Raw genomic sequence first — 57,671 nt, forward strand, 5'->3', positions numbered from 1 at the left:
AATTGGACAAAGCATAGCCATTACCCAACTCTGCTCCTTTCATGTAGGCATTAAATGACTTTTCCAGGTCTTTTTTATAGCCGATGCCATACTGAAAGAGGTAGCCGATTGCATTCCATGCAGCGGAATAATCTTTTTGGGCCGCTTGTTCATAATATTGAATTCCTTTGTCCAAATCTAAAAAAGGATTGTCTTCGCTATCAGTATCCGTATAGATATTCCCCAATTCATGCATGCTGCTTTCATTATTCTGGTCAGCAGAAAAGGTAAAATAGCGTATCGCCATTTCGACATCGCCTTGTCGGCAACAGTCCAGGGCCATATGATATAGCGTATAACTATCATAACTGGATTCAAAATTATCGCCCTTCGCAGCCTTCCACCCTTCAAAAAAACGATTACATATTTCAAAATCTTCTCCAGACAATTGATCCAGCTTCTTCAGAAACTGACCATATTGATCTTCCTGAATTACTTCCACACCATCGTAGCCCTTTTTATACAACAGGTCACCTTGCAATAACATCAGATCCTGATAGTGATTAACGCTTGCACAAACATAATCGTAGGCGGAACTGAGCGTCCTTTCCACTGCGTCAAAATAGTAATATCTTCCCGCATGGTCTTTCAGAATAAAATAATCCATCACAGCAGCATATACAATTTTCACATAGTGCGTTGAGAGCGGGACCAGCCACACCTTTTCAGCAGCCTGATAAATTCCCCTCCCGGTTGCTGTTTCGATAATATAGCAATCCCAGGCGCCATTACCAAAATCAGTCCCCCCTTGAATGGACCGAATTGCCAAATCTTGCAGTACAAAGGCGCGGGCTTCCAGGTCATACAAACGGATGCCGCCGGAATCAGCAAAAAATAATGCGCTTCGGCCATTTCCGGCATTAAGTACAGCAACATCTTTGACCAAGATAGTTCCATCGGGAGACAAAACTGATTTTTTCTTTTTATTATTCAAATTGACTGCATAAAAATCAAACAGTAATTCGCTCAGTGCACTACTGGCAAAAGCGCCAAGCAAAATACCGCTATTGGAATAATAATGACGCAGTTTATTTCCCCCAATCTCTTGATAGATAAATCCATCATAATCAATTTCAAACGGTTTGTCCGCACCGGCAGCATTGAACAGCTGGCCTTGAGCATCGATGATATAATATTGCTGATCTTTCTTCCCCTGATAATAACCGTAAGCAAAATCTTCGAGTTCATCATATTCAAGTGGTATGATTATTTCTCCGTTCCCGACGTTGACTAATCCATATTTTTTAGCTAAGCTCACCTTACCAACCGTTGATCCGGTTCCATATTGGGCTGGCGCCGCCGATGAATAAACACAGGAAATAGCTTCTTCTCCACCCCTATTCAAATAACCGAACAGCTCATTTTTCTGTATGACTGCGATCCCTTCACACTCAAAAGTACCAATTTCCTGATAGCTAGCTTCGACCTTCACCTCCCCTTTTGCATTGCGTATCCCCCAAAGCCCCTGATCTTCAAAAAATTGATTATCCAGACGATCAATCGCGTCTCTATTCCACCAGCCTAAGCCATAGTTGCTCCATTCCAGTTCGAGCATCGCTAAAAAAGAAGTATAACCAGCGGACACCAAAATAAACTCAAGCTCAGCTAAGGATTGTTTTTCGATTGCTTTTTCATAGAGCAAATTCTTCTCAAGGATTTCAATTGCAAAATCTTTGGCCTGTTGGCTATGTTTAACATCGCTCATGTTAAATACATCACTTGCGTTCAGCTGGAAATAATCGAAGGGTAAACCGTCCAAAAAATCGAACAGTTTCCCGATAGCTGCCATGGCCAGCGCATCGGAATTTAACCCATATTCATGAATGAGCAAATCATACAACGCACGAAGCTTTCTGACTCCCGGTTCCTTTTCGGAGTAAACTAAGGTACCTTTTGCTTTCGGATTAGCAGCAAATAGGGGTAAAAAAAGGGGTGGAATCACATAGTTCCATTCTCCTAAATAATGAGGGAAGTAATCTTGATCCTTCTTATCTGTATTGTAAATATATATGCGATGAGCCATTTTCTATGCAATTTCCTTACTATTGATCAATTTCAACAGCATTTTCTTTAGCAAAATTGAACCAAAATCCGTATTTATCCGCGTCTGAAGCCGCTCCATGCGCTCCATAGAGTTGTAGCAAACGATTAACGGCATAGGCGTACACGCTATTTTCATTGGCTTTTTCATAGTAGCGGATCGCTTTTTGTAAGTTTTGCTTTACACCAAAGCCTTCCTCATAAAGAATCCCATAATAAATAGCAGAAAATTGATTGGTTGTATCCTTTTTCAAATAACGCAATAAGTTCGCATAATCTTGCCCTTGATAGTAGATTTCTGCGATTTGAGCATCATTATAAATCCCCGCTTTCTCTGCTTGTTTAAAATAATCTAGGGCTAAGGCATAATCTTGTTCCACATATTCACCCTCGTAATACCAGTTACCCAGGTTGCTCATGGCCTGCGCTTCCCCCAGCGCAGCAGACTTTTGATAGGCCTTTAAGGCTTTAGATACATCAAAAGCTACACCATGGCCTGTGGCATATAAAAATCCCCAATTGTTCCATGCCTGCGCATGATCATGAGCCATGGCCTTTTCATAAAAAGACTTTCCTTTTTCGATGTCCATCCCCTCGTAGTCATCATCCGTAAAGATGTTTCCAAGCAGATATTGACAGTCCGCACTACCCCGATCTGCTCCGATGCTGAACAGTCGAATGGCATCTGAAATCTTTCCCTCCGCTTCCAGCTTCTTACCATTTTCCAACAGCGTTTCATTGTCAAAATACTGTTCGTAGCCGTCGCCCTTACGCCTGATCCATGCCTGATAGAACTGTATAAAATAACTTTGATCACGCCCCCGGAGCTGGTATCGCTCGGAATACAAATAGCCATATGCTGTTTCGGGAATCTCGACAACATTTCGATTTATATCCAAATTAAACAACTTATCCCCTTTGAATAAAAGCAACAGTTCACCTTCGGCCGCTTCTGGTCTTGGGTAATGAAAAGGCGAACAAATATAATCATACAGCGCACTACGGACGTTAAGCTTCGTATCGAAGCAGTACATACCCTGTGCACAGTGTATGCGCATAAAATCCAAAAAGCAATGTTCGATTTTTTGATAGGCAATAGCAGGTTCAAGTAACCATTCCCCTCGATGAGCGTCATAAATCCCCTGTCCTTGGGCACAACCAACGACAAAGATATCTTTACGGTACTGCTGTATATGATCGACTAGAACCTGATCAATCGTTAAATCAGCCAATCGGAATAAGCCTAGTTCAAGCGAATAGATCTGCCATCTTTTATTTTTGAGATACGCAATACTTCGATAGTCGTCCAACACTATAATCCGGTCAATTCCTTCATCCAAAATATTACCATCGGGTTGAATGACGGCAATTTTTGACTGTAGCTTATTGGGTTTAATCCAAAAATAGCGATTGGCTAGCGGCTCCAGGCTACCTTCCAAAAAGGTCCCTAAAAACTGACCATCCATTAGGTAATACTTCCTTTTTATCGTTCCTTTTTGCCGGCTATAGAACAACTTGTTATAGTCAAACATAAACGACTCGGCTGCGGGATCTGAAATAATCAATCGTCCTTCAGCCGAAAGGAGCATGTGGCTATCCCCCTGTCTTGCATTTAAAAAGCCATAGGCGATCCAGTCGAGTTCATCATATAATGCAGGTATGCTCAGCTGTTTGGTATCAATATGCAATACCCCACGTTTCCCTGCCACTTCCACTTCAGCGTAATTGTTCCCATTGATATGTCGGGCATCAAAGGCCTCCACATATTGACATGGAATTAGTATAGTGCCACTCGTATCAACATAACCAAAAAGGCCATCGCGTTCAACAACAGCGATCCCCTGTTCATTGAATTCGAATATTTCATCGTAAATCGCCTCAACCAAAATATCCCCCTTGGCATTCTTTAATCCCTGCTTTCCTACTGCCTCAAAAACTTCAGGGTCTGGCTCTTTCAGAACGTCTTCTTCCCATAAACCCAATCCATAATCAATCCAATCGGTTTGAAGGGCATCTAAAAAAGAAGTATAACCAGACGCTTTCACAAGCGGGTCAAGCGGATCTAAGGACTGTTCTTCGACAGCTTGTTCAAACAATAAGGCTTGCATTTTAATTTCTTCCACCCAATCTTTGGCTTGCTCCACATCTTTTTCCGCATTCATTGTAAAAACATCGCGTCCATCGATCTGCAAGGTATCAAAAGGTAGCGCTTCCAAAAATTCAAACATGTTGTTGACAGGCTCATAATAGCTTTTTTTATAATGCAATTGATACCTATCAGCCAACAACGCATAAAAATAGCGAAGTCTTGCGATCCCATCTTCCTTGTTGGCATAAAGCTGAGAACCTTTGGAACGGATATTGGCGGAAAATAATGGCCGCATGAGGATGGGAATTTCATAATTCCATTCAGCCAGGTAAGTGGGATATGTTTCTTTGGTCCTGAGATTTACATTATAAATATAAATACGATGTGCCATACTTTATTTCTTCTGTTTTTTGTTGTATCACATTGATCCGTTCCATACGACAAGAATCATGCGAATGCCGTAAAAATACCGTATTTATCGATTTTTTCGATTAGCGGAAAACAGGGATTTTTTTCTCCCCCTATTTTCGGCAACTTTGGATTGGATTTTGTAACAGAAAGAACAATGAATCATTTCAAATACAGTTATTATAGCAGTGCATTAGCACTCCTCGCGTTACAAATCGCTTGTCAGGAAAAACCAAAACAAGCTGAAGAACCTGTAAGTTCAAGCAAGGCCATGGAAAAAGCTGCCGAGGATACTGCCCCCAAAAAAAGTATCTCGTTAAAAACTTCCAAACTGGATAGCATTGACCAAGCAAATGCACAAAGCGTACTGGAATCTGACGAAATCACCAAAGCTTATGTAAACTTAAGTGCTCGAGACAGTATGATCCGCTTACATGCCAATATACGTATCGATCATCGCTTCTTTGGATACGAAGAGGCAGATAAACAGGCTACGAAGTTGCTTTTGTTTTCCATCTTTACAAATGATGTGGAACACAATCCATTTCAACTCAAATTGGGTGCATACTATGATACCTCCGACTTAGAAAGTAAAGGTTTAAAACTAAAATATGCTGGCCTAAAGGGCGACTTTGTAGCAGCGAAAATCATAGACGCCACCGATACACCGGTAGGCACCGTCTACTTCGAAAGAAAATGGGTTGAGATTGAATAACAAAAACCGTTTCTCAATCTATATGTTTATGAGTAACAACAATAATTGCGAAAAATAACGATGAAGGTAATCTTAAAGACTATGTTTCTGTCCTGCATGGTATTGTTTTTCAGCTGCCAGCAAAAGAATGGAGCCAAAAAATCAGCTGCCGCATTCAGCAGCACCGCCAGCATAGACTCCATAAAGAAACAAAAAGAGCTAACATCCATATCCGATGATAACCTTTCGCTCTTTAAACAGCTGTATCCTATTGCTATTCTTCGACCGGAAAGCAACGATAGTTTTAAGAAGTATGGCATCGAATTCTCAGGAATATGTTATGCATGCGATCTTGCAGAAATCAAAATGAATAAAAAACAACTGCTTTTGGTCAATGTCTGTGATTCCAATGAAATCTATCAAATCAAAGATTTCACCTATAATTTTCGTGACAGCGGCCTCACGATGAAGACTAAAAATAATGAGTTTTACTTCAAGAAAATAGAGAAAGAGCCCATTTTCGAATTAAAAATTAAGGGGGATTCTCTTTTGTTAAAAAATAAACGTGTCGCAAAATACTATACACAGAAAGCTTTAGTCGATCAGTTCGAAGTCCATGATTGTGGTGATTTTCAGGGTTAGCCCAAACGCGACTCAGCTTGAATTAGTGTATTAAGACAGCGCTGCACCGGACATTAACGTAAGATCTTAAAAAGACCAGACAGCAATGAAAGCAGGCAGAAGCCAATTTCATGGTTGCCTGCTCCGTTCGTTAGACCTATACTTCAAAATAAAACCCCGATTCAGTAAGTTCTTTATATTTTACCCTGTCAAAACTATAGATCTTTGCAGCCCTGGCACGCCGGTCTTTTTGCTTATCGCTGTGGTCGATCAATAAACCCATGCTGAGAATTTTTTTTCGAAAATTCCCACGGTCAATTGACCGCTGCAGAACGGTTTCATACAAATTGTGTAAATCGGGCAACGTAAACTGTTTGGGCAAGAGCTCAAAACCGATTGGTTGATAACGAATTTTACCCCTGAGCCGTTGTATGGCGGTGTTCAAGATCTGTTTATGGTCAAAAGCGAGATCCAACTTTTCGTCAATACCAAACCATTGCACCGCATCGATATCAACCCCTGCTTCCAACGTATAAGCATCGGGCCTGACAAGTGCATAATAGGCAATACTAATGACTCTTCCGCGCGGATCACGAGCTAAGTTTGAAAATGTATAAAGCTGTTCGAGGAAAATATCTTTGAGACCGGCCTCCTCCTGCAGTTTACGAATCGCACAGTCGTCGGCGTTCTCATCTTCCTGAATAAAACCGCCAGGAAATGCCCATTTTCCCAAGAAAGGCTCTATTGCCCGTTTGGTCAATAATACCTTAAGCTGGTTTTTATCAAAGCCGAAGATTACACAGTCAACCGTAACAGCAGGTCTTGGGTAATCATATGTGTATTTTTTTTCTGAGGCTGTCATCTGCTACAAAGTTACTTCGGTTGACAATTTGATCTGGATTCCATACTTCTCCTTTAAAGCCTCAAACTGCTGTAAAGTCTGCGCTTCAAATCCAGCGATGGGCGACATACAGTCGATCAATAAGGTGATTCGTGACGTAATCGCTCGATCTTGTTCAAAATATTCCAAAATCTGCACGGTTGATGCTAAAACACAATGACTGGAAGCTTCACCGGCGATGTATATCGCATCGTAATCGCGAATTGCATCGAGCACAGCATGATTTACGAATTTATTATCGTCATATTCCGCTTTGATAATACCGTACATTTCCGTATTTGGATCTTGCCCCTTATAAACCAATATGGGTTTGACCTGACGTGCTGCACTGTGAAAATAAAGCATATTGGTAAATTGACTCTCCAGCTGCGCCCCCGAAGTCCCTTCCAGACAATGGTATGGCCAGATACACAATTGTTTTTTTCCCTCAGCTTCCAAATGCTGGAGATAATCCAGCGCTAAGGCTGTATGGTCATTCGCAGCACGCCAGATACCATCGCGGACATCGGCATGGCGAATAACGGTGAATCGCTCCGGATGATTTCCCGCACTGTCAAGCCACCAAGCGGGATGGAAAATCTGCCTTATCGAGTGACAATCGAGACTACACATGACTTGCGTTAAGGCCTCAATATTACGGTACATCCACTGCGTCAGACGTTGTACATCGGCCTTTGAACCGTTGACGGCAAGACTACCGATGGATTCCATAAAATCATTTTGGACATCGATCGCCAATAGCAAGGTTCGTTTTTTATCCAAGGCTGCTGGCTGTATATTTTCTTCCTGTGCCAACATCAACATGTTTGGAATATTATCCTTTTTGCCGCTGGCAATCTGTTGGACATCTACAATCTGATCAAATTGTGTTTTTATGTTATTCAGTTTCATAACATCTATATTTATTTCAACGCAGCCTTCATTTCGCAGAACGATGAAGCCATTAAAGCCTTCTTCCAGTGAAAAATCATCTTCACTATAGTACTTTTTTGTCCCTTGTTGCCTGTTATGAAGTGCTTGCGTCGACTTCTCGAACCATTTAAAATTAACCTTTGAATGTAGGCACCGCTGCAAACTTGTGGGCAGATTGTTGTATACGTTTACGAATAATTTCGTCTATAACCGGATCGCCCGATGTACCTTTTAAAATAAACCCATCGATTTGCGCATAGGTCATACCCAATTCCTCTTCATCGGTCTGCCCCTCCCAAAGACCAGCAGATGGACTTTTATACTGAATAGATTCGGGCACCCCCAAATATTTGGCTAAGGTATATACTTCCTGTTTGGTAACCATTGCCAGCGGGTTCAGATCATAGGCACCATCGCCCCACTTCGTAAAATAACCTACAGTAGCTTCGGCCATATTCCCCGTACCAATAACAAATCTACTACCCAATTGTGCTAATTGATACAAATACGTCATACGAACACGTGGACGAATATTAGCAAGGCTCAAAGCGCGGTTAGTGGCGGTAGCTTCTGCGATAAACTTTTCTTGATGAATGGCCAACGCATCCACCGCGGGTTGAATGTCAAATACATGAAATGGAAAATCAAATTTCTGAATAAGCTCCATGGCATGTTGATGGCTTTTACTTTTGTTCATATCACTGCCATACGGCATCAACACCAAGTGGACATCCACCTGTGCCAGCCGGCATAGGCAAGCGACAACACTGCAGTCTATTCCACCACTCATACCCAATACAAGTCCTTTGCGGTCGGCCGATTTCACCTGTTGGGCAATCCAGGATGCCATCAATTGTGCATACTGTGCAACGTTTTCATCCTGGATGAAAAACGGTTTGTTTACGCTATTTTCCATATACTCGAATTGTTTCAGTTCTTAATCTATTCCTTATTTCTTCAAAACGCGTTGTGCGTATAAATTCGCCATTCAGATAACATGTTTCCAGCAGATTTCGTTCACCCAGATCGGCGACCGTTTGCGGTGTAAGATCGTCTATCAAACGAAAATCGTCATTTTCAAAGACCACAGCGACCATCCCCTTTTGCGACTTTTTAAAGTTGCCAGTATCTGTAGCGGGACGTTTCTGTATCGCTTTAAACTCACCATTGACAATCTCAGCCGTCCCTTTTAACGCAAAGCCAAAGGTATCCCGTGTCACATACTGATAGGTATACGAACCTATGCCCAATATGGTATTCGTCGAGGCAAAACCCTTATCCAGCAAACCTTGACAGATCTTATCCGCTCGATCGACTGTAATGGAATCACCGTACACTACGCCAATATGGGGATCCAGCTCCTTAAAGCCTTTGCTGTTGGTCGTACCACCAAAAAGTTCAAACAAACGTTCGACGATACCTTTCTGCACAGTACTGCGATCAGATGCAGCATCGCCACAGATAATCTTCACAGGATCGCCACTATCGGGACGAATAACAACCTTCCCCTCCCTAGCCATAATAAGATCTTTCAATTGCGGCAATACATTGTCAACTACATTCCAGAGGTCGTAGGTATCCGATACGATGGAGATATTTCCACTTGGATACACCGTTGTGATTAAATGTCGAAATGCTTCTACCTCGTCCTCTCCGTACGAACACATTACACTGTGCTCCGTCGATGGGGTGTACATCATTACATCACTTTTTGCATGATAGTAGGATTTCAGATACTCCCGAACAGACAATGTAGCAGAGACACCGAAGCTCAACAGATGTCCCCCAGCCGTACGATAAGCCGTTTCAGGAGAACCCATACCACGCATGGAAAAATCTCCGGCCTGCGTAAAGACTTTATTGACGTCGCCCGTTCTCTCGGCAAACCCCGTCAATAACCTTTTATAGCGATCTGCGATTGTCGCTGCAGTCATCGGTGACCAGATAAAAGCCGATAATTGTGTTTCCAGGTAACCCGGAAGCCAGAAAAAATCGGGATGTGTATTTTCAATCGTAAACATTGGTACGCCGACAGGAACCAAGCTTCCTTCCTGCAACGCATTTACCTTGATTGGAAGATACCCCAGCCGATGTAAGTCGCGAATATGTTTCGAATCATGCGTCGCCGCAAACTTCGCGTTTGTATTTTCAAAAACAGTTGCAATTGCCTCTTCGTAAGCCGCCACGACCTCTTCTTCCGGTTGAGCAAAAAAGTTTGCATCAAATGAATTGGTGATTTCGGCCAAGGCTCCCTGTAATCCAAAAAATACAACATGACTAATACCTTCTATGCGAGACATTCGTGGCGTCCAAGTCTCATAAACCCATTCCGTATGTGTTGGATATTGATCCTTATGACACAATTTATAACCATCTGTCCAAAGTATTGGATTCTTGCTCATTGATTTAAACATAACTTTCAGTCGTTAAGTTGATATAATTTATTTTTGGGTGCTCGGTATCCATCATGGAATTGGTGGTAAAGACACTGGTTATTGGTGAATCATCATCCAACAGGGTCCCTTTAAAAATTCGGGCTTCACAATGTGTGACCAAAAGATAAACTGCACTGGCTCCCATTTCTTTCAATATTTTCCCGGCCCAAAGAAATGTGCCACCTGCAGAACAGAGGTCATCGACAATAATACATTTTGCGCCGAGCGGAATATCTCCAGCCTTAAGTTCCATCCCTTCGATCCGGCCTGTTTGTGGATTTCGCTTTTTCTCAAAAACACAGCTATTTTCATAGCCGCTGTTGATGTAACGTGCCGCCGCTCCTTTATCCGGGAAAACAATCCGATCATTGTCCGAAAAATCAAGCTTTTCCATCAACTGTGGCAACCAGTCCAATGCCGGATAAACCCCAACACTGTTCACTAAAAGTTCTAGGGTAACGTGGGAATGCGGTTCGACCACAAACACCTGATCAAATTGCAAACTGTTGATAAACTCCGCCACATAGTTCAATGTGAATAAATCACCTTCTATTTTGCGATCCATACGGCTATAGGGCATATAATGGATCAATAACCGACAAGTTTCAGCTTCGGTTTCATCCAACCGCTTCTTGACAAAAAGCAAGCGGATTAAGTCTCCATCTTCTTGATATGTAAATTCGACAAGGTTGTCTTTTAAGATCAACTGATCAAAATCTTTCACTTTTGTTTCCCCGTTTGGAAATTGTTCTGTGACTACCTGTTGCTTATTTAATACGATCATAGCTTTTAATTTTACTTTGTACTATTGAGTATTTTTTACTCAACAAATATGAGGATTAAATTTAAGCGCGCAAAATATATTGAGTACTTTTTACTCATAAAATCACAAAAACACCATAAAACACTATCAATCAATCAAATAATTTAGAGAAAGTTAGTTTACTTAAAATTCATCCCCCATTTCTAACTATTGGTCCTAAAGCTGATCTCCTGATTCACCTATATTAAACCAAGCATACCTATACCAAGTCGTATCTCATAACAATTTTTAGTCACTATTTAGACAGTGATCATTCATTAATTATACAGTCCACACTGAGTCATCACTGAACGAGCACTGAACAATCACTGAACAAGCACTGAACAAACAATGTTAAAAGGTAGAATTTGATAGCTCGCTCATCCCCGTTTGGCTACACGGCATCCCGCTCTCCGTTTGATTGACGGGCAGAAAGAAAAATACGTGCGACAAGACAGAAAAATGCGATGGAAATATGGACTGCACAGGTCCTATAGGAGATGCTCAGGTGATAAAAAACTGCTGAGCGACAGTCTCCATAAAAATTAGCTGATTATAGGGATTGAAATTTTGCGATAAAACAAGATCTTTGTCTATACCAAAGTCAAAAAATTCTTTGTCAGCAAATTTGTGAGCCGGCGGGGGACTTTAGATTACTTTAAGCATAAAGCATGGAAATAGCCAATCTTATCAAACAGGATATTGAGTCAATCTTACAGATTGAATCTCAAGACATCAAACAGTTGGTCGAGGACTATCGCGAAGACTTAATGGATTCGGAAACCTATGACGCCATTGATGCGTACAATATGCTCTATTCGAATATTTATGAAATGTCCGAGGAAGAATACCTCGATGCTTTTCGCACGTTGGGAGAGGCCTATCCGAACTTTGGCAAGGCCGATGAAAATGACGTCCAAAAATCAATCGCTGAATTGGAACGATTAAAACATGCCTTTAATGAACTACAACTCCATACTACAGAAGGCAAACAGCTGCTCGCACTACAATTAGCCGTTTTGGAACTAGATATTCAGGTCTATCGAAAGCTTACCTTGTCGCCGACTACAATGGAGATACAAGCTGAAATCAATTTATTGGAATCCGAATCGTTTGGGTTAACCAATCAGATCAATCAGTTTTTAGAGCTATACCACGATTAGTCATGCGATCATTTTATACCATGAATCGCTTAGGGTTAAAAATAGGTCTTTGCATGCTTTGCTTACTAGCCGGTCTGGCAACATCGTTATTTGCCTACCAAAACAAGATCGTTTTTCAGTCACAGCAGCAGCCGGGGAGCAGAATACCCTTTTACATCACAGAGCAAGGAACACTTTGTTATAATTTGCATGCAGACAAGTTGGGCGTATACGCCATACAGATCAATCTCAACAGGCTCTTTCCCACCGCAACGACAGCGCATCTTCGTTCAAAACATTATGAATTATCAGACAGTACAATAACAATAATCAACTATGCTGAACCAGCTATCTCTATCAACTATAGGATTGCTAACAACACCTTTGTAATAGCCAAATCCTCCAATTGGCTCGCGGACTATCAACCCGAATTTCAATTTATCGCTTTGGACAGCCTCAGATACATGGAGAATTTATTCGACACGAACGATCTGAGCGGCCTCATGCAACTGGAGGTAGCCAAGCTCCCTTTTGAAAATATACTTTTATTTTTTAGTCAGCTGCATGGATTTTCCACAGTAGAGGAATTTAGCAGCAATGCCATTCATCGGATTTTAGAAAAGGGACAGTACGCTATCGCCAAACAGTTTCACCATTTATTTCTAGCTAAAAACAGACAATTCAATGATTTCGAAATCCTGAAGATAGCAATAGAAAAAAACGACATGGATTTTATCCGTAAAACTTGTTTAAATAGCCTGAACCGACTGGGTATTGATGAAATTAAAGCTGATTATAGCTTTACACAATGCACATTACTTGGAAAAGCTATCTTAATAAAAAACAAAATAATCGTAGATTATCTTTGCAGAACGGTGCAAACACGGAGAAAGTATACCAAAATGAATCCGACGTATTATCTGCTTTTCAACTTGCCGAAAGGACCAAGTCAAAGAAAATCATGAAACTATTTCAATAAGTCATCAATAAAACAATGAAAAAGACATTTATATACCTGCTATCGCTGATTAGCTTGATGTTAGTCACACTGATCTTTGCTGAGCCAATACATGCTCAACCAAAAAAAGTGGCCCCCAAACACGCAAAAGATAATGCGAAATTGCCCCCACTCAAAGATGGTGATATGATCTTTCAGTCTTCCATTTCACCGCAATGTAAAGCGATCCAATTAGCGACGCGTTCTCCGTATTCCCATTGTGGGATTATTTTTTATGAGAACGGTAATCCTTATGTACTGGAAGCCGTACAGCCCGTAACTGTAACTAAGTTAGAACACTGGATTGCGCGAGGGGAAAAGCAGCATTACGCGGTCAAGCGCCTCAAAAATGCAGATCAGGTACTGACCAATTCGACGCTGGCCAAAATGAAATCAATCGGCAAAAATTTTCTCGGAAAAAATTACGATGCTACATTCGAATGGTCGGACGATAAAATATATTGTTCGGAATTGATCTGGAAAATATACCAACGTGGAGCAGGCATCGAAGTTGGGAAGCTGGAAAAGCTGAAAGATTTTGACCTAAGCAGCCCCGAAGTAAAAACCAAATTGAAAGAGCGTTACGGCAACAGCGTCCCGCTAAATGAAACGGTCATATCACCAGCTTCGATTTTTAATAGTGCGTTATTGATCACGATTGCGAATACGTATTAAGCATACCTACATAGTTTTTTATTTTTGAAGCAGAACCGTCTTGCCGCCGTTTAATTTACTTTCTTCGGCGGCGTCTATAAATGCGCATATTGCCAGGGTTTCCTTTTCGTCAACCGGACTTACACCCGTTTCGAAAAATGGAAGGATCTTATCCAACAAGGGACCGTATCCCATAAATTGCCCCAAATGGACAATCTGATCTTTCAAAAAAACCGTTCCACCAAAATCATCCTTCCCCTCACGAATGCCCCGAAGTGAGGCAATTCTTCCATCCGCCCAGTTCCCAACATAAAACGAGGTACCCTGTTCCTGAACAGTCTTTACCGAAAGACACCCCGATCCCATCAACGCAAATAACATTTCAACGCCATGAATGCCGTACCAATATAAATCCTTATGTGAAGGTTCCGTTACTGCCGGACAATAGACATCTGCTCCGATAACCTTAGTCCTATCCACTTCCTGAAGACCGGTAATATAACGCAAGGAGCTTGACGAAAAAATAGGGCAACCATACTTTCTTGCAGCTTCAAAAATTTTGAAAGCGTCCGCATAGGAATTCGCTATTGGTTTGTCAATAAATAAAGGTTTCTTTGCTTTAATCACTTGAAGTGCCTGTTCCAAATGGAGATTTCCATCATTTGTCTCCAAAAGTACATAATCTACTTTCTTCAATAGTTCGGCAATACTTGATACGATCGAAACCCCGAGCTGTTGCACTTCCGCTGTAATTTTCGGAATACGCTCGATACTTAAAGGGATCGTTTTGCTTCCATAGGGGTAAGCCGCAGTAACCCTGAATTTTCCATAGGGATGATTGCTGGCAGCCGTATTAATCGCTCTTGTAAAAGCAACAGCGTGCGTAATATCCAGTCCAATGATCCCTATTTTTTTTACCTTCTCTTGCCTCGAGGACAGCTTGTTATTCGCATTAACGGCATAGGATAGTCCAAATGCAAAAGAGGACATCAAGAATTTCTTTCTATTCATTTGATTCATTCAAAAGAGAAATAGCTGCATTGACCAAAACAGCCATGGATGTTTCGAAAGCCTTTTCATCCAGATTGAACTGTGGATTGTGAAGACCATATTGCGTGGTGGAATCGTCGTTATTTGTCCCAATCAACATGAACAACGCCGGATAACGATAAGAATAATAAGCAAAATCCTCGGCCGCCATCCAGATTTCGAGATCTTGTGGCACACTATTCCCCATCGTTTCCGCAATAATTGTTTTGACTTTTTGCGTTAATGCGGGATCGTTATAAAGTGCGGGGTAACCATGCCGTACTTCAACTTCCACCTTTGCACCCAGCGATACGGGAAGCGTTGCCGCTATTTCAGCAACCATTTCCAGCGCCTCCTTGCGCCATACCTCATCCATGGTACGAAATGTTCCGGCTAATTTGACTTCCTCGGGAATAACATTGGCAGCACCATCCCCAATGAAACGACCAAAGGTCAATACAGACGGCACATCGGGGTTGGCTTTCCGGCTGACAACTTGCTGTAAGGTGGTGAGTAACTGCGCGCCGATCATAATGGGATCAACAGCCCGATGTGGCTCCGCAGCGTGGCCACCACGTCCCTTAATGGTGAAATAGAACTCGTCGCTCGAGGCCATAAATCGTCCCGAACGTAAACCGACTTTTCCTACAGAAACACGGGGACTTACATGTAACCCCAGCACAGCTTTAATCGTTCCACCAAAAGATTCCAGAATCCCGGATTCCAAAACCTGAATCGCTCCGCCCGGAATCTTTTCCTCAGCAGGCTGAAATAGTAGTATAATTTTACCAGAAAACTCCGTTTTATAATCATTTAATATGGACGCCGCCCCCAAGAGATTAGCCGTATGAAAATCATGGCCACAAGCATGCATGACACCGCTATTCCTCGATTTATAGTCCACATCATTTTGCTCATGTATCGGCAAAGCATCAATATCAGCCCGTAATACCACAATATCATCGCTCGCCGATTTTTGTCCGGTCAGTACAGCCACAACACCTGTCTGAGCGACAAGCTCGAATGGTATACCCAGTTCGCGAAGTTGTTGCTGAATATAGGCACTTGTCTCGTATTCTTGAAAAGACAATTCAGGATGCTGATGGATATGTCGGCGCATTGCAACGATTTTTGGAAAAACAGTCGCTATCTTGGCATTTAATTCTTTCAATATTGGGTCGATCATCTGGATAAGTTTTAAGAGTATAACAGGTCAACAAGTTAAGCTAAAAATAACGTACATAAAAATAAAGCACCAACACCGTTATAATAATCCACCATAAGGTCGGATTTCGAAAACCACGGTAAGCGGCTTTATCCTGATCCGGTACCTGAAAAGAATCGCCCGTCAACACCAGATTTTTTAATCTTGCTTCGGCGACCGCTGGTGTCAACAAACTGACCACAGCACAAGCAAGCATACAAGTCCAGAATACAATGCCTGTTCTATTAAAAAACGGCATTTCAGGTAAGGTGTATTCCAAAAGTAAAGAAAGGGGAATTGTCAGTAAACCTGCTGTTAAAGCACCCTGCGATGTGGTTCTTTTCCAAAATACCCCCATTAAAAACATTGTTGCGATGCCTGGCGTGAAAAGACCATACAGATTCATCAAATAAAGGAAAACCGGCTTATCCGAATAACTGATCAGTACAACCGCACTCATGATCCCGAGTACGATAATAGCAACGCCGGCGCGCTTACCAAAACGGACCGCTTCGCAGTCGCTTGCATTTTTATTAATATACTGGCTATAGATATCCACGGTCAGAATTGTTGTACAGGAATTGATCGCTCCTGAAATGTGGGACATGATCGCCGAAATTAATCCGGCCATCACCAACCCTACCAGACCTTTGGGCAGTAAGGTTTCCACGAGTGTTGCAAACAGCAAATCGGGCTGATCGAGATGAGGTAGGAATTTTGGAGCCACCAATGCCGGAATAGTAATAATCAATGGAACCAAAAATTTAAGATAGTCACCAAAGATAACTCCCATACGCCCATGCCATTCATTTTTTGCCGCTAATACGCGCTGCACAATAAACTGGTTTGTCGCACAATAAAACACACTGATACACAATAATCCGCCTAAGTACATGGTCCAGGGAAAATCAGGATCAGAAGCAGGATAAAACATTTTCCAATCTTTCGATGAGTCTATGACCGACTGAAATCCCCCTGCTGCATCAATGGTGGCAAAAGTTAGTACAATTCCCCCCAACACCAGAATGACGAGCTGCACCATCTCTGTCCATATCACCGCTTTTAGCCCACCTAATACGGTATATAAACCGGTCAGAATTGCCATTCCAAAAATGCTGTATAAAATAGGAATGCCGAATAAAGCGTGCAGCGACAGACCGCCCAAATAAAGAACTGCCCCAATCTCCACAAACACATAAGTAAACAAGATCAAAATTGCATAAAGTACACGGGTAGCGTTGCCGTATCTCTTTTCGAGGTATTCAGGTATCGTATAGAAACCGTTGCGGATATAAAAGGGAAGAAATATCCACAATAATGCATTAAAACCGATTAGGATCGCGCCCCACTCCAGGGTAATGGCTACAAAACCACGACTATAAGCGGCGCCCATAGCGCCAACGAGATGATGACTGCTGATATTTGCTGCGATGATACTACCCCCGATCATCCACCAGGGCAGCTTATCGCCCGCAAGAAAATAGTCCCGCTTCGAGGCGGAGTTTTTTTTCGAAGCGTATAAGCCCAATACCACTATACCAATAATATACACGGCAAAAATAATGACGTCAATCCAATCGAGTTTCATCGGTCAATAATGTTTGAATTCCTAATTTAGTTTGTTCAATAAGTATTTCAAGACCGCCGCTGGCATAGGGGCTTTGCCACACGGCATAAATATCCTTATCATAAAGCTCTTTCGGTGCAAGGTACCCCACATACCCATTCGCGATATTGATAAAAACGATCGTATGATCTGGAAATTCGGCTCTTACTTCGATTTGATAACAGGAATAAGCTTCGTTGGCCTGCGCCACCAACACAGCATCTCCCATTTTCCAGATCCACACCGGAATAACAGCATCCTCTTGATCGCCGATGGATTTGCGGGTATTATATTTTCGCCAAAGGCGATCTTTCATAACACGGTCCGTACAGCCTTCGTATTCACTCAAAATTGCTTCGGGACTCGGTAGCTTTTTGTAAGGTACTTTGATCGATAATACCCTTTGCTTAAAATCGGTTGAAGCGCGCTGTTCCCGAAATCCCCAACAGGCCAGTGGCGCCCCCGAGATCAAAGATTCCTTAAAAACCCAGTTTTTATGACTACGCTGTTCCTGGGCCAGCGTCGCGAGCACCGCATAGCCCAACTGCTTCCCGTTGGCTTCAACCAGTGCCGGATCTTTTACATACTGTCTCCGCGGAGCCAAATCACCGGATGCACCCTGTAAAAAAAGACAAGGCACGGATAAAGAGCGCTCTACTGTATTCCGCATCTCGCCAACAAAATCGGGCGAGAGCAAATCATTCTCGTGGGCAAAGCTGGTTGGGTGGCAGGCATAATTACAAATAACTGCTTTTAAGCTTTCAGTTTCATCATACAACCGCCCGACCAACAAGGTTGTATCCGCTTCTTTCAATGGATTGTAGCCAATCAGATAATGATCATCGACTTTCAGATCGCGGTTGCTGGCCAAATCGCATACACCATAATTCCAGGTTAGGCTGCCGTTAAACAGCCCACTTAGTGCCGTTTCGATGCAATATATCGCCTGTTGTTTGAGGAATTCAAGGTAGGGCGAAATCAGTTCACCTCCAGGTTGGGCTGCATCTGTCGAACAGATGCTTGGCCCGGCATGGGTATGCGACAGCGCAAAAATCAGCTGCGATTCAGCCAGATTAAAATGACTGAGCAGTGCTAATCGCAAATTTTGTTCATCAGCTGCATTTTTCCACCAGCCCAAATCGGCGGTTAGCAGAATTGCGGGCAAGCCATCGCAGGATTGCATAGCTAAACAATGCATCAACAGAGGTTGGTGAACAGCGGTTGCCTGGTCAAATGCAGCTGCACCCCAATTACGGGAATAGATGCCGACCGGTGGAGTAATATCACACTGGCTAAGTCCAAATCGTGCGTACAAGCTACCGGTCGTTTCTTTCAAGAGGTCTTTCTGTTTCATACATTAGGGTCTAATCAAGGACAGTCCACCATCCATCACAATTGCGGTACCAGTCATATGTTTACAATTGTCCGAACAGATCCAAAGTACCTGTTTTGCAACCTCTTCAGCTTCTATAATCTGACCAAGTGGCACCACAGCCTTTGCTTTCATTTGAAGTTCGGCATTTGATGACCAGACCACTTTGCTCAAGCCCGCATTGACATAGCCTGGTGCAATCTCGTTGACACGAATTCCGTATGCTGCATATTCAAGGGCCATGGCCTGGCAAAGCATACGCAGGCCAGCCTTAGAGACACTATATGCCGGTAAATTTTGATGTACGGCGTGTGCCGCCCAGCTGCCCATAAAAACGATCGAACCTGTGATCTCATTCTCCACAAATGACTTTGCACAGGCATTCGCCAAGAAGAATGAACCGTCGAGATTAACGGCCATTTCATTCTTCCATTCCGCATTGCTTAACGTGCTGAAATCTTTAATCGCAACGCATGCGGCATTCGCGATACAGATGGAAATTGCCCCCAGCTCCTGTCTTATCCGTGTCACCCAGGCGTCCACCTGCCCGGCATCCGCTACATCGACCTGATCATAAAATAGACGCGCTCCAGGGGCATCCAACAAGGGCCATCGCTCGCTAGCCACCTGTGGTTCAAACCGATCCGAGATGCATACAATGGCCTGCTGGGTCAAAAATGCTTCAGCCATAGCCCTTCCGATATCGCCAAGTCCCCCACTGATCAAGACGACCTTATTCTTATATTCCTCCATTATCGCTATTTTTAGACTACCAATCCCCTACACTACCGTCTTTATAGAAGGTTCGCTGCAATATTTCCTGTTGAAAAGGGTGTTTCTTTACCTCTTCTTCATTGATTTCAATACCCAAACCGGCGCGCTTATTCGGAAGGACAATCCGCCCTTTCTCTTGAACCGTAAACCCTTCGGTAACGACGTCCTGACGCCATTCGACGTCCTTATGCACACTTTCACAAATAATATAAGATGGTGTTGCAAATCCCAGCTCAATGGAAGCAGCCGTACTCACGGGGCCCTGTGGATTATGTGGTGCCATAGATACACGGTAAGCATCGGCCAAAGCTCCAATTTTACGCGCTTCAGTCAGACCGCCACAATGTGTAATATCAGGCTGTATAACACTTACGGCGCGCTTTTCGAGCATATCCCGAAAGGCATGCACTCCGATCAAACGTTCGCCTGAAGCAATAGGTGTCGTCACCGCCCGTTGAATCAAAGCAATATCTTCCATGGTCTCTGGCCAGCATGGCTCTTCAAAGAAATACAGGCCATAGGGCTCCAAGGCTTTCGCAAATTGCATCCCCATACGTGGGCTTGGCCGCGCGTGGCAATCCACCATAATATCAATATCGTCGCCGACAGCATCACGCATGGCCTTCACACAAGCTTCAGCATATTTAATGGGACGAAGACCTTCCAACGACATCGTCTCTGGAACAGCCATCGATTTAAAAGCAGTAAAACCCTCATCAACAGCTTTTAGCGCCAGATCCCCAAATCGCTTGGCATCGTCCGGAGCAGTCTCATAAAAATCCTCCATGCGACCTCCACCTAAATGACAATACAAACGGATATAGTCACGTACACGACCTCCCCACAGCTCATGACAAGGGACATTGTGAATTTTACCTAAGATATCCCATAAGGCGATATCGATACCACTGATGGCCGTACCGCGAACGATACCGTTTCCATGCCAGAAATGTTGTCTATACATCATCTGCCACAGGTATTCAATACGACGCGGATCTTCGCCGATCAACAATTGAGAAATATCCTTGATAGCTCCGACCACACTTTGCGTATGCCATTCCAATGTGGCTTCGCCCCATCCCCAAAGCCCGGGCTGGTCGGTCATAATTTTGACAAAAATCCAATTTCGCATGCGCGCATGGCATACAAAGGTTTCAATAGCGGTTATTTTCATAGTTAGGGTTTACAAACTTTTTATTACGCGTTCAGTTGCCTCCAACGTTCTGTCGATATCATCCTCCGTATGCGCAAAGGAGATACTTCCTTGTTTAATTGGTGCCGGGAAATTGAAAATCCCCTCTTTTATGAGCTTTTTTCGATATTGGGTATCCAGCTCAAAATTGTGGTTATCCAAAATATCATGAAAATTGACTGGCGCATGGTCCATAAAATATGTACAGAAGGCAGATCCTTGGCGTGCGACATAAAACGGTACGCCTAATTTAGGAAATATTTCCTTATATCCTTGCTCCAAACGCGCACCAAGCGCCTCTACGTGCTCATAAACGCGGTGCTCAGCGCTTCCTAATTTTTTCAAAGTCGCAATCGCCGCCGCCGTCGTTAGCGGAAAAGCATTAAAGGTACCGGCAATCATAACGCGCTTCGACTTATCAGGATCCACAAAGTAATCCATATATTTTTTCTTCCCTGCAATAACCCCCAATGGGTAGCCGTTTGCAACCGCCTTTCCGAAGGTTGAAAGATCGGGCTGAATACCACAGATGGACTGATAGCCACCCAGCGCATGTCTGAATCCGGTTTTCACTTCATCAAAGATCAACAGAAATCCATGCGCGTCGGCCATGTTGCGTAAGCCTTCCAAATAACCTTCCTTTGGCTTCACAATCCCGATATTCTGAAGAATCGGTTCCAACAGAATACAGGCAACATCATATTTTTGGGCCACATACAGCACACTTTCCAAATCGTTGTAGTTGACAATGTGTACTAAATCGCTGTGATTTTTGGGAACGCCAGCACTCAATGAATCGAATGGATATTCCCCCGGACTTTGATATGAACCCACATCTGCCCGTTGACTGATCACATTGCAGGCCACATCGTTATGCCAACCATTGTAGCCCCCCTGCATGACAATCACATGATCACGGCCTGTTACTGCACGGGCAATACGGATCGCATGGTAAGTCGCTTCCGATCCTGTCGTTGTGATCTGAACGCTCTCTACCGAAGGAACGGACTGACAAAAAAGCTCCGCAAACTCTCCTTCGAGTAAGGTTGGCCCAGCCCCCATCAATACCTGCTGTTCCTGCAATGTCTGTAACACGGCAGTATTGACATCCGGGTCGTTATGCCCCAAGAAGGAGGCGGCAAATCCAGCCTGATAATCAATGTAGCTGTTCCCATCAATATCTTCAACCTGACTACCACTTCCTTTGACGAAGCAGATATTCGGATCTGACTTCCGATTTAACGATACCACTCCACCAGGTATCCATCTTGCATTCTCCCGCAGTATTGCGGCTGATTTTTCATTTTCTTGCATGCCTATTAAAAGTTTTGCTATTTGTTATTGTTATAATTGGACGATCACCGCCACACAGGTTGCAGTCATCAATAAGTTGTATTTAAATACACCTTATTTTATGTATACCAAATTACAATATTTTTGTATACATTTAAAATAAATTTTAAAATTTTTAAAAATGAATATTCTCATTGAAGGACTTCTTTTTCCAGAAGGCCCCGCTTTCGACCGGGAGGGTGGTATATGGCTTGTGGAGAAAGAAGCAGGAAATTTAGTTTATTACAAAAACAGTCAGCATAGCAGGATAGCCGTGGGCGGACATCCCAACGGCATCGCGATCGACAAGAAAGGAATAATATGGTTTTGCGACTCACAACAAAACAGCATCCGTTGCTATGATCCCTTCGACAAAACCTGTACGACAATAGTCACGGAAATCGCAGGAAAGCCATTAAAAATGCCCAACGACTTATGTTTTGATACCGAAGGAAACCTATTATTCTCCTGCCCGGGAAATGACCTGGAAGATGGTACAGGCTACATCTGCTGTCTACATAAACATGGTGCGCTTACGAAGATCCACACAGGCCTTTTTTACCCAAACGGATTAGCCTTTGCAGCAGACAACTGCACACTTTTTGTCGCTGAAACGGGTACAAAATGGATCTGGAAAATGCACTGGAACAGCTTGACACAACAGGTGGAGAACATCGAAAAATTCATCGAAACAGGTGGTCTTATTGGCCCAGATGGAATTGCCTTCGATCAGGATAACCAGCTTTATGCCGCTATCTATGGATCGCAACATATCCTATCCATTGATACCAAAAACAAGACGACCGAGAAAATACCTACGCCGGGAAAGAATCCGACAAATTGTGCTTTAGACCCAAAAGGAATTCAGGGACTTATGATTACAGAAGCTGAAAAAGGGCAATTGTTGCAGTGGGACAGCACAAAAAAGGGTCTATTGTAAACAATAGACCCCCTATAAAAATCCAAAAAATATTAAACCAATTCCAAGGCTTCTTGCTCGCCCCGATCCAAATGATGGACCAAAGTGGTATAAGCTTTATTCCAGTCATCCGCTTTCAGCGCATCAACAATAGCGCGATGCTCCTTCTCCGTATCCAGGTAATCTTCCATCTGCCCCATAATAGCCCCGAGCTTCATATGAAATAAGGGAATGTTACTGTTCTTGTAAATAGAAATCAACCTTGAATTGCAAGTTCCCTCAATAATCCGCTCATGAAAACGAACATCCGCCTCGCAAGCACCACCATAATATCCCTTGCTGACCATCTCAGAAAAATCGTTACAGATCAGTTCCAAATCTTCGATAAGCTCTTTACTTTTCTTTGAAAACAGAATCTTTAATGCACCTATTTCCAACAACTCACGCAGCTCACGAATATCCTTCACATCTTCGACTGTCATTTTTTTCACAAAGCAGCCGCCTTTTTCACCAAACTCCACCAGACTCTCGCCTGCTAACCGCATAAAAGCCTCACGAACAGCCACTCGACTCACCGTCAACTTATCCGCCCAAGCACTCTCCACCAATCTTGCCCCTCCAGCAAGCTGACTGGACAAAATTTTCTTACGTACTTCTAAATAAACTTTATAGGCAAGCGAATCCTCTTTCATATTGTATACAATTTTATGCAAAAATAAGAATACAAAATCATTAAAAAAATTTAAACAACGTATTCTTTAATTAATCTTCCCCTCTTGGGCACCATACTGTCTCCCCGGCGATAAATAAATAGTTTCGGCTTTAGATTTCCAACTGGTTGTATGATTCCCTTTCAGGACATTTATATTAAAGCTACTATTTTTTAATGATCTTTTCATATTCCAGAAACCATCTTTCAAACCAACCACAACAACCTCATACTGCTGATCTCCCGGTACCGCAAATTCAATGGCTTCATTAAGATATTGATTTGGTTTGGCCACCACCAGTAAACGATCAGCCACCCTTATTAAATAATAATTCGCTTTTTCCTCCGAATACACCGGTAATTTTGAAGAACCACTCTCCGTCATCTGAAAAACCGAAGCATAACTCGCCTGATCACTTTCCTGTTTGGGCGAGACCATAATCCGTGTTCCTCTAGCCTCTGGCCAAGGAGACTTGACCTGATAAAGATCACCAAAAACAAAAGCAGTCGAATCGCCTGAATACAATTTCACTGCACAGTCTCTTAATTGCGGCTTCAGCAAATCAACATAGGTAGCACCAGCGACATTTTTAAATTGACTATGCAATACAAAACCTGTTTCACTTTGTAACGGCTTTTCAAGCGTATTGATCTGCCAGTAGGGCTCAAATTTCTGATCATTGGTCTTAAGCTCGTCCAATAGGACAATGACCGCAGGCACATCCTTCCGCTTCAAATTCAAAAACAGGAAACTTTTAGTATAGGATTTCACTTTAGCGGTATATGCAGCCGTTAGATCCACATTGAAATAGCTATAGCTCGGCTGAATGGGATCCTTACCAAATGCCGATGCCCTGATCTCTCCGGTATGGTACCAGGAGTCACTTAATACCTCCTCAACCGTACGTGGAAAACGCTGGCTAAACCGAGTACCACCATCGTTTGATTTGGTCCTGAACAACAGCGGCTCAGCAGGATCACGCACCAAAAGCATACTATGCGCAACCGACCGCTTATTAAAGTTAAAATCATAAGGGGAGCCATAGGAAAGATACAGGCCAAGATCACCAACCTGAATACCATGATGATAGACCTGCAGCGCACCTGCATCGGCATGCTGATGATTGCCGAAATGATAACCACCACCCTTAATTTCTGCAACCACATCGGAACTTCCGTTCTCTTCGCTCCAGCCTGTCCGGGCAACCATAGACCCTAAGATGGGTCCAAAATCCTTTGTCAACGGCATTTTCTCACGGTCAAAATCCGGCTTCAATTTTGGATCATCCAAGAGGAGAAACAGGATTGGATTGTCGGGCAAACCGCCCTGCTTGACAAACTCGGCCTTGATTACCGGATTACCTGAATAGGCATAACAAAGCAACATGGTCTGCGGATTTTTCCAATAAAAATCGGCACTGCTGTTGTACTTTACATTAAACATATCCCCGTCGCGTAACATTTTTCCGTCAGGCGTTCGCATATACAGCCAGTAATACGGCATATCCTTGATGTTATCGTCAAAAACCGGATAGCCAAGCATGCGATAATACAACCAGGCTCCGTGCATTTCCCACCCAAAACGATAGCCACCGTAATCAACACCTTGATTATGGCGCGGAGACTGATACTCAAACTTGCGCATAGGCACCAACTCTTCCAATATCGAATATGAAGTATATTTGTAAGGTACAGGATCCTCATCATATAAAGCAATACTCATTGCCAGCAGATCGCGCGACACCTGCGCCTCATTCCCATGCCCATTGATAATACTTTCGATACCAAAAAAGGGAGGCCAGCCGATTTCCATATCTTGCGCCAGACGCATCATATTTTTATGCAGGTTGGCCTTAACGCGTACATCCAATAAGGAGTAGCACCAGTCGTACACCAGTGCACCCGTATAAATTGCACGTCCCAGCTCGCGTGTAATATCACCATAGGAAACATTCCCAAATTCCAACATCGTCAAGTACTGATCCGCCAGTCTGACCGCCTCTTGACCTATTTTTTCGTCACCGGACATGAGGTAATAAAACGCTTTTGATTCAATAGCACGCTCGAGCTTTTCATCGTAAAACATTTCCTTATTCGGATCAAAAATAAATTGAACAGGTTGCTGCGCAAGTGTTTTCACTTTTCCCCAAGCTTCCAGATGCTCCGCCTCTTCCAGCCGCCCTTTAACAAGCGGCAAAGATTCTTTATTAACCCATAATCTGGGATGACCTGCAGGTGGAACAATCTTTGGTTTATAATTTTCCGCTGCAGCTGGTGCAACTGGAGGCACAAAGGCATTGATCGAAACTGCTTTAATTTTAAAATTAGCTGGCAATTGCATGCCGACCGTCTGCTTCCCTTTCCCAAAATAAAATTTACCAAGATCTTGCTTCGCACCTTTAAAGCTGTCGAATACGATCCGTTTGGTCGATCGTGCAGCGCGAACATCAATCATCGCATACAGCGTCATCATACCTGTTTTATCCGCAGCCTTAATTTTATCCAAATCGGTAACCTCACCTTCTGAAACCAAGGTATAGACACCAGGGGTCGGAACGTCTACCTGCACCTGCAACCTCTGCCCATTTCCCTTTATCGAAGTAATCTTTGCCTGCTGCCCATAGGACACTCCAAGGATCGCCATAAAAGCGACCCCTAGCATAGTACCTTTAACTTTAAGCCATATCCTTGCACCCATATCCTTATTTTACTTGCAACCTTTTTACACTGATCTTCATTTCTTTCGTGGTATTATTTACGCTATTGACAAATACATAAGCATTGTATTTACCATCTGCCGTTTGCAGCCATAGTCCTGATTCAGCTTTTAAATTAATGGCAAAATCCGGCGCATCGATAAACGATTTGTCTTTCAAATCCACATCGTCCACAAATACACTGTATTGCAATCGTGCCAATTGTTGATCGCGCACGGTCCAAGCCTTCACGATCTTCGTTTTATTTGTCAGCCCGACAGGTAAGGTGAAGCTCGGCAAATAACTGGCATCCGTCGTGGGAGCAACCAATGAATGTGCATAAGTCACCGTTGGCAATGGCCGGTACAAATAGATCAAATCAATTTTATCCGGGTTTGCTGCAGCTTCCGTTGCTGTATACCATTTTAGATCTGCTACAGAAAAAAAGCAGGCTGCCCCATCTTTCCCGATCAAATCTAAGGCCATATCCATATTACGAATCGCATACGCTTCGGTCTTCAACGCAATTTCCTGCCCATTACTGGACCTCGCCCTGAATGTAAACGTAACCGATTTGCCTTTTGCTGCTGCCGGTATTTTGTAGCTATAACGCAGCGTTGAAGCCGAGGTGTCTTTTGTAAATTTCACCTCCATGTTATTCCCATTTACTGTCGCAGGATCACCAACGACGACACCGACATCTGCCCCTGTACTACTGGTGTAGTACGATTTATTTTCAAGCACAGTACCCACATCACCCGCAATGCTGGCTTCCACAGCTATCGATGTGAGCTTCCCCTGATCTGGTAATATCGCCGCCGCATAAGCAAAGTCTATGGTAGCACCAACCACATTTGGCCCTAAAGAGCGCTTAATGATATCGTTTTGCAAACCATCTTTTGCTTTTGGAATTTCATAAGCTTCTTCTTTACAAGAACCTAACAGCAAGAGCCCAAATCCAATGGACAGTAGCCCTATTTTTAAATAATTTGTTTTCATCAGCTTACTTATTTTTGTACTGTCAAATAAACTTTATACGTCTTACGAACCTTTCTATTTCCAGACACAACAGTCCATTCACGTGGCGTATCCAAATTGGAAAAATCTTGTTTTCCTAAAATCTTAGGATCTAATACCGCATCGGTGACCAATGAAAACTGTGGGTATAGATTTTTCAAATCCGTACCAAAGAGCACCTCCACTTTTATGGTTTGCTCAACGGTATCTACCAAGGCAGCTTTGGTCCGTACCGTCTGAAAATCGGCGCCCAACAGTTCAAAACTACTGACATAACATTCCGACCTGGTCGTGATCAACAAACCATCCTCATCCATTGGATAATCATCCTTACAACCGGACAAGCTAACGAACAGCATGCCGATTAAAAATAATGTATATTTCATCTTATTACAGTCAAGTGTTACCATCTTATTTCCAAGGTATATTTTGTGTTAAATTCGGATTCCGCGAACGTTCTGTTTCCGGGATTTGATAGATATAACACTTTTGATAAGTCAACTCAGACTCATTGAAGAAAAAGCGCTCCCAATTATTCCCAAAACTATCCTGGAACCATTTCCCATCACCATAAGGCTTACCAAATACGGTTTCCAGTTTACGCCATCTCCGCAGGTCAAAGGCACGCTGTCCTTCACCAAACAACTCTACAATCCTTTCCTGTTCTATAGCATCAAAAAAAGTATCACGAGAAGCGGTTTTAGCACCAGCAAGCGCGGGCAAGTTACCACGGCGCCTGACCTTATTAACCAAATCAATCGCATCCGCCTGTGGACCACCAATCTCATTGGTCGCTTCAGCATACATCAGATACACGTCTGCAATGCGCATCAAAGGCCAATTGTAATTTCCGTCACTACGTGCCACACCACCATAATTGCGCACAAATTTACGCGATTGTAATCCCGAGAGATTTGTGGTATTATCGGTGAAGGAAGTTTTGTAAGAGACACCGTTAACCGTCACCGCAGCACCCCAAGTTTTGTAGACAAAAGGAATATAACCTGTCGTCTCCGTAGGGCTCATCCCCATAATCAGTTCATAATCCCACAACAAAGTCGCTTTCATGCGATAATCGCGATTACGGTACGACTCAGGGTTCACCGCTGAATTTGCTGTTGTACGTGCTGCCGGATTTTTCACTGGATCTAGCTGAACCATCTTGGGCAAGAAATCTCCCGTAATGGTAGATTGATAACGGTCGGCCAATTCATAACGCGGAATAGCTTGGTTCTGCCCTAAAGACACCAATGGCCCAGTCCACACACGTTGATATTCCTCACTCTGTTTTGTACCCACACCGCCATGGGTAAGCACCATGACCATTTCCTCATCTTGACTCAAGTTGCCCGTAGAAGGTATAAACATGTAGTAATAATTTGGGAGCACATCTGCCTTCCCCAATTCACCCCATGAACCTGGGTCACCATTTCTAAACATTTTGATACCAAAATCATTGATCACACGCTTAAAATCCGCAGCTGCCGCCGTATAGGCCGACTTAGCGTCGGCAGCAGATTGCACAAATCCATCCAATTCGGGCCATCCATTTTTCTTCCACGAACCCCAGTACAATTGAAACTTACCACGGAAGGCCAACGCGGCAGGCTTACCGGCACGACCAATTGCAGCCCCCTTATTCGGCAACTTGTCCACAGCGTAATTTAAATCAGCCATAATGGAATCTTTCAGCTGCGCAATAGGCATTCTACGCACCGTATCAGCCTCTGCAGGCGCCGGTGCCGATTTATAAAAATAAGGTACATCGCCCCATAAGGAAATCAGTCTAAAGTAGGCAATGGCACGCAGCAATTTGGCTTCCGCCACGATTGTTTCCAAGGTCTGTTTTACAGCATCAGTTTTTGCTACGGGCAGCAAGCGCGCATTGGTATTTTCGATCACAAAGTTAGAACTGAATATAGATCCATACAATGCTCTATACATTGCCGACGCACCGGAACCATAATTCATCGGACTATTCACCGTTAATGAAATAGGCGCCGCACCGGTATTGTACACCTTCAGATAATCACCATGTCCATCAAAATGATAGTCACGGTCAAAACAAGGTCTAAATATAGAATAGTTTGCCATTAATGCAGCAAGCGCGTCATTTTCGTCCACCCAGAACGTTTCAGAGCTTGGCGTTGTTGTTGGATTTTGATTTAACAAATCTTTGCGGCACGCGGATAAACCAAGAAGCAACAAAGAAGAAATAAACACGATGTTATATATCGATTTCATAAGTTCAAATATTATAAGTCTACATTCAGTCCAACCACAAAACTCTTCGTCATCGGATAGGCATCATTGGTATAGGTACTTTTCTCCGGATCTAAGCCTTTAAAACTCGTCAAAACCGCCAAATTATCTACCGAACCAAATACACGCAACTTCTGGATCCCCAGCTTCATCAGTAATTCTTTCTTAAAAGTATAGCCAAGCTGCAGATTTTTAACCCTTAAATAAGACATGTTTTGCAACCAAAATGTACTCAAGTACGCGTTTGGACTCGTTGATCCCAATGTACTTGGAAGCAATTTAGGATAATCGGCATCGCGATTGTCCAGGCTCCACATATTATTCCACTGATCTTCCGTAATCGCCTGATTTGCCGTCCCTAAAAAGTTCGAATTCGCTTTGTTCATCCAAAATTCTTTTCGTCCGGTAGCAGCCTGCAACAGGAAAGAGAAATCAAAACCTTTGTAGTCAACAGAACCTCTAAATCCGTAATTTACCTTTGGCCTACCCAATTGGTAAGCGGGATATGCCACGCGGTCATTCGCATCCAATTTGCCGTCACCATTGACATCTTTCAACAAAATATCTCCCGGAGAAGCCCCCTGAGGAACTGCATTATAGACATCCTGCCAAGACTGCGCAATGCCCAACGATTCGAAAGCATAGATAAAATTATAAGGCATATCAATAAATACCGAACCTCTTTGCAACTGCTCATTCCAAGACAATAGCTTGTTCTTGTTGTAGCCCACATTAAAGTTCAGCATGTAACCCACATCACCTTTTCTATCATTCCAGGTCACATTTGCTTCCAGCCCTTTATTCATCATATCGCCGATATTGCGTCGCGGTGCAGCAAATAAACCCGTCAGATGCATCGATACATCCGAAGGTCTGTTCATACCGATCGTCTTTCTTTCGTAGTAATCCAACTCGGCCGTCAGTTTATTTTTAAAGAACCCAAGGTCCAAGCCCAAATTAAACACACGTGTCTTTTCCCAGGTAAGGTCATAGTTGATCAGTTTTTTATTGATCAACCCCTTGACAACAGACCCTGTTCCTGTACTATTGTCAATCAGATAGTAGGGACTGGACACCAAAGATTGTTTCTGCTCATACAAGCCTACACCACTATTATTACCCAATGAACCATAAGAAGCTCTAAATTTAGCCGAACTCAGGCTAATCTTCTCCTTAAATGCCGACATAAACGCCTCATCTGAGATCCGCCACCCCACTGCCGCGGAAGGAAAAAAACCATATTGATCGCCCGGCAAGAAACGCGAAGAACCATCTACCCGGAAGTTCCCTTCAAACATATACTTTCCAAAGGCTGTATAATTTAATCGTCCGATATAAGAACGTAAACCTTCCGCCGATGATGATCCCGACACATTTTGTACATCTTCAGATGCACCATCGATTTCATGTAAACTAGGATGCAAACGATCTAAGCGACTACCCGCCAAAACACGATTGTTCCAATATTCTTCGGAATACACGGCCAAAGCAGAGAAATCATGATTAGCGCCAAACTTATGATCATAACTCAACTTGAAGTTCAGCTGTGTTTTGTAATTGTTCCGGTCTGTATTATAGATCCCATCATTTGTTGGCACAAGATCCCGGATAGACAATCCTGTCCGGATGTTATACAATTTTGTCGGCATATCTGCCTTCCATTGAAAACGCGTGTCATAATTTAGGGCATAATCCACTTTAGCCTCAAACCCTTTGAACGGCTTCCAGTTTAAATAACCATTCACCAGAGCCTGCTTTTGATTCATGTGGTTCTGGTTGCGCGTCATGTAATCCGCATAAATATTATTGGCCTGCGGGCTTTCATTGTAAGACATTGCTCCACCATAAAAACCGGTCATAGGATCATAAGGCAATATACCTGCTGGCGAGGTAAACAAATCCATTCCACTTGTTGAGTTGGCAGTCATACCATCCTCGTAGTTATACCGGTAATCGGACCAATTTCCGGAGAACCGGACCCCAGCACCGATGGTATTGGTTACTTTTGTTTCGAAGTTAAATGCAGCATTATAACGTTTAAAATCATTATTGATCTGTATCCCCTTCTCATCCAGCATACCCACAGACAAATAGTAATTGTTATTTTCAGTCCCCCCATTAATGGAAACATTATAATTCCCGCTTTGACCATTGCGAAGAATAACATCCCACCAATCGGTACTTGGATACAATCTCGGGTCGATCATACTTAAAGCCAACCATTCGTCGATCGTTCCATTTTTAAAATTGAATGCAGATGCAGCGGTATTATAAGCCTGGGCCCTTTGCGTAGCCGTCATTGCTTTTGCATAATTATTAACAAAATCAAAAGAGCGGGTAGGTTTCACCAGCGATTTGTTGGCACTAAAGGAAATAGCCGTCCTACTGTTTCTTTTACCAGACTTTGTCGTAATCAATACAACCCCGTTGGCCGCTCTGGAACCGTATACAGCAGCGGAAGAAGCATCTTTTAGCACGGTCACACTTTCAATATCATTCACATTCACACGGTTCATATTGACATCGGGCATCCCGTCGACCACGATCAGCGGTCCAGCACTATTGACCGTCCCCAAGCCCCGGATCAAAAGATCCGCTGCATTATTTCCGGCCATCCCTGAGTTTTGACTTACGGCCAAACCGGGAATAACACCCTGTAAGGCCTGCGAGGCATTGGAAAGCCCCCGGCTTGAAGTAGATTGGTCAAAATTGACACTGGCCACTGCACCAGTCAAGTTGCCTTTTTTCTGCTTACCATACCCCACCACAACCACTTCATCCAGCGCATTTTCGCTCGCATCAAGCACCAAAGCCTGCACGTCTTTCCCCGACACCACTTTTGTATTAAAACCGATTAACCGAAATTGAATCTGATCTGAAACCGAACCCGTTAATTTAAAACGGCCTTCTTGATCCGTAACGGTAACAGTTGCATTTTTAAGGTTACGCACTTCCACACCGGACAGTGGCTGCCCTTTGGCGTCCAGCACCTGCCCGACAAGCTGCTGCTGAAATTTAGCTAAACCCGGCGAAGGATTTAGAACATCCGAGATCGGAATCTTTCCATTATTAGGGGAAGAAGGTACATTTGCCAATGCAGCCATCGAAATAAAAGGTAGCCCTACCAACAGGCAACTCCTGTTTATTACATCCCGGATTTTAATCTGCTTTAGTATCATGAATACTCAGGTTAAAGTGGTTAAATAAATGATTTATAAGCTCTTTAGTTTATTGGTATTTTTTAAGAAAAATAATTTTCGACCCCTATGCGATCGCAATTCCTCTTCTTTACTTTATCATAGTGAATACAATAATATATATTTTTTGTATACAATTCAATATTTTTTTCACTTTTTTACAAAAATAGCCCTGCTAACAAGTTCGTGACAAATCTATAATACCACATTTTTGCCCACCAGATTATAAACTAAATCGTATTTACCTTAGGCCGATAAAATATTTTTGTATACAATTTAACTTATTTTTTGTATATTTATTTTTATTCAACTACATTTGACTAACCACATAAATCAAAGGAATAACCGTAGATCCTATATGAAAAAACAAACTTCTATTTGGCTTGTATCGCTGATCCCGCTGCTTTCTTCCTGTTCTTCCGAGACAGAAGGAGAACGTAAACCCATAAATAACATCCAACTGGAGCACAGCATACTAGCGCTAACCAAAGAAGCTACAAAACTCCATGTGCCCTGGGATTTACAATATGACCGGGTCAATAACGCCATTCTGTTTTCTGAAATCGGAGGAAGTATACGAAGACTGGATACAAAAACAAAAGTTGTTACTTTGGTGGACAGCCTGACCGACGTATACCATCAGCGCACCCTGGGACTCTTGGGAATGGCGCTCTATCAGCCGGAACAGCAGCAAGCTTATCTTTACCTTTCTTACACCAGCAAAAAAGATAGCCTTATTTTTTCCAACCTATATCGCTACGATTATAATACGGCAGGCAAGTTGTCAAACCCAAAATTGCTTTTACAGATCCCCGGAAACACGGGACATAACGGCTCCCGAGTTATTGTTTCGACAGACAAAAAAGTATATTGGGCTACAGGAGATGCCGCAAGTGATACCTTCGCACAAGACAGCAGCTCATTAAACGGTAAAATCTTACGCCTCAATCTCGACGGGAGCATTCCCAAAGACAATCCAATTAAAAACAGCTATGTATATGCCTGGGGATTTCGAAACATGCAAGGACTTACCCATGATGCAAAAGGCTTAATTTACACCTCCGAACATGGCGATGCCATCGAAGATGAAATCAACCTGATCCAACCGCTAAAAAATTATGGCTGGCCACAGATCGAAGGCATGATTGACACGGAAAAGGAAAAAGCTATCGCCAAAAAGTCCCCAAGACAGGAACCTATTAAATCGTGGACTCCAGTCGTTGCACCATCTGGTATGGCCTATTACGGTTCCAACGTTATCCCTGAATGGCAACATAGCTTATTGCTTGCGACGTTAAAAAATCAGTCTCTACGTATCCTAAAATTATCTGCCGATGGGCAGCAGATCGTCGATGAGAAGATCCTATTCAAAGATCAACTTGGCCGGCTAAGATCCGTATTGACCTTACCCAATGGGGACATTTATTTCTGTTCAAGCAACCGGGACTGGAATCCACAAAAGGGGTTTCCAAAACCCGATGACGACGTGATCTACCGACTCCGCATTACCGATAAAGCCGTTGCGCCAATGATTAAGCCCGTTGCAGCCAACGCCGTCAGCTCCCCGACCAAAAGTGGTCAAGCCTTATACGAAGCGTATTGTGCATCTTGTCATAAAGCAGATGGAAAGGGACTTACAAACACCTTCCCCCCATTAGCCAATTCATCTCTTGTCAAAGGCGACCCAGCACCTTTATTGCGGGTTATCCTCCACGGACTGAAAGACAAAACAATAGCCAAGGTCAAATACGAGAGCGCAATGCCATCTTTTTCATTCCTGAAAAATGAAGAGGTCATTGAAATTACCAATTATATCCGTACACACTTTGGAAATTCTGCACCTAAAATCAACCAACAGCATTTAACCTCATTACGATAAATCTCATGGAAAATAACCTCGAGCCAAAACCCTCTTTGTTTAAAAATTGGCTATCCATCTTAGGTCCCGGCATCATTACCGCCGCCCTGGTTTTCGGGCCCAGCAAAATGACCATCACATCAAAAATGGGTGCAGATTATGGCTTCGCCCTATTATGGGTTGTCGTCGTCGCGATCTTTTTTATGATGGTTTTCACCAATATGGCGGCACGTATCGGCATTGCGAGAGACGAATCTTTACTTACCTTGATTCGCCAGAAATTTGGTAAAACAACCGCCATCATCATTGGCCTCGGAATCTTCCTTGTCGCAACCTGTTTTCAATCCGGAAATGCCACAGGGGTCTCCATTTCTGTTTCGGAAGCAACGGGGACAAACCCCAAAATATGGATCATCGTTTTTAATGTCATCGGCATTTTACTGTTGTTCTTCAAGTCTTTCTATGCGCTACTGGAAAAACTGATGCTAGCACTTATTATCCTTATGCTATTTGCTTTTTTATCCACAGCCATAATGACAAAGACGTCTGCACAGGACTTTTTCTTAGGTTTTATTCCAAGCCTCCCGCCTTTATCAATGGGTTTAATTATTGCTTTCACAGCGTCTTGCTTTTCGATTGTGGGTGCGTTTTATCAAAGTTATCTTGTGCAGTCAAGAAGAAAACTGTCGTCCAACAAGCAGACTTCGGAACGGCAAATAGTCGGGAGCAGAATCGGCATCATTATACTCGGGATCATGAGTGCTGCCGTGATGGTCTGCGCTGCAAATACCCTTCATCCGCAAGGCATCAAATTGAGTTCTGCCGCTGAGATGGGCCGTGCATTGGAACCGCTTTTGGGAAGCTACGCCTCACACCTCTTTTTTATCGGTCTTTTCGGCGCCTCCTTTTCTTCCTTGATCGGCAATGCTGTATTAGGCGGTTCATTACTGGGCGATACCTTTGGCTTCGGCAACAATCTCAATCACCCCAAAGTGAAACTCTTTATTTCTTTGGTCATGATTTTTGGGTCTGCCATCGCACTGATCTTCGGAAATCTCCCCTTGGAGCTTATTGTTTTTGCCCAAAGCATCACCATTTTTCTTGTTCCCTTTATTGGCATTATCCTCTTTCTGATCGCAAACGACAAAGAAATTATGGGTGCGCTCAGAAACAGCCCACTAACAAGGTTATGGGCAATCCTCGGACTTCTCTTACTCGTTTTTCTTGCTTTTAGTAATTTCTATAATTTAATCAAATAATTCAGACATGGACCATAACAATTTAGCGGAATTGGAACAGCAAATACTTGCACCATCATTAGATCTAATTGAAGATATAAAAAAGATACAAGGTGATATCCTTTTCCTAGGTATTGGCGGAAAAATGGGGCCAAGCATGGCAAAACTAGCCATGCGGGCTATTCAAGCTGCAGGAATAGACAAAAAGGTCATTGGTGTTTCGCGTTTTTCAACCAAGGAACTCCAACAGGAACTGGAAGATCTAGGCATAGAGACCATCGCCTGCGACCTGCTGAATGAGGAAGAACTCAAAAAGATTCCACAGGTTCCGAATGTCATTTACCTCGCAGGACATAAGTTCGGCACCACAGGAAATGAAGATTTCACCTGGGCAATGAACACCTATCTTCCCGGAATGGTAGCTTCTCATTTTCGAGACTCCAACATTGTTGCTTTTTCTTCGGGTAACGTACTGCCCTTTGTGCCGATAAGCAATGGCGGCGTTTCCGAGGAAAGAACGCCCGAGCCTGTCGGTGAATACGCACAATCCTGCTTGGGTAGAGAGCGCATATTCGAGTATTTTTCGAAGAAAAATGGTACACCTACCCTGATCTACCGATTGAATTATGCGGTGGATTTTCGCTACGGTGTGCTCGTCGAAATTGCCAAATCGGTCAAAGGGCAGCTCCCAATAGATTTGACAACCGAAAACGTCAATGTCATCTGGCAGGGAGATGCCAACGAAATTGCCTTAAGATCATTATTGCATTGTCAGTCTCCGGCCAAAATACTGAATGTCACGGGGCCTGAAATTCTTTCTACACGATGGATCGCAGAGCGCTTTGCTGAGCATTTCAACACTAGGCCCATCTTTGTGAATGAGCCCGCCGGAACTGCTTTACTAAACAACGCTTCCGAATGCCATCGTTTATTTGGCTACCCGAAGACAACCATACGGGAAGCGATAGACATTACAGCCAAATGGTTGATCCAAGGTGGCGAACTATGGAACAAAGACACGCACTTTCAAGAACGAAAAGGAAAATTCTAATGAAAACTTTAGACAACAAATTACAACAGTTGCTTTGGGAAGGGACGGTCATTCCGGCGCACCCCCTCGCCCTCCATGAGGACCGCAGCATTGACGAAGCACATCAACGACTCCTGACCCAGTATTACATAGCCAGTGGAGCGGGCGGAATCGCTGTCGCTGTACATTCAACCCAGTTTGAAATCCGGGACCCTGAGATCAATCTTTTTGAAACCGTGTTGCGATGGGCTAGCGAAGAAGTCGATAAAGCTGAGCTCCAACGACCATTTATCAGAATTGCGGGCATCTGCGGCGCCACAGAACAAGCGGTACAGGAGGCAAACACGGCACTTCAATACGGTTATGATATCGGACTTTTGAGTATGGGCGGACTCCAAAGCTGGACTGAAAATGCAATATTAGATCGAGTCAGAGCAATAGCAGCTATTATTCCTGTTTTTGGATTCTATCTTCAACCTGCCGTTGGTGGCCGTATTTTCTCTTATTCCTTTTGGCAGCAGTTTGCCGAAATCGACAACGTCGTCGCCATCAAGTGCGCCTCCTTCAACCGCTACCAGACATTAGACGTTATGCGTGCTATAGCCAACTCCAGCCGGCGAGATCAAATTGCCATGTACACGGGCAATGATGACAATATTGTCAACGATCTGATGAGCGTGTATAATTTCCCCGTAGCTGGAGAAAACGTCTCCATAGAATTTAAAGGTGGTTTACTAGGTCATTGGGCCGTTTGGACGGCAAAGGCCGTTGAGCTCCTTCGGGAAATAAAATCATACAAACAGAATCCCAATAACCTCCATGCGAGCCATCTCCTAAGCAAAGCGATTGCTGTCACAGACAGTAATGCCGCATTTTTTGACCCAGCAAATGCATTCCATGGCTGTATACCAGGCTTACATGAGGTGCTCCGTAGACAAGGTTTGATGAAAGGTATCTGGTGTCTGAACCCCGACGAAAACCTTTCCATCGGACAGCAAGAAGAAATTGATCGTGTATATAAAGACTACCCTGACTTAAACGACGATGAATTTGTCAAGGAGTTTCTTAAATCTAGATCCCAATAGTCGCTTCCTTTTATAACAATCGGTTCCCTCTCAAAGGTCTCATCACCCGGGCTAGTCATAGCTAACGAGGTGATGGGACCTTCCTTTTTGCTCCAGTTCATATTTTACCAATCAATGACTGACCGGGAGGAATCTTGCGCAGAACAAAAGGTTTGATTTTTATAACTTTGCGTCATGACAACTTCTGAAAATATAATTGATTTCTATCAACGGGTATTTCGAGAATCCAATTACCCAATAGGCTCCTCGCCCGAACAAATTTCTCATTTTAACGTATTTTCTCGTGAGCATTGTCCCTTAAAATCACCGTACAATAGAAAAGATTATTTCAAAATATCCCTTATGATCGGCGAGGGTCAACTGCATTATGGCGATCAATGGATCCCTATTGACCGTCCAGCGCTTGTATTTTCAAGTCCGCTTGTTCCCTACTCTTGGGAAACAGACAATCCCGATCAAAAAGGATGGTTCTGTCTTTTTACACAAAAATTCATTCAGGAGGACAAACATTACAACCACAACATCCTCGAAAGCCATTTTTTCAATCCGAGTGGTAGCCCCGTCTATTTCTTAACGGACGAACAGGTCGATCTTTTCAATCACATTTTTCAGCGCATCAATGCGGAACTGCTATCTGATTTTTCGTTCAAATATGAAATTATCCGGAATCAGTTGCAGTTACTCGTTTTAGAAACATTAAAACTAGCGCCAAATGAGGGAATATCACCTTACCAAAACGCCAATCAGCGTATTTCCCATCTTTTCTTAGAGCTACTGGAACGCCAATTTCCGATTGACACCGAAAATTTGCTTCGTTTTAAAAATGCAACGGATTATGCACAGCAGCTCAATATCCATGTCAATTCGCTAAACAGGGCTTTGAAACAAAATACAGGAAAAACCACACAAGAACTCATCGCACTACGCATCACACAGGAAGCAAAAGCCCTCCTCCAACATAGCAGCTGGAATATCAATGAAATCGCTTATGCCCTGGGTTTTGAGGAACCCGCAAACTTCAGTAATTATTTCAAAAAACATGCGGGCATACCGCCTTTAGCTTTTCGCAACAGGCCTGTTTGATTTTCACAATAATTTGTTTGAATTCTATATCTTTCGAAACAGGCAATGAAGCTACTTTTGTCCACATCATATTTAGCAGGTCAAAGAGAAAAAAGTGGCTGGCTGCATGAACGTCCATAGAGACGCGAAATTTAAAAAATTAAAGGATGGAAAAAAACACTAAACCACAGCAATCTTTTATCCCGACGATACTAGCATTTGCACTTGTTCCGATTACGGGACTTGCGACCGATATTTATCTTCCGTCGATGCCACAAATGGCTCAGGAGCTTGGCTTGAATGAAAGCAAAATCCAGCTAACCCTTTCGCTTTTTCTAATCAGCTATGGTGTTGCTCAGTTCTTTACAGGAGCGTTGGTTGACGCTTGGGGAAGATATCGCATCAACCTGATATCACTTTTCCTTTTCATTGTCAGTTTCTGGATTACAGCAAGCACGCAAGATATTTGGGTTATTTACCTGATGCGTATTCTACAGGGCATCTTATCGGCATTCGTGGTCATCTCAAAAAGAGCCTATTTTGTGGATGTCTACGAAGGTGAACAGCGCAAGCACTACCTCAGCATTATGACCATCGTCTGGTCGATCGGTCCGATTGTCGCTCCTTTTATTGGCGGCTACCTTCAGACACAATTTGGTTGGCGTTCTAACTTTATGGTTCTGGCCGTTTACAGTGCTGTACTTTTCATCCTTGAACTGATCTTTTCTGGCGAAACAATCAAACAGAAGAAACCTCTCCATATCAACTACCTGATTGGCGAATTTAAAATGATGCTTAAAAGCAATGATTTTACCTTCGGTATAGTCATGTGCGGTATATCCTACGGTCTTGTCATGTTCTACAACCTCAGCGGTCCCTTTTTTATTGAACACCAGCTGGGCTATAGCGCAATCACAACCGGTTATACCTCGCTAATTATGGGCTTAGCTTGGATGTGTGGTGGTTTTATTGGTAAAGCCCTTATTAAAAGAGCCTTGGTTCCGAAGTTGAGAATCGCCAACTTCATTCAGATCAGCCTGATTGTATGTATGCTCTTGGTTTCACCTTACCTGTCAAATCTCTATACATTGACATTTTTCGCATTTGCTGTACATTGTACAGCAGGATTTATTTTTAACAATTATTTCAGCTACTGTTTAGGGAGGTTTCCATTGTCGGCAGGTATCGCCGGCGGATTGGTTGGCGGAATTACCTACCTGCTGACCTCTTCACTCAGTTACATCACGGTAAGCTTGGTAAACCCTTCTTCGCAGTTTCAGATTGGATTAGGTTATGGCATATTTGCGCTGTTGGGATTGACCACTTTATACGTTATTCATAAATTGGTCAAAAGCGTATAAGCTATGGGCAGGTTCTTTCAGCGACAGGGCAATATTAACCTGTAGCTGGACAGCTACAAAACTATACTTAAAAGTTGAATTATTTTTAAAATAGTATTAAAAACAACTATATTTGTTGCATCATAATTTAGGTTTATAATTGGTTATTGAAGGTTTTCATTCTCCCCGTTTGAAAACCTTTTTTTTGACCGAAAAAAAATTCAGTCTGCTGTCCTCGCTGCTGCTGACCAAATCACGAAAACCCTTGCTTATTTTTCTAAATTGCTACTTTCCTTTACACCGAATTTTTCAACATAGGTACGTGGACTCTCCTTATAGAATTTCTTAAATGATTTGCTAAAATACTTTGGATCATTGAACCCGACCTGATAAGCCACCTCGCTGATACTCAAACCTGTATCGTTCACCAAAATATAGGCTGCTTTCTTGAGACGGACCATATTAATAAATTCAACCAGATTCAGTCCCGTTTGCTGCTTAATCTTGCGGTACAAAACAGAGCGGCTCACACCGATGGCTTTTGTAAGATCAAGCACGCCAAAATCTTCGCAGCCCAGATTTTCTTCAACAATCTTCAACACCTGATCCAAGAAACGAGTTCTTTCGGGCAGATCTGTTCCCTGCGCTCCAAGAAGATAATGCTGTACAAATTTTTCCTCCAACCTTTTCCGCGTCTGTAAGATGTTAGAAATTTTCTGAATGAGGTGCGGCATACTGAAGGGCTTGGTAATGTAATCATCTGTACCGATTTCAAATGCCTCTGTGATATAAGGATCAGCTGTGCGGGCTGTCAAAAGAATCACCGGAATATGATTTGAACTGCTATCATTTTTAATCTGCTGCAAAAGTGTGATTCCGTCACAGTTGGGCATCGTTACATCCGAAATGATAATATCGGGCTGTTTTGTTTGCACCAATTCCAGGGCCTCAATACCATCGTTGGCTTCCAAAACAATATATTTTTTTCGTAAATTTTCACATATAAAACAACGTAGCTCCACATTGTCCTCGGCAACAAGTATGATGGGTTTATCTTCCTCCGCCGCAGGACGCTCAAGTGCTGTTTTTGTAGTATCCACATAGGGCATACCGGCATCTGCTGGGTCAGCGCATATCATCCCTGGAGTATCCGTTAAGACCGGTAGCTCTTCGATGACGACAGCGCTCTGGGGCAGGCTGATCCGAAATACCGTATTGTAGTCTGTCGTTTCCTGTGCCATATTGCTTTCAACAGTGAGTTTCCCGCCGTGCAACTGGACAATGGAACGGCAAAGTGCCAAACCTATTCCACCGTTGGTAGCCGACAAGCCTTTTGTATTGGCCTGATAAAATTGTTCAAATACAAAAGGAATATCTTTGGGTGGGATTCCACGCCCGGAATCCCAAACGGAAACAAGCAATTTCTCCAACTCACCTTCCACTTCTAGCTCAACCTGTATCTTTATTTTACCTCCCTTATCCGTAAATTTAAACGCATTATAAATCAAATTGACAAGGACTTTTTCAAATTGTTCCGGATCGAAACCTGCAACGTAATTAGGACTTACCTTATTATCCAGAAAAAACTGAATATTATTTTTTTCGGCAATAAAGTGAAAATTCTGGCGAATGTTTTCCAAATACGTAGCAAGATGAACCTTTTGGCAAAACAATTTCATCTTTCCGCCTTCATGTTTTCTGAAATCAAGCAGCTGATTGACCAGATTCATCAACCGATCGGCATTTCTCGTCGCATAACCAAGGTGCTCCTGTGCATACGCTGAAAGCGATCGGTCGCCTTTTAATTGATTTAACGGCCCGATAATTAATGACAATGGCGTACGGAATTCATGGGAGATATTGGTAAAGAAATTCAGTTTTGCTTCATGGAGCTCCTCCTGTTTTTCCGAATCTATTTGCCGAATCAAAAGGTCCTGTTTCAATTTATTCCGGCCGTGGAAAAATCGGATAACCAAAAAACCGGCCGCAGCAAAAAGAAGAAAATAGCCGCTATAGGCCCACCATGTCTTCCAGGGTGCTGGCAGCACTTTAATCTTCAAAACCGTTGCCTTTTCGTTCCATACCCCATCGTTGTTAGCCCCCTTTACCCAAAGCTCGTAGGTACCAGGGTCTAAATTGGTATACGTAGCCACGGGATTGCTCACATAATTCCAGTCTTGATCAAAACCTTTCAGATAATACGCGTATTGATTTTTCTCCGGATGGACATAATTCAACACACTGAATTCGAGACTAAAAACATTTTGATTATGATCAAGTATCAATTCATCCATCATGGATATATCTTTGGGAATAACAGCATCAATACCTGGGAGAACTGTTTTATTGAATAATTTCAGCTCTGTAAACTGAATGGGGGGAATATAATTATTGACACTTAAACTATCCGGATTAAATAGGGTGAAGCCGGAGAAACTTCCAAAGGCAAGTTTTCCGTCCCGCAACATTGCTGCTGCATTTTGAATATATTCGTTGCCAGGAAGACCATCGGTCTTCGTATAGGTGCGTACATGACCCGATAGGGGGTCGAAACAAGAAATCCCTGTATTTGTACTCAACCACAATTTGTTTTTCAGATCGCTCAACATCGCAAAAACATTGTTGATCGGCAATCCATTTCGTTCATTGAACCTTTTGAACGCTTTCTTCTCCGGAAGATAGCGATTGAGCCCGCCCATATAGGTACCGATCCAAATCTGTCCTTTTCGATCTTCATGGATACTCACAATATCATTTCCGCTAATTGAAAGAGAATCTTTCTTGTCATTTAGAAAGGAAACAAATTTATCGGTACCGGCTAGTTTTAGATTTAACCCATTGGAAGTACCGATCCATAGATTACCTTTTGAATCCTCTAGCAAAGCGCGCACCATATTGGAGCTCAATTGCTTTCCTGCCACATCAAATGTCTGGAAAGATCCCACTTTCTGGTTTTTACGATGCACCTGTAGTCCGCCACCGAACGTGCCAATCCAAATATCGCCATTGCGATCCTCTAAGATTGCATAGACATTATTGTTTGCCAGGCCATTACTTACATTGGGATCGAAACGAAAATGTTCATAGCCTTGTTGCCCCTTTCGTCTTAAATTCAATCCACCGTCATAGGTACCTACCCATAAGTTCCCTCCCTTATCTAGACAGATGGACTTCACATTGTTATGACTTAGGCCATTCAGGTTATTTTTATCGTGACGTTCACTAAAAAACGAATTCGTACGCCGATTAAAATAATTCAATCCTCCACCCTCAGTTCCAATTACAAGTTCTCCCATTCCATTTTCAACAAAAGCGCTCACCACATTGTAACTTAAGCTATTGCGTTTAGCTTGATGGGTAAAATTCTGAAAATTGGGAATATCCTTGTCATAGATATTGACCCCTCCAAAATAGGTTCCGATCCAAATAGATCCCCTCTTATCTTGAAATATAGGACGAATGGAATTATTGCTTAAGCTATTGGGATTTCCATCGTCTGCCTGAATAAAAAGCAGTTTTCCATTTTGATAAACATATAGGCCATTGAATGTTCCGATCCAAATCTTTCCATCAACTGTTTTTTTTAAGGACCGTACATCTTGACTGGCCAAACCTGTATGATTGCCCGCTTCAGTTAACGAGGATATTTCGCCTGTATGCTCATTGATAATCCGAATCCCATTATATTTCGTGCCTACCCAGAATATACCTGGACTAACCTCCAATACGGCCTGAAACCGTTGATTAACTTTATTATCTACTGATTTCTCTTTGAAGTAAGTCCGTAGAACCTTTAAACTATTTCCATCTTTCGATGCGGCCTGCATGAGTACAATGGCATCATCAGTACAAAACCACAATCGCTTTCTGCGATCCTCATACACGGTTCGAAAATTACGATAGTATTCTTTTCCCTGGCTTCTTTCAACGGTAATCTCATTGAAGACCAATTCCGCTTCGAGATGCCGGCCCTCTTTAATCTTATACAAGCCTATATTTGTCGCAATCCAAATCTTGCCCTTGGAATCCTGAAAGATCTGATGAACGTTGACATCCATTTTTCCACTGCTACTCTCAACGGTAGGTAAGGGTATACGGATGAAATTGTCTGACGCACGATTGTATAAATTCAGTCCTGTCATTGTCCCTATCCAAAGCCGCCTTTTGTTATCTTCCGTAATCGCTTGAATAAAGTTGTGCTCTAAGGAAAGGCTATCTTGTGGATTGCTGCGGTAAATCGTAAACTTTCTGGCGTCGTACTTATTTAAGCCATCACGGGTACCGATCCACATAAAACCCAAATAATCTTGAGCAATAGCGAAAACGCTGCCCTGAGACAAACCTTCATTGACATCCAAGTGTAAAAAACGATAGTTTTTTTCCTGCGCATGCAAAACAGAAATTAACGCTAAAGCACAGCAAAAACAGCGCACAAAAACACGTAGTGGCATCATAAGGTATATAATTGAAATGGATGATAAAAATAATCATTCCATTGAATAAACACGAACAAGAATCACTTTAATCGATCTTTTAATTGTTGCTCATAAAGCGAGCCGATCGACATTATCCGGTTTTGATTTTCCCAATAACCAGCGTTTCTATTTTTCAATCTTCCAGCTACTTTCTCTCCCTTTACGCCTATGGCAAAATTTTGCCCAGAAGTCCAGGGCTGTTGTACTGCAGCACTTTTGACCGTACAATTCCATAAGACTTGTGTCACCCCAGCCCAACCGTGTCCACTCCCCCAATTACCCCGATCCTGCACATTAATTTCACCATCCGTTACGATTTGATCGTATAAGGTTCCAACAGCCCATCGATGATGTGGACCAATATCCGCATGTGTTCGTTCCGCGCTAGAAAGGCTAAAAACGTTCGGACCGAGGGTCCTGGCCCCTGTTACGTAATCATGACGACCTTCCGTCGTATAAAGTTCTTTAAATAAATTAAGCTGACCGTCATTATTGAACGAATACCTCCGCCCGCCTGTAATTTGAGATTTTCCATCCAGACACCGCGACTTCATTACTGTAATCTGTTTGGCAAAAGCACCAAGACTCACCGCCGCATAGCCAAAATAACGCGCGGTGATATTGCGCACCCAACCATTCGTTATTTTATCCATATCAATTGCAATCCAGCCGTGATTTTCGTCCGTATCACTTACAAAATCAGACTCGAACCGTATATTTTCGATCCCAACTTCACTTATACGCCCGTCGAAGGTGTAGGGAATGACGGCCACTTTTGCGTACCTCGGATCAATCGCCATCACCAGGGGATTATCAAAAAATACAGAGTCACCTCGAATGGCTAAAATAGTACGTTCAAAATTTAGCTTGTATTCCCGCGCTGTCCACTGTTTCGTCCCTTCTCTTTTTTCAATCTGGTTCATTCGAAGCGCTTCAATCCAGGCATCGTTCATTTCATACGAGAGGAGGACCTGCTCGCCCACTCTCCATTCCTTCGGACGATCGACCAGAACATAGTTAGCCCCTACAGGTCCATAGCCAGGCTTAACAAACTGTTGTCTAGCCTGATCCACTGTATAATTACCCGTACCGGAAACTTTCAATAAGCTCCGTTGGTGCTGGCCTGCTGCTTTAAGCAGGGTTTGTCCTTCGGCATCCCCCTCACCTCTCAACACCACACCGCTGGCATGAATTTCCAAACTCCCAGGTATAGTGTACAGGCCTTTTTTTAACAAAACAGCACCTCTATAACCGTTTTTATCAGGTGGTTTTGCTGCTACGGCATCGATAGCCTGCTGTATAATTTGCTGATCATCGCCATTTATGCTGGGTTTTACCGTAACCACGACAGGAACATTGGGCAGCTTTTGATCACCTTGATGATAGCCCACATGGCTAAAGTCGGGGATGACGTTTCCCTGTGCATCCGGAAAATAGATCAATTGTCCCGCTGGATTTTTCCGGACCAGATCCGATTGCACTTTTCCGGACTGCAGCTCTTCTTGTCGATGTAGTGCTTCCAAGAAATAATAATCGGCATAACTCAAAGGTTTATCCACTTCGGTATTGGAAGGTTTCGATCCCGTACTGTGTAATAATATAAAACCGCGATTTTTATTTGGTGGCGACATGTAATGGTCTATCAGGTTAGCCAATATGGTCTGTGCTTTTGCACGATAATCTTTTCCTTGGTTGCTATACGTGCTTAATTCCAACAGCACCGATGCGATGACTGTCGCTGCCGACACATCCCGTGGTTCATTTGGTATATGAGGTGCATCGAAATCCCAATAAGGGATCAAGTCTTTCGGCATATTAGGATGTGTAAACAGCCAATGTGCAACTTTTTCGGCTTGCTGCAAATATTTCGGATCGCCGGTTTCTCTGTAACACATCGTATAGCCATACAGTGCCCAGGCTTCACCCCGCGACCAGGTAGATTCGTCACTTAAGCCCTGATGGGTGTTTTTATGCTGCACTGCTCCTGTTTTCGGGTTGTAGTCTATCACATGATAGGTACTGTAATCCGGTCTAAAATGATTTTTTAGCGTTGTGTTGGCGTGGCTCACCGCGATCTGATAATAAGTAGAGTCTCCAGTGAGTTTGGTTGCTTCAAACAGCAATTCTAGATTGAGCATGTTATCAATGATAACCGGAAAGTCCCAGCGGTGGCTATTGTGGTCCCACGAACGTATACAGCCGACTGTTGGATTGAAACGGGTTGCCAGCGTTTTGGCTGCCTGTACAAGCACCTCCCGGTACTGTGGATTTGCGGTTAAGCGATAGCCATTTCCAACGCTACAATAGATCTTAAAGCCCATATCATGGGTCTTACCATTAAATTGCTCCGCCTCGATCGACCTTGTTGTTTCCGAAGCGAGATCCTTCCATTGTTGTTTTCCCGACTTTTCGTAGAGAAACCATAGGACGCCAGGAAAAAAACCACTGGTCCAGTCCCCCCTTTTCACAGCAACCAGTTCGTTATCTGTGGAAAGCGTACGTGGCGAAACCAAGGATGAATCCCTTTTTTTCAAGAGCTGCAATTCTTTATAAAGTAGTTGAGCTTGTTGATCTGCAAGGCCCCACGCTTTTTGCAGCTGCCTGGTACTCTGTGCCTCAACGTGTTGAAAAGCGCACAGAATTCCCGTCAAAAATAGTGCTTTGGCAATGGATGGCCTTTTTAAATTTCGAAAGCGCAAAAAGAGGGTATATCTTCGCAAAGACGTCGCATTAACATTCATGTTATCTGTAGGTTTTTAAGGTGAAATGGTTAAGTTATTTTATAAAGAGCCAGGAAAATCAAAGCCATATAATCGGGTTGCGAATGGGTAAATTTCGAACAACCTCTTCTTGTTCAGGTGCATGATCAAGCTTTTTCCAAAGCTGCAGATAGTCTTTATTCTGGTAAGCTTCTGCCGAAAATACGAGTGCCGGATGCGCAATTGGCCACTGATCCCAATACATGACATCTTTCGGATACGGCCATTTTTCTTTATCTGCAATATAAGGGACCATAAAATCAACACCCGTTTTTATTGTCCGCCCATCTGACAATGTATACTGCCAAAGGGAGGTGTTGGTCTTGGACAAAATCTGGCAGATCATGGTCATCGCATCCAGATTAAACAACGCGTATCCATAAGGTTTTGTCCGCTGCAATTCTCTCGGAAAACTGCCATTAGACTCCATTTGATTCGGCAATAACACGTGCGCATAGCGATCTGCACATCTGTTGAGTAATACCGTGTCTTGCACCAAACTCGAAAATGCAGCGACCTGCATCACCCAACAGGTACCATGGTTATTGGCAGCATTCATTTCATCGATCCCATATTGATGCGTTGTAAGCCAGCGTAAATAGATTGCAAACCAGCGATGTATGGCATCCTTAGCAGCCTGTGGAAAATTGGGGTCGTCTTCAAATATCTTTACGCCCTGTGCAACTTCCATCAGATGAATGGTATCAATAATGCCTATTCCTCGCCCTGTAAAACGCCCTTGTATAGCCTGAGCATAAAGAAGATTCGGATTCATCATCGTCTCTGCATCCACGAACCAAGCCTTTAAATGGCGAAGGGCCTGCTGTACGTATTTTTTATCTGGATTCAAACGATAGGCTGAGGCCAGTGCCCCCACGATTCGGCTGAAGCGGATCATCGCTTTACGATGTTCAACGAAATTGGCTGGATTAGTCATCCCATCCCGTTGAATATAGGGCGCAGCGGGATCTTTGGGATCGGGCCACCAATAATCGCCTTCAGAATAAAAATCATGAATACCCCCGGTACTCCGAACTGCCTTATAAGCTGTCACAGTCAATGGTTTCTGCTTCATCGCCCACTTGGACTGCTTTAGGATAACAGGGCGCAGCGTCTGGATGATCTCCTGCTCAAAAATACCTTCCTTCATTTTTGCCCTCAAGAATAAAGGGAAAATTGCGATCCCAAGGAGACAGCCAATGACGCGAACAATTGATGTAAATTTCATTTTTCCTGGATTTTGAATTACATTGGAACAATACGGTACCGTTTACCTTTTATGGTCTCAAATTGAACTTCAAACGTTTTTGGACCAGCTAAAAGGGGCAGTTTGGAAGAATCCGCTACCGTATACGGAAGTTGTTCCGGTTTATATAATAGCGCATTGTCTGTGACAGCTGCCTGATTTGATTCGACACCGACAACTTTAACGGGTAAAGGTGTACGCAAACGACAAACACCACCAATATTGGACACGATCATTGCTTCGGTCAATACGTTATTTTTCCAGGCAATATCTACGGTAAAGTTTCCCCTGGCCTTAATTCCTTTTATCGTCCCAGCAGACCATTCATCAGGTAGGGCCGGTAACAAGTGGACGGCTCCATCATGACTCTGCAGCAACATTTCAGTCATTCCCGCCGTAGCACCAAAATTCCCATCTATTTGAAAAGGTGGATGTGCATCAAATAGATTCGGATAGGCTCCGCCACCGCTCATCTGCTCACGGTCCAATTTGGGATCAATAAAATTTAAGGCATCCTTGAGGATTTTATAGGCATGATTTCCATCCTGAAGCCTCGCCCACCAATTTGTCTTCCAGGCCATCGACCAGCCGGTACTCACATCGCCCCTTAAAAGCAATGAACGCTTGGATGCCGCGGCCAAAGCCTTGTTTTCGGCAAAACTGATCTGATTGCCCGGGTATAATCCAAATAAATGGGAAATATGCCGATGCTGATCCTTTGGATCATCCCAATCTTTAAACCATTCCTGCAATTGTCCATATTGGCCCACCTGATAGGGATAAAGCTTTTCCTTCGCTTGTTCTAGTGCTGATTTAAATTCAGGATCAACGTTCAGTATAGCACAGGAGTGAATAACAGCTGTGAAAAGCTCCCGAATGATCGCCATGTCCATGGTAGAGGCCATGGTCAATTGATATTCTTTACCTGCTATTTTAATTGTATTTTCAGGTGAAGTGGACGGATTGGTGACGAGATATTTATTTCCGAGATCCGCAATCAGCCATTGCAACATAAATTGGGCTGCCCCTTTCATCAAGGGGTAGGCCTTCTCCTTCAAGAACGTTTTGTCACCCGTAAAACGGTAGTGTTCCCATAGATGTGTGCTCAACCAGGCTCCTGCCATAGGCCATGCCGACCAGCGCGGCATTCCTTTGGGATCCCAATCGTATCCGCCCGGAGGGGAAGTTTTGGCCCATAGATTGGAATTATGATGAACAACCCAGCCCTTATCGATATTGTAATTTATCGATGCTGTTTTGGCCCCATTGATAGCCAGCTCATCCATAAAATCAAACAACGGTTGATGACATTCTGCAAGATTGGTATTTTCCGCGAGCCAATAATTCATTTCTGTATTGATATTGGTCGTGTAATTACTTCCCCAGGGCGGCTGCACATGATCATTCCAGATCCCCTGTAAATTAGCTGGTCTCCCTCCTTGTCTGGAACTGGCAATCAACAAGTACCGTCCAAAATGATAATACAGTGTCAGCAGCCCCAAATCGGCCGGTCCTTTGGAAAACTGTATGATACGTTGATCTGTAGGCAATTTATCATGCGCAGAGGTACCAGCCAACTCAAAGGCTACTCGATTGAATAGTGCTTGATAATCTTTTTGATGATCGGAGAGTATGGTCTGAAAATTCTTTTTGGAGACAGTATGCATGCGGTTTTTTGCGAGCAGCGTGGCATCTTTACCTTCCTGACTCGGCGACTTATCAAAACCGTTAAAGCTTGTCGCTTCCGTCAAAAATAAAATCACCTCATCGGCGCCTATGATCTTAAGCTTATCCCCCTCTTTTTTTACCACACCACCGATATTCTTTACGCTTACCTGCATCGCAAAAGCCATCCCTTTTCCGCCAATACTGTCGTACACGACTTGTTGGGGTTCATAATCCCTATTGGCGACAAAACTTGGTGCTTTACCCTGCAAGGTCAGCTGATTATTCCCTTGCGCTGAAACACTGTATTTTAGCTTACTGGTTAAGGAAAGGTCGAATGTAATTGATTTTTTCTTATTTGCCTTCAACCGAACGACCAATGCTTTATCCGGAAAACTGATAAAACTTTCCCTTTGGTATTGAACGCCTTGATAGGAATAGCTGACCCGATTGATCGCTCGCTCCATATCCAGCTCCCGTTTGTAATCTTTTACCTTTTTTTCGTCCTGATGAAAATCCAACCATAAATCGCCCATCGGTAGATATCGAGCAGAATAAGGTCCTTGCATTTTCTTCCAAAGGACTGCTGCCTCTTCATATTTTCCAGCAAAGATGGCTTGGCGTACCTTGGGTAGAATTTGCGGGCCATTGGGATTATTGCCCGCATCGGGTTCACCCGACCACAGGGTATTATCATTAATTTGAAACCTATCTTTACTTAGCCCACCAAAGACCATCGCTCCTGTAGTGCCATTGCCTAGCGGTAGTGCCTCCTCCCAGAGCGCGGCCGGTTGATCATACCAAAGCTTGAGCTGCGGCGAATTGCCTTGTGCACGGCATGGCGCAAGCGACCCCATGAGACCGAGCAGTAAAAAGAAGTTCAAATGATTCGTTGCTTTTAACATCTTGTGTTATTTTTCTATCGTTAACAAGGTACTTTTTGATCCTTCCATCCGGCCTGATACCACAGCGCTTCCCGAAGGCAGTCGAAGCTTAATCAATGCACGACCATTGTAGGCCTGCACTTTTTTCGACCCCGTAGAAGTGCCTTGGTCGACGATCAACTGACCATCGCCGGTCGAACCAAAATAGATCCAATCCTTTGCATCGAGACAGGGGGTATTGGTCTTATCCACAATTTGAGCTTGCACAGTGATCATATCGCCTTCCGTGGCAATCTTTTCCACAAGAAGTTTTGCCGGTTTACCCCACTTTTTTGTCTGATACTGCTGTTCAATTTCATCCACGAGAATTTCCCGGCCGTTTTTCGCGACAGCTTTAATCTGATTGCTTCCTTCGTTCAGTTTCACCATCCAGCGCAAACCTGCCGCTGGAAAATCTTGGCTATTTCTTTTCTTTAGTCCTTGACTTTTGCCATTGACAAAAAGCTCAACCTCCTTGGCATTGGAATACACCTTGATCATTTTCGACTCGTCTTTTTCACCCCAACGGACCGGCCAGCTATGGCCATAAATATGCAACATTGGCTTCTCGGTCCAATACGACTGGAATACGTAGTACGATTCTTTTTTGGTAAAATCCCGTTCAACAACACCCTTCTGATTGACATAAGGCACAGGATTGTCTGGCCGGACCGGAGTTGAAAAATCTTTAAATGGCCAGTAGGCTGTTCCCGTGAGCCAAGGCATGGTTTCCTGTTCCTTTAAGTGCCAATCGATGAGATTACAGATGTAGCTTTCACTCCAATCGCCATCTTTAGAAACGCGTGCTGCTCCACCAATGAGCGACGCATCGCCTGCCCGTTCATCTGTTGTACCATCACCTTTGATTTTAGCTAGAGCACGGTCAGGGTCCTCTGCATGTCGTCTTGCATGACTATCCCCGCCCCACTCCACATGAAGGAAATGCTTTACCTTTTTCATTTCTTCTTCGGAGGCTGCTTTATAGTCGGTATAAACGCCTCTATACCAACCCGCCCAAATGGACGGAGAATAAACATCAACAATATCTTTACAGAAATCACAGCGCCGTATCGCTGTTTTACGGCTCGGATCCAATTGATGGGATAAGGTATTCAGTTCACTCATATAAGCCCTTATCTTCGCCTGATCAAACTCCGTAAAATCACCGGGCCAATCATTTTCGTTGCCGAGGCCCCAAATAATGACCGACGGATGATTATAATGCTGTTCAATCATATTGGTTAACATCCGTTTTCCCTGAAGCTGATAGACCTCACCACCCAATCCACCTCTGCACCATGGAATCTCTTCCCAAACCAAAATACCCAGACTATCGCAGGCCTCAAGCACTTTACGACTCTGCTGATAATGTCCCAAGCGTATAAAGTTTACACCCATCTCTTTCATCAGGGTCATCTCCTGTAAGATCTGATCGTCAGTCATTGCTGCAGCAACTCCGGCATGGTCTTCATGACGATGGGTACCGCGAAGCAAAAGTCTTTTCCCGTTCAGCAGAAAAGGACCTTTTTCTTTAAACGCTACATGTCTAAAGCCAAAGACACTCTCTTCCTTAAATACTTGTCCATTGCTTTTGATTGTCGTAACTAAACGGTATAAAGCCGGTTGATCAGGGCTCCAAAGCTGTGGCTTCTTGACCATGAACTTCCCAAATTCAAGATTTAATGCGCCCTTATTAACCTGTGGTTGCTGGGTTTGCACGATTTTTCCAGCAGGGTCATAGAGCTGCATTTCGACTTCAAAATTTGTCTGAGCCGAAAATGGCATCAGTCGTCCACGGACGTTGACTACCCCCTGCTTTCCATCGGCCCCTACTGACGCTTCAACAAATACACGTTCCAAGGCTGTCTGCGGAACATATTTTAGGTTTAGGTGTCTGTAAATACCACCATAGACATTAAAATCAGACAGATTGGAGGGAATCATTTCTAGATCACGCGAATTGTCCACACGAATTGAAAGTGGTATTTTACTCTTAAATTGTTTTTTAAAAGCATCTGTTTTTTTAAACTTTTCAACCGCATCCGTGATGTCCACCGTCCATTCGTCGTATCCACCAACGTGCTCCCCAACTTTAACGGTATGGATATAAACAGCTGTCTTTTGCCCGGCTCCTTCAAAATGAAGGAGGGTGTGACCATTTAAATAGGGGTTGTCGATCTCCAGCGATTTTCTATACCAACTGGGTCCCTGATAATAATTGATAGCTGGATCAACAGCGTCCAGCGCATTATAACAATGCGGTAGATCTACTTGCTGCCACAATGGAACAGATTCGGGATTACCGGCTCCCACCGGCCTTACAGCTTCCCAGATTCCACCCAGATCGCTCTTTAAGAAATCCCAGCCATGATCAATCCGCTTAACTTCCTGAGCGTGGAGCTGAGAAACTCCAAAAGTCAACAACAACGCAACTATTTTATTCAATCTACTTTTCTTCATTATGCTATTTTAGTATCTGCTTTCCATCTTATCGGCCTTACTCGTCCAAAGCTCCAGTTTTCATGTTCTTTGCTCCGGGCCCTTTTTCGCGCTTAAATTTGCCAGCCACTTCGATCTTAATCACCGTAGCAACAGAATCAATGGCCTGCTCAGGCACGGCAATCTGAATACCATTGGCATTCGATTTTACCTTTAACACTTGATTATTGGCTAAAAGGCTCGCTTTTACAACTTTATTTTCAATCGGAAGTTCAACTATTCCATTTTTTGGCCAGTCAAATACAGAGACATACAAATAAGTCCGCTTTCCATCTTCCTTTAGGGTACACCGCCCCCATTCAAATGGCTGTAAAGGACTACTCTTGGTTGCGTAGATCGCTTCACTATTGACTTTCATCCATTTGCCAATTACAGCCAAACGTTCTATACTCTCCTGGGGGAAGGATCCGTCGGGTTTTGGGCCAACGTTCAACAGGTAATTTCCACCTTTGGAAGCAATATCAACGAGATTGCGGATCAAGGTTTCGGCAGACTTCCATTTATGATCCGATGTGCGGTAGCCCCAAGTACCGTTCATGGTCATACAGGTTTCCCAATGTTTGCCTTCGAGTTCACTCCAATCTGGAATTTTTTGCTCCGGCGTTTTGGTATCGCCGGGGAAATTAGGCCGTTTCAATCGATCATTCGTAATAATATTGGGTTGTAATGCCAATTGGTCCTGAAGCATATTTGCAGCTTCGTCGGTCATATTGGTTGGCGTATCCCACCATAGTACAGCAATATCGCCATAGTTACTCAACAATTCTTTGACCTGAGGTACGGATACGTTTTTGATATAGTCACTAAAACTCGCTGTTTCTTGTCTGGGGTCCCAATGGCCATGATGTGCTAGCGTGTAGTCATCGATACGGGTTGAATCTGGATTAGGCCAGCCTTCTCGCATTAACTTACGAGCAGCCGACCCACCAGGGTTATTCCAATCCTGCGCCTGTGAGTAATAAAAGCCAAGCTTCAGTCCATATTTTCGGCAGGCATCGGCCAAAGGTTTCAAGACGTCTTTGCCATAGGGCGTAGCGTCCACCATATTCCACTTACTCGCTTTTGTTTCAAAGAGTGCAAAACCATCGTGGTGTTTGGCTGTGATAATCAAATATTTCATGCCCGCATCTTTCGCCATGCGTACCCATTCGTCTGGATTATAGGCGATGGGATTAAATTGTTTCGCCATGGCCTGATATTCATCAACTGGAATTTTTGATCGGTTCATAATCCATTCTGCTCCACCACGTGCCTGTTCGTGTCCCTTATAAACACCGCCGAACTGTGCATATACTCCCCAATGGATAAACATACCAAACCGGGCTTCCTCCCACCATTTCATGCGTACACTATCTGGTAAGCGATTTACTTGCGCATACAATAATCCCGTGCTCATTCCCACGATGAGGATAAGTGCCAGCAACATTTTATATATAGCTTTCATACCTAAATTTTCACAGTTCTTCATTTAGAAACCTGGTGTTTGTTTAAAATTGTCATTACCTAAACTTTTGGCCATATCTACCTCAGATTGCGGGACTGGCCATAAGGTATCTCTTGCCATAAATAACCGTGAAGCGCCATCTGGATCCTTGGTTTTATCCATCACCTCTTTTATTATCCCCCAGCGTTTCAAGTCAAAATAACGTTGACCTTCCAAAGCCAGTTCAATCCGCCGTTCATGACGGATAATATCGCGGAATTCATTTTTTGTCAAGGAACCGCTAAACTGTACGAGCGGCATTTTCACATCAGCCCTAGATCGTACTTTATTCAATGCATCGACAGCAGTCTGATCAGGCCCTGCACTTTCATTCTTCGCTTCTGCATACATCAATAAAATATCGGCATAGCGCAAGAATACCCAATCCTGATCGCTTTGTGTCGCGTAGCTTGTTGGCCATTTCGATTCGTTGATATACTTTCGCGGTAAAAAACCACCCAAAACGCCTTCAGCAACGGGATCAAAAGCAGAAGATGCTGTGGTACCGCGCCATACACCACGGTACATGATTGTCGACTTCAACCGTGGATCTCTATTTTCGTAAGGGTTTTTAGCATCATAAACTGTCGATTCTTTAATATCTTTTCCATCGATGGCATAATAAGAATCCACCAGATAACCCAGCGGTTGTATGGTCTTCAGATAAGAATACATCATATCTGCCGGGCTATACATATTGGGTGGTAAAAATCGAGCGGAGAACATGATTTCGGGATTATTATTTTGTCCAGGTTTTCTAAACAGATCGCGGTATCCACCCTGATAGATCGAAAACTTGTTTTCATCCATAACAATCTTCGCTGTTGCAGCTGCCTCAGCCCATTTTTTCACCGTCAACAACACCTTTGTTTTGTACCCCAGTGCAGATCCCCGCACAGCATGTCCTTTATACCCTGTATTTGGCAGTTTTTCACTCGCATAATCTAAATCTGCCAAAATCGCTTCGATAATGTTGGTTTTAGGTGTTCTACCCAGCCGGATACTCGCATCATCCATACCCAGAGGTTCTAAAGTCAATGGCACATCACCGTACAGATTGGTCAACAAAAAGTAGTAATGGGCGCGGATAAAACGAGCCTCTGCTTTATATCGGTCACGGTCCTGCTGGCTCATGCTTGCAATACGGTCAATATTGGCAATCAATTTATTACATGCAGCAATGGCCTGATACGAAATCTCATACCCCTCAGATTGCATTCCGCCGGTTGTCGAGGAGATTCCGGACCGCGAAATAATATTGAAGTTATTGGAGGTACTGGATACAAAGGCATCGTCTGAAAGCCCATCCCAAAACATACTTGCTCCACCCCAGCCACCACGTGCATTGGATGAAGACGTCGAATTGTATCCTCGGCACAGAAATTCATAACAGCCCGACAGTGCCAAATCAGCATCAGTCTGCGTTTTCCAGAAGGTTGACTCCGAAATTTTATCTGTTGGATTTTTATTTAAAAAATCTTTTGTACAGCTACCCAATGCAGCTAAGGCTGCTAAGCTTAAATATAGATATGTTTTTTTTACGCTCTTTTTCATCTGTAATTTTTTTTTAGTTACCACTCGATTAGAATGTGATGCTCGCCCCAAATGCGAATACTTTATTCTGCGGATGAGTCACATAACGTCCTGATGTTGCACCACCGCTTGATGAAACACCACGTTCGGGATCTAAACCAGGGAACTTGGAGAATGTGAGCAGGTTATCCGCCGCAAAATAAATGCGAAGGCCAGAAATACCAGCTTTGGACAAGGTGCTCTGTGGAATAGCATAGCCTACCTGAATATTTTTAAGGCGCAAGAAGGATCCATCTTTTAAAAAGAAAGTCGATGCAGTCCGTACATTATTTGCCGCAGGGGTATTTTCAGCACCCACTATTGGAAGCGATGCATTCGGATTCTCTGGAGTCCAAGCGTTCATCCAGTCGCGAGTGAACGTTCCGCCTTGCC

The 57,671-nt window shown here is 43.4% G+C and carries 40 protein-coding genes (2 of these 40 only partly in view); 12 read left to right on the forward strand and 28 right to left on the reverse strand.

All coding sequences use genetic code 11. The features are described 5' to 3' along the window. Together B4Z47_RS17995 and B4Z47_RS18000 are read right to left on the reverse strand one after the other, a co-directional pair. A protein-coding gene (locus B4Z47_RS17995; RefSeq protein WP_115048046.1) for an SEL1-like repeat protein crosses the window boundary here: on the reverse strand, positions 1-2,062 show its 5' portion. The gene continues 488 nt to the left of window position 1, outside the view; only the first 2,062 of its 2,550 coding nucleotides appear in the window; it begins with the start codon at positions 2,060-2,062; the stop codon falls past the left edge of the window. A gap of 19 nt (positions 2,063-2,081) precedes the next feature. After that, on the reverse strand, positions 2,082-4,559 hold the full coding sequence (locus tag B4Z47_RS18000) for an SEL1-like repeat protein (RefSeq protein ID WP_115048044.1): 2,478 nt from the start codon (positions 4,557-4,559) through the stop codon (positions 2,082-2,084). A gap of 174 nt (positions 4,560-4,733) precedes the next feature. On the opposite strand from B4Z47_RS18000, the gene B4Z47_RS18005 reads away from it, so the two are divergent. Next, positions 4,734-5,291, forward strand: a complete 558-nt coding sequence (locus B4Z47_RS18005; RefSeq protein WP_115048042.1) for a hypothetical protein — start codon at positions 4,734-4,736, stop codon at positions 5,289-5,291. Positions 5,292-5,351: 60 nt separating this feature from the next. Then, positions 5,352-5,912: a hypothetical protein gene (locus tag B4Z47_RS18010; protein WP_139145084.1), complete on the forward strand. Its 561-nt coding sequence runs from the start codon at positions 5,352-5,354 to the stop codon at positions 5,910-5,912. A 136-nt stretch (positions 5,913-6,048) separates the two neighbouring features. On the opposite strand, the gene B4Z47_RS18015 is transcribed toward B4Z47_RS18010, so the two are convergent. From B4Z47_RS18015 to B4Z47_RS18035, 5 genes are all read right to left on the reverse strand, one after another. Next, on the reverse strand, positions 6,049-6,753 hold the full coding sequence (locus B4Z47_RS18015; RefSeq protein ID WP_070569595.1) for an NUDIX hydrolase: 705 nt from the start codon (positions 6,751-6,753) through the stop codon (positions 6,049-6,051). A 3-nt stretch (positions 6,754-6,756) separates the two neighbouring features. Further along, entirely contained in the window at positions 6,757-7,683 is a 927-nt protein-coding gene (locus tag B4Z47_RS18020; RefSeq protein ID WP_201303504.1) for a hypothetical protein, read from the reverse strand. Positions 7,684-7,837: 154 nt separating this feature from the next. Further along, on the reverse strand, positions 7,838-8,620 hold the full coding sequence (gene nadE / locus B4Z47_RS18025; RefSeq protein WP_070569592.1) for an NAD(+) synthase: 783 nt from the start codon (positions 8,618-8,620) through the stop codon (positions 7,838-7,840). Next, entirely contained in the window at positions 8,610-10,106 is a 1,497-nt protein-coding gene (locus B4Z47_RS18030) for a nicotinate phosphoribosyltransferase (protein ID WP_201649465.1), read from the reverse strand. The genes nadE and B4Z47_RS18030 overlap by 11 nt, the downstream gene beginning before the upstream one ends. Positions 10,107-10,110: 4 nt before the next feature. After that, positions 10,111-10,923: a ribose-phosphate pyrophosphokinase gene (locus tag B4Z47_RS18035; RefSeq protein ID WP_115048038.1), complete on the reverse strand. Its 813-nt coding sequence runs from the start codon at positions 10,921-10,923 to the stop codon at positions 10,111-10,113. Positions 10,924-11,612: 689 nt separating this feature from the next. On the opposite strand from B4Z47_RS18035, the gene B4Z47_RS18040 reads away from it, so the two are divergent. The 3 genes from B4Z47_RS18040 to B4Z47_RS18050 are packed head-to-tail and all read left to right on the forward strand — an operon-like array spanning position 11,613 to position 13,755. Continuing rightward, a complete protein-coding gene (locus B4Z47_RS18040) occupies positions 11,613-12,104 on the forward strand; it encodes a hypothetical protein (protein WP_112374175.1) in 492 nt (163 codons plus the stop codon). A 53-nt stretch (positions 12,105-12,157) separates the two neighbouring features. Continuing rightward, entirely contained in the window at positions 12,158-13,048 is an 891-nt protein-coding gene (locus B4Z47_RS18045) for a hypothetical protein (protein WP_115048036.1), read from the forward strand. Between the two features lie 29 nt (positions 13,049-13,077). Continuing rightward, positions 13,078-13,755 (forward strand): YiiX family permuted papain-like enzyme, encoded by a 678-nt coding sequence (locus B4Z47_RS18050; RefSeq protein ID WP_070569578.1) that lies wholly within the window; start codon positions 13,078-13,080, stop codon positions 13,753-13,755. Positions 13,756-13,773: 18 nt separating this feature from the next. Here the strand turns inward: B4Z47_RS18050 and B4Z47_RS18055 are convergent, their stop codons facing one another. Genes B4Z47_RS18055 through B4Z47_RS18085 form a run of 7 tightly spaced genes read right to left on the reverse strand, consistent with a single transcriptional unit; the run spans position 13,774 to position 22,225 of the window. Continuing rightward, a complete protein-coding gene (locus B4Z47_RS18055) occupies positions 13,774-14,745 on the reverse strand; it encodes a Gfo/Idh/MocA family protein (protein WP_236560163.1) in 972 nt (323 codons plus the stop codon). After that, the gene (locus B4Z47_RS18060) at positions 14,738-15,949 is read right to left on the reverse strand and encodes a M20 metallopeptidase family protein (RefSeq protein WP_070569572.1); all 1,212 of its coding nucleotides are present in this window, start codon (positions 15,947-15,949) and stop codon (positions 14,738-14,740) included. The genes B4Z47_RS18055 and B4Z47_RS18060 overlap by 8 nt, the downstream gene beginning before the upstream one ends. A gap of 40 nt (positions 15,950-15,989) precedes the next feature. Beyond that, positions 15,990-17,555: an SLC5 family protein gene (locus tag B4Z47_RS18065; RefSeq protein ID WP_115048034.1), complete on the reverse strand. Its 1,566-nt coding sequence runs from the start codon at positions 17,553-17,555 to the stop codon at positions 15,990-15,992. Next, entirely contained in the window at positions 17,536-18,927 is a 1,392-nt protein-coding gene (locus tag B4Z47_RS18070; protein WP_115048032.1) for a hypothetical protein, read from the reverse strand. Before B4Z47_RS18070 ends, B4Z47_RS18065 begins: the two co-directional genes overlap by 20 nt. 3 nt (positions 18,928-18,930) lie before the next feature. After that, entirely contained in the window at positions 18,931-19,698 is a 768-nt protein-coding gene (locus tag B4Z47_RS18075; RefSeq protein ID WP_236560162.1) for an SDR family NAD(P)-dependent oxidoreductase, read from the reverse strand. 16 nt (positions 19,699-19,714) lie between these two features. After that, complete coding sequence (gene dgoD, locus B4Z47_RS18080) at positions 19,715-20,893, reverse strand: galactonate dehydratase (RefSeq protein WP_046675767.1); 1,179 nt, start codon at positions 20,891-20,893, stop codon at positions 19,715-19,717. Positions 20,894-20,902: 9 nt separating this feature from the next. Continuing rightward, a complete protein-coding gene (locus B4Z47_RS18085) occupies positions 20,903-22,225 on the reverse strand; it encodes an aspartate aminotransferase family protein (protein ID WP_115048027.1) in 1,323 nt (440 codons plus the stop codon). A 160-nt stretch (positions 22,226-22,385) separates the two neighbouring features. Here B4Z47_RS18085 and B4Z47_RS18090 point away from each other — a divergent pair, with 160 nt between their 5' ends. Beyond that, positions 22,386-23,183 carry an SMP-30/gluconolactonase/LRE family protein gene (locus B4Z47_RS18090; protein ID WP_115048025.1) on the forward strand — a complete coding sequence of 266 codons (798 nt, stop codon included), beginning with the start codon at positions 22,386-22,388 and terminating at the stop codon, positions 23,181-23,183. Between the two features lie 32 nt (positions 23,184-23,215). Here the strand turns inward: B4Z47_RS18090 and B4Z47_RS18095 are convergent, their stop codons facing one another. The 6 genes from B4Z47_RS18095 to B4Z47_RS18120 all read right to left on the reverse strand — a co-directional run bounded on the left by B4Z47_RS18095 (position 23,216) and on the right by B4Z47_RS18120 (position 33,025). Then, positions 23,216-23,854 (reverse strand): GntR family transcriptional regulator, encoded by a 639-nt coding sequence (locus tag B4Z47_RS18095; protein WP_046675764.1) that lies wholly within the window; start codon positions 23,852-23,854, stop codon positions 23,216-23,218. A gap of 66 nt (positions 23,855-23,920) precedes the next feature. Continuing rightward, on the reverse strand, positions 23,921-26,569 hold the full coding sequence (locus B4Z47_RS18100) for a hypothetical protein (protein ID WP_115048023.1): 2,649 nt from the start codon (positions 26,567-26,569) through the stop codon (positions 23,921-23,923). A gap of 4 nt (positions 26,570-26,573) precedes the next feature. Beyond that, on the reverse strand, positions 26,574-27,566 hold the full coding sequence (locus B4Z47_RS18105) for a DUF4466 family protein (RefSeq protein ID WP_115048021.1): 993 nt from the start codon (positions 27,564-27,566) through the stop codon (positions 26,574-26,576). Between the two features lie 8 nt (positions 27,567-27,574). Next, complete coding sequence (locus tag B4Z47_RS18110; RefSeq protein WP_046676362.1) at positions 27,575-27,970, reverse strand: hypothetical protein; 396 nt, start codon at positions 27,968-27,970, stop codon at positions 27,575-27,577. Between the two features lie 25 nt (positions 27,971-27,995). Next, complete coding sequence (locus B4Z47_RS18115) at positions 27,996-29,828, reverse strand: RagB/SusD family nutrient uptake outer membrane protein (protein ID WP_115048019.1); 1,833 nt, start codon at positions 29,826-29,828, stop codon at positions 27,996-27,998. A gap of 11 nt (positions 29,829-29,839) precedes the next feature. Continuing rightward, complete coding sequence (locus B4Z47_RS18120) at positions 29,840-33,025, reverse strand: SusC/RagA family TonB-linked outer membrane protein (protein WP_115048017.1); 3,186 nt, start codon at positions 33,023-33,025, stop codon at positions 29,840-29,842. Between the two features lie 376 nt (positions 33,026-33,401). Between B4Z47_RS18120 and B4Z47_RS18125 the strand changes: the two genes are divergently transcribed. The 6 genes from B4Z47_RS18125 to B4Z47_RS18150 all read left to right on the forward strand — a co-directional run bounded on the left by B4Z47_RS18125 (position 33,402) and on the right by B4Z47_RS18150 (position 40,677). After that, positions 33,402-34,922, forward strand: coding sequence for a PQQ-dependent sugar dehydrogenase (locus B4Z47_RS18125; protein ID WP_115048015.1), 1,521 nt, complete (start codon positions 33,402-33,404; stop codon positions 34,920-34,922). Between the two features lie 5 nt (positions 34,923-34,927). Continuing rightward, the gene (locus B4Z47_RS18130; protein ID WP_115048013.1) at positions 34,928-36,160 is read left to right on the forward strand and encodes an Nramp family divalent metal transporter; all 1,233 of its coding nucleotides are present in this window, start codon (positions 34,928-34,930) and stop codon (positions 36,158-36,160) included. 7 nt (positions 36,161-36,167) lie between these two features. Continuing rightward, the gene (locus tag B4Z47_RS18135; RefSeq protein ID WP_115048011.1) at positions 36,168-37,190 is read left to right on the forward strand and encodes an NAD-dependent epimerase/dehydratase family protein; all 1,023 of its coding nucleotides are present in this window, start codon (positions 36,168-36,170) and stop codon (positions 37,188-37,190) included. Beyond that, positions 37,190-38,254 (forward strand): dihydrodipicolinate synthase family protein, encoded by a 1,065-nt coding sequence (locus B4Z47_RS18140; RefSeq protein WP_115048009.1) that lies wholly within the window; start codon positions 37,190-37,192, stop codon positions 38,252-38,254. The genes B4Z47_RS18135 and B4Z47_RS18140 overlap by 1 nt, the downstream gene beginning before the upstream one ends. A 174-nt stretch (positions 38,255-38,428) precedes the next feature. Further along, positions 38,429-39,337 carry a helix-turn-helix domain-containing protein gene (locus B4Z47_RS18145; protein WP_115048007.1) on the forward strand — a complete coding sequence of 303 codons (909 nt, stop codon included), beginning with the start codon at positions 38,429-38,431 and terminating at the stop codon, positions 39,335-39,337. A 146-nt stretch (positions 39,338-39,483) separates the two neighbouring features. Next, the gene (locus B4Z47_RS18150; RefSeq protein WP_115048005.1) at positions 39,484-40,677 is read left to right on the forward strand and encodes an MFS transporter; all 1,194 of its coding nucleotides are present in this window, start codon (positions 39,484-39,486) and stop codon (positions 40,675-40,677) included. A gap of 248 nt (positions 40,678-40,925) precedes the next feature. Here the strand turns inward: B4Z47_RS18150 and B4Z47_RS18155 are convergent, their stop codons facing one another. From B4Z47_RS18155 to B4Z47_RS18190, 8 genes are all read right to left on the reverse strand, one after another. Then, a complete protein-coding gene (locus B4Z47_RS18155) occupies positions 40,926-45,110 on the reverse strand; it encodes a hybrid sensor histidine kinase/response regulator transcription factor (protein ID WP_286727709.1) in 4,185 nt (1,394 codons plus the stop codon). A 62-nt stretch (positions 45,111-45,172) separates the two neighbouring features. Further along, on the reverse strand, positions 45,173-47,872 hold the full coding sequence (locus B4Z47_RS24625; RefSeq protein ID WP_115048001.1) for a glycoside hydrolase family 88 protein: 2,700 nt from the start codon (positions 47,870-47,872) through the stop codon (positions 45,173-45,175). Between the two features lie 58 nt (positions 47,873-47,930). Continuing rightward, on the reverse strand, positions 47,931-49,118 hold the full coding sequence (locus tag B4Z47_RS18165; protein ID WP_115047999.1) for an alginate lyase family protein: 1,188 nt from the start codon (positions 49,116-49,118) through the stop codon (positions 47,931-47,933). 17 nt (positions 49,119-49,135) lie between these two features. Next, a complete protein-coding gene (locus B4Z47_RS18170) occupies positions 49,136-51,706 on the reverse strand; it encodes a glycoside hydrolase family 95 protein (RefSeq protein WP_286727710.1) in 2,571 nt (856 codons plus the stop codon). A 6-nt stretch (positions 51,707-51,712) separates the two neighbouring features. Next, positions 51,713-54,184 (reverse strand): glycoside hydrolase family 2 TIM barrel-domain containing protein, encoded by a 2,472-nt coding sequence (locus B4Z47_RS18175; RefSeq protein WP_115047997.1) that lies wholly within the window; start codon positions 54,182-54,184, stop codon positions 51,713-51,715. 37 nt (positions 54,185-54,221) lie between these two features. Then, on the reverse strand, positions 54,222-55,667 hold the full coding sequence (locus B4Z47_RS18180) for an alpha-L-fucosidase (RefSeq protein WP_115049501.1): 1,446 nt from the start codon (positions 55,665-55,667) through the stop codon (positions 54,222-54,224). A 24-nt stretch (positions 55,668-55,691) separates the two neighbouring features. Further along, positions 55,692-57,260, reverse strand: coding sequence for a RagB/SusD family nutrient uptake outer membrane protein (locus B4Z47_RS18185; RefSeq protein ID WP_147282019.1), 1,569 nt, complete (start codon positions 57,258-57,260; stop codon positions 55,692-55,694). A gap of 28 nt (positions 57,261-57,288) precedes the next feature. Further along, positions 57,289-57,671 carry the end of a SusC/RagA family TonB-linked outer membrane protein gene (locus B4Z47_RS18190; protein ID WP_112374165.1) on the reverse strand. Its footprint extends 2,707 nt past the window's final position, so the window shows 383 of its 3,090 coding nt (coding positions 2,708-3,090); its start codon lies beyond the right edge, outside the window; it ends in the stop codon at positions 57,289-57,291.

The sequence above is a fragment of the Sphingobacterium sp. UBA2610 genome, from assembly GCF_002339225.1.
In the GTDB taxonomy this organism is placed as follows: domain Bacteria; phylum Bacteroidota; class Bacteroidia; order Sphingobacteriales; family Sphingobacteriaceae; genus Sphingobacterium; species Sphingobacterium multivorum.

Excerpts from the sequence above, each read along its gene's own strand:
- B4Z47_RS18000 (WP_115048044.1), bottom strand. The coding sequence starts at position 4,559 with ATGGCACATCGTATTTATATTTATAATGTAAATCTCAGGACCAAAGAA.
- B4Z47_RS18005 (WP_115048042.1), top strand. The coding sequence starts at position 4,734 with ATGAATCATTTCAAATACAGTTATTATAGCAGTGCATTAGCACTCCTC.
- B4Z47_RS18010 (WP_139145084.1), top strand. The coding sequence starts at position 5,352 with ATGAAGGTAATCTTAAAGACTATGTTTCTGTCCTGCATGGTATTGTTT.
- B4Z47_RS18015 (WP_070569595.1), bottom strand. The coding sequence starts at position 6,753 with ATGACAGCCTCAGAAAAAAAATACACATATGATTACCCAAGACCTGCT.
- B4Z47_RS18020 (WP_201303504.1), bottom strand. The coding sequence starts at position 7,683 with ATGAAACTGAATAACATAAAAACACAATTTGATCAGATTGTAGATGTC.
- nadE (WP_070569592.1), bottom strand. The coding sequence starts at position 8,620 with ATGGAAAATAGCGTAAACAAACCGTTTTTCATCCAGGATGAAAACGTT.
- B4Z47_RS18030 (WP_201649465.1), bottom strand. The coding sequence starts at position 10,106 with ATGAGCAAGAATCCAATACTTTGGACAGATGGTTATAAATTGTGTCAT.
- B4Z47_RS18035 (WP_115048038.1), bottom strand. The coding sequence starts at position 10,923 with ATGATCGTATTAAATAAGCAACAGGTAGTCACAGAACAATTTCCAAAC.
- B4Z47_RS18040 (WP_112374175.1), top strand. The coding sequence starts at position 11,613 with ATGGAAATAGCCAATCTTATCAAACAGGATATTGAGTCAATCTTACAG.
- B4Z47_RS18045 (WP_115048036.1), top strand. The coding sequence starts at position 12,158 with ATGCTTTGCTTACTAGCCGGTCTGGCAACATCGTTATTTGCCTACCAA.
- B4Z47_RS18050 (WP_070569578.1), top strand. The coding sequence starts at position 13,078 with ATGAAAAAGACATTTATATACCTGCTATCGCTGATTAGCTTGATGTTA.
- B4Z47_RS18055 (WP_236560163.1), bottom strand. The coding sequence starts at position 14,745 with ATGAATAGAAAGAAATTCTTGATGTCCTCTTTTGCATTTGGACTATCC.
- B4Z47_RS18060 (WP_070569572.1), bottom strand. The coding sequence starts at position 15,949 with ATGATCGACCCAATATTGAAAGAATTAAATGCCAAGATAGCGACTGTT.
- B4Z47_RS18065 (WP_115048034.1), bottom strand. The coding sequence starts at position 17,555 with ATGAAACTCGATTGGATTGACGTCATTATTTTTGCCGTGTATATTATT.
- B4Z47_RS18070 (WP_115048032.1), bottom strand. The coding sequence starts at position 18,927 with ATGAAACAGAAAGACCTCTTGAAAGAAACGACCGGTAGCTTGTACGCA.
- B4Z47_RS18075 (WP_236560162.1), bottom strand. The coding sequence starts at position 19,698 with ATGGAGGAATATAAGAATAAGGTCGTCTTGATCAGTGGGGGACTTGGC.
- dgoD (WP_046675767.1), bottom strand. The coding sequence starts at position 20,893 with ATGAAAATAACCGCTATTGAAACCTTTGTATGCCATGCGCGCATGCGA.
- B4Z47_RS18085 (WP_115048027.1), bottom strand. The coding sequence starts at position 22,225 with ATGCAAGAAAATGAAAAATCAGCCGCAATACTGCGGGAGAATGCAAGA.
- B4Z47_RS18090 (WP_115048025.1), top strand. The coding sequence starts at position 22,386 with ATGAATATTCTCATTGAAGGACTTCTTTTTCCAGAAGGCCCCGCTTTC.
- B4Z47_RS18095 (WP_046675764.1), bottom strand. The coding sequence starts at position 23,854 with ATGAAAGAGGATTCGCTTGCCTATAAAGTTTATTTAGAAGTACGTAAG.
- B4Z47_RS18100 (WP_115048023.1), bottom strand. The coding sequence starts at position 26,569 with ATGGGTGCAAGGATATGGCTTAAAGTTAAAGGTACTATGCTAGGGGTC.
- B4Z47_RS18105 (WP_115048021.1), bottom strand. The coding sequence starts at position 27,566 with ATGAAAACAAATTATTTAAAAATAGGGCTACTGTCCATTGGATTTGGG.
- B4Z47_RS18110 (WP_046676362.1), bottom strand. The coding sequence starts at position 27,970 with ATGAAATATACATTATTTTTAATCGGCATGCTGTTCGTTAGCTTGTCC.
- B4Z47_RS18115 (WP_115048019.1), bottom strand. The coding sequence starts at position 29,828 with ATGAAATCGATATATAACATCGTGTTTATTTCTTCTTTGTTGCTTCTT.
- B4Z47_RS18120 (WP_115048017.1), bottom strand. The coding sequence starts at position 33,025 with ATGATACTAAAGCAGATTAAAATCCGGGATGTAATAAACAGGAGTTGC.
- B4Z47_RS18125 (WP_115048015.1), top strand. The coding sequence starts at position 33,402 with ATGAAAAAACAAACTTCTATTTGGCTTGTATCGCTGATCCCGCTGCTT.
- B4Z47_RS18130 (WP_115048013.1), top strand. The coding sequence starts at position 34,928 with ATGGAAAATAACCTCGAGCCAAAACCCTCTTTGTTTAAAAATTGGCTA.
- B4Z47_RS18135 (WP_115048011.1), top strand. The coding sequence starts at position 36,168 with ATGGACCATAACAATTTAGCGGAATTGGAACAGCAAATACTTGCACCA.
- B4Z47_RS18140 (WP_115048009.1), top strand. The coding sequence starts at position 37,190 with ATGAAAACTTTAGACAACAAATTACAACAGTTGCTTTGGGAAGGGACG.
- B4Z47_RS18145 (WP_115048007.1), top strand. The coding sequence starts at position 38,429 with ATGACAACTTCTGAAAATATAATTGATTTCTATCAACGGGTATTTCGA.
- B4Z47_RS18150 (WP_115048005.1), top strand. The coding sequence starts at position 39,484 with ATGGAAAAAAACACTAAACCACAGCAATCTTTTATCCCGACGATACTA.
- B4Z47_RS18155 (WP_286727709.1), bottom strand. The coding sequence starts at position 45,110 with ATGATGCCACTACGTGTTTTTGTGCGCTGTTTTTGCTGTGCTTTAGCG.
- B4Z47_RS24625 (WP_115048001.1), bottom strand. The coding sequence starts at position 47,872 with ATGAATGTTAATGCGACGTCTTTGCGAAGATATACCCTCTTTTTGCGC.
- B4Z47_RS18165 (WP_115047999.1), bottom strand. The coding sequence starts at position 49,118 with ATGAAATTTACATCAATTGTTCGCGTCATTGGCTGTCTCCTTGGGATC.
- B4Z47_RS18170 (WP_286727710.1), bottom strand. The coding sequence starts at position 51,706 with ATGTTAAAAGCAACGAATCATTTGAACTTCTTTTTACTGCTCGGTCTC.
- B4Z47_RS18175 (WP_115047997.1), bottom strand. The coding sequence starts at position 54,184 with ATGAAGAAAAGTAGATTGAATAAAATAGTTGCGTTGTTGTTGACTTTT.
- B4Z47_RS18180 (WP_115049501.1), bottom strand. The coding sequence starts at position 55,667 with ATGAAAGCTATATATAAAATGTTGCTGGCACTTATCCTCATCGTGGGA.
- B4Z47_RS18185 (WP_147282019.1), bottom strand. The coding sequence starts at position 57,260 with ATGAAAAAGAGCGTAAAAAAAACATATCTATATTTAAGCTTAGCAGCC.